Raw genomic sequence first — 57,424 nt, 5'->3', positions numbered from 1 at the left:
CCACACGGGCGGCCTTCCAGCTGACCATGGCGCCGGTGGTCGTGACGCTGCCGAGGGGGCCGTACTCGAAGCGGAGCGGCACCCCCAGCCGGTCGTCGACGGCGCGGCTGATCGCGCTCTCGTCGAGGCGTACGCCGTCGCGGTCGTCCGGGAGTTGCAAGCGCAGCGTCAGCTCGTCCCGGCCGTCCACGGCGTCGATGACGATCTGGTAGTCCAGGTAGCCGCGCGGGTGGGTGAGCAGCAGCTCTTCGAGGTCGTAGCCGCTGATTTCGCGGCCGCCGATCAGCAGCGCGTCCCGGGTGCGGCCGAGGACTTCGAGGGTGGGCGCGGGCAGGGAGCGGCCGGCGGAGGGCGGGCCGAGCCGGACGAGGTCGCCCGTCCGGTAGCGCACGAGGGGCTTGCTGCCCTGGTAGAGGGAGGTGACGACGAGCTCGCCGGTGCGCACGCCGTCCGCGCCCGGGGCCACGGCCTGCCCGGTGTCCGGGTCGATGACCTCGTAGATGTTGAGCAGCGGGGCCGTGTACAGGCCGCCGTCGGCGCCGGACGCGCCCATCACGGAGGCTTCCTGGGAGGCGTACAGGGCGTTGTGGACGCGGGCGCCCCAGACTTCGCCGATGTTCTCCAGCATGCTGGGCGACGCGAGTTCGCCGGTGCACATGATGACGTCGAGGTGGAAGTCGCGGCGCGGGTCGAGGCCGGCGGCGTAGGCCTTCTTGGCCAGGGTGAGGGCCATGCCGGGCGTACTGAACAGGCCGGTGACGGGCAGCGTCCGCAGGGTCTCCAAGGCGCGCTCGAAGCCGACCATCGGGGAGTGCGGCCACATCTTCGCCACGGCGTGGCCGAGGTTGCGGCACACATCGCCGAAGGTGTCGCCGAAGGCGTGCAGCTCGGTCGGGCCGGAGACGCCGATGATCTGCTCGTCGCCGTACTGGCGGAAGATCGTGTCGTAGTACACGGTCAGCGCGGTGTTGTTGTGCAGGGAGTCGATGTTGTCGCGCGGGCACGGGGTGCTGCGGCCGGTGGTGCCGGTGGTCTCGTAGAAGATCCACGCCTTGTGCATCGGCAGCGACAGGACGTCGGCGAACTCCTGCCTCAGGTGGTCCTTGGTGGTGAAGGGCAGGGTGGCGAGCTGCTCGGGTGCGAGTGAGGTGATCGCCTGGGGGTCCACGTCCGCCAAGTGGCGGCCGTAGAAGGGGGAGTGCGTCTTGACGTACTCGACCGTGGTGCGCAGTGCGCTGAGTTGGTGGGCCGCCAGTTCGTCTTCGGTCCAGCGGCCGGCCGCGTAGGAGCGGTGCCGGTCGCGTATTTCACGGGCGGTGAAGGCGAGTTGATCGTTGAAGACCGTGAACATGCCTTCCTCTCGTGTTCGTTCGCGTGCGGGAAGTGGGTGGTCATGCGTGAGGCGCCCGCGCTGGCCGTGTCGGCGCGCGATCGGCCCCTCGCCGGTTCGCGGGCAGGGCTGACCGGCCGGCCGGCCGGGGCGCCGCGGAAGAGGGCCGGCGCCGGCGGGCATGCCGAAGCGCCAGGGGGCCTGCCGCGTGCAGGCGGGGTGAAGTGTGAAGTGGGTCGGAAGTCGGTGATGTGGGCCGGGCTGTCGCGCTCGCGTCAGCGGTACAGCGGCAGACTTCCGGTGATCTTGTCCACTGCCTTCTTGCTGCCGCACAAGGCGATCCCGATGTACGGGAGTTCACCGGTGGAGATCTCGGCGGTGCGGCGCGTGTACTCGTCGTACGAACGCGACGACTGCGCCACCGAGGTGAAGTCGACGACGAAGACGTCACTCGCGTCCACGGCGCGGAGCGCGACGTCGCGCAGCTCCCCGGCGTCGGCCTTCAGGACGGGCAGCGGGATCGAGGTGATACCCGTGTGCAGCCGGCCGTCCGCGTCCTTCACGTCATCGCCGACGATGCCGTCGGTGAATTTCCCGACCGACAGGGCGAGCGCCGCGACGGTGTTCATCGCCAGCCCTGCGGGAAGCTCCTTGTCGACGACAATCGCACACTTCTCGAACTGGTACCCCACGATTTTCCCCATTTCATGTACTCGTACTGAATTCAGACGCCGCTCACCGAAGGGCGACGGAATTCTTCAGGGGTTCACCCTGACTTCATTCCTCGACATCCGCGATCACCCAGTCGCTGATCTCCCGCCAGGCCTTGATGGCTTCCTGGTGGAAGGGGTGGACCAAATAGCGCTCCACGGCCTCCATATCGTCCATGAGGCCGACGACGATGAAGTCGTAGGCGACCGGCCGGGTGGATATGTTGCGGCCCACGGTCCACTCGCGGAGTTCCGGCACCTCGCCGCCCACCTTGGCCGCGATCTCCTCGGCCTCCCGGGCCCTGGGGTCGTCCCACGAGACGCCGGGCTTGAACTTGAACAGCACGTAGTGGCGAATCACAAGCGTTCTCCTGGTACGGGGAAATGGATGCGGCCCGCGGGGACCTCGCCGCGGTCGGCGGCGCGCCGCGCGAACTCGCGTACGGCGGCGAGCTGCCGGTCGCCGAGGGAGTAGTCGAGCACCCGGTAGTAGTCGAGGAGCACCTGCTCGGGCAGGCGTCCGCCCGGGCCGCGGGCCGACTCGGCGGCCGCCGCCGCGGCCACCGCTTCCGGGTGCGCGCGGGCCCTCTCGGCCGCGTCGGTGAGCGCCGCGGCCACCTCCAGCACCCGCTCGGGGCGCTCGCGCGCGACCTCGCGCCGCACCACCCAGACGGCGAAGACCATCGGCAGGCCGGTCCAGCTGCGCCAGAGCGCGCCGGTGTCCTGGACCAGCAGGCCTGCCGGGCGCCGGGCGTGCAGCCGTAGCGCCTCGTCCCCGATCAGGAGGGCGGCGTCCGCGACGGCCAGCATGTCGTCCAGGTCCTGCGGGGCCGAGCGGTAGACCGGACGTACGCCCACGGCGTCCTCCAGCAGCATCCTGACCAACATGGCCGTGCTGCGGCTGGCCTCCGACAGGGCTACGACGGCCCCGTCGAGCTGCTTGAGAGGCCTGCGGGAGACCAGGTGGCAGGAGTGCACCGGTCCGTCGCTGCCGACGGCGACGCCGCCGGGCAGCAGCTCCCAGGCGTCGGTGTGCCGCAGATACCGGACCAGACTGACCGGGCCCGCGTCCAGCCGTCCCGCGAGCAGTTCCTCGGCCAGCCACTCCGGCGGCCCGGACAGCATGTCGAACGCTTCGCGGGCACCGCTGCGCGCCAGGCCCCACCGCAGCGGGGCGCAGTTGAGGAAGGAGATGTCCCCCACCCTCAGCTGGGCGGACGGAGATACGGACGTGGTGCGACGGGCAGCGGCCGGCGGTCGGGAGGTGGCGTTGACCACGGTCACGAGGCCGGCTCGCCGCGGCTCGCCCCGGCGGCCGGTCCCCGTCCCCGGCACAGCCGCAGGATGTCCGTCGCGAGCGCGGTGCCCTCGGGCCCCAGTGCCTGCCGGTAACGGTCGATGACGACCATCTCGCGCGCCAGCACGGTCCGCGGACCGCCGTCCCCCTGGCGGCGCTGCTGGATCCGGAAGGAAACCCGGTGCCGGCTCTGAATCAGTTCGATAATCTTGGAGTCGAGCGCGTCGATCTCTTGTCGGTCTCTTTCGACGGCGGTGCGCGCATCAACCTTCACGGCATTCGCCGTTAAGTCCCCCGTGTTCTGCTGCGTCACGTGCACTAACTCCTTCGGTTGCCGGAATGCAGCAACCATGGACAGCCAGGTTGATCAGACTCCCAAAGTCTATTCATGCCTTCACTTGCTTACACAAGTGCCCATGGCACATATCTCGGATCATGAGACGCGCAGGCTGACGGCATTCAACGCCCCGTCAGGGCCGCCCCGATGAAAGCCCGTCGAAGCGCGACGCGACCCACTGCTCCCCCTGACACGTCGTCCACGTGGAGCCACGCTTCCCCCTACTCCCGCCCCATCCCCAGCAGGCCACCGCCCGACGCGTGCACCGCGCCTCCTCGAGCCCCCGGCTCAGCTGACGCCCAATCCGGTGCGGCGAGGGACCAACGGGACGACATACGTGCCCAGTTCGCCCCGTCTTCGACCTTGACCGGTGCCATCGGGGCAGCCGGTCCTCAGCGATATTTGTCACAGTGGCACTGCGAGGTGCCGGGCGCATACCCTGCGCCCCTACAGAGCCGCCAAGTCGGCTCGGCCGTAAAGGCGTTGTTAATAATCTGACGCCATGGTGGATACGGGGGAGAACACAGCAGTCTCGACCGAGCGACTGGCGATCGCATTTCCAGGCCCCAGGGCCCGAAGACGGCCAGCGGCTGCCGCGCGGTGGCGCTGACGACAAGACGGTGGGCGTTCCGGAGCGGCGTCACGCGGAGGGCCCGGGTGGAGTCGGGCCTCGCCTTCACCGAGGACGCCGCTCCTGGCTGCTGCCGGCCCAGGTGTCCGACACCGTTCGAGCAGCTGATCGCGGCCCCGGGCCTCCCGCCGATCCAGTTGCACAACCTCCGCCACCGACCGCCCACGCCCTGCCGGCCCCAGGCGCCCGACCCGCCGCCCGACCCCGGAAATAGCAAAACCCCCAGGTCACGGCGAGTGAGTCCTGGGGGTTCTACAGAGCCGCCTTCGGGATTCGAACCCGAGACCTACGCATTACGAGTGCGTTGCTCTGGCCAACTGAGCTAAGGCGGCACCGCTGGTCAGACAAGTATTCCCTCGGTGAGGGGTGCTCATCAGCAGCGGCGCCAAGTCTACAGGGTGTGCGGGGGTGCCCTGAACCGAGTTCGCGGGGGTGAGAGCGGGGTCACATACTGGGGCAGATATGCCATAACCGGCGGGCATCGGTCTGCCGCGTACCCCCGAACGGATGAGACGTGCCGTGGCCCGAGCCGTGAACCGCGCAGGTCCCGCCGCCGGAAGCCGTCCGGTGTCCGGGTCCGTGCGCTGGGCGATGCTCGCCGTGCTGTGCGCGAGTCTGCTGCTGGTGGCGATGGACGCCACCATCCTGAACGTCGCGCTCCCCTCCCTCATCGACCACCTGCGCCCCAGCGCGGTCCAGCAGCTGTGGATCATCGACGTCTACGGGCTGGTGCTCGGTGGTCTGCTCGTCACCACCGGCGCCGTCAGCGACCGGCTGGGGCGCCGGAAGCTGTTCCTGACCGGCTTCGTGCTCTTCGGTCTGGCGTCCGTGCTCGCCGCCACCGCCGAGAGTTCGACGCAGCTCATCGCCGGCCGCGTGCTGCTCGGCATCGGCGGGGCGATGGTGATGCCGTCCACGCTCTCGCTGATCCGGAACATCTTCACCGACGCCCACGAGCGGGCCCTGGCCATCGGCATCTGGGCGGCCGTGGCCGGTGCCGGAGCCGCCGTCGGGCCGCTCGTCGGCGGCCTGCTGGTCGAGCGGTACGGCTGGGCCGCGGCCTTCTGGGTCAATGTGCCGGTGGTGGTCGCGACCGTGGTCGCCGGGCTGTGGCTGCTGCCCGAGTTCAAGGACGCCGGCCACCACGCCCTCGACTGGATCAGCGCCGTAGTCTCCGTCGTCGGCATCGTCGCCCTCGCCTGGGGCATCAAGCACGTCGCCAAAGGCAACCCGGGCCTTCTCGACCTGGGGATCCTGCTGGCCGGCATCGCGCTGCTGGCGTGGTTCGTCCGGCGCCAGCTGCGGCTGGCGGATCCGCTCCTCGATGTGCGGCTCTTCCTGAGCCGGCCCTTCACCGCCGCCGCGCTCGTGACCCTGATGGCCATGCTCGCCGCAGGCGCCGCGCTGTTCCTGGTCTCCCTGTGGCTCCAGTACGTCCACGGCTACTCCCCCTTCGAAGCCGGGCTGCGCACCCTGCCGACCGCCCTCGCCATGCTGGTCAGCTCCCTGCTGACACGGACGCTGGCGCACCGGATCGGCGCCCGGGCCTGCATGGCGCTCGGGACGGCCGGACTGGCGGCCGGATTCACCCTGCTGGCCCTGGCCCCGCAGCCGACCTCGTACGCGTACATCGCCGTCTTCCTGGTCACCCTCGGATTCAGCGACGGCCTCGCCGTCACCACCGCCGCCTCCGTGCTGGTCTCCGCCGTCCCGGCGGAGCGGGCCGGCCAGGCGGGCGCCGTGTCGGAGACCTCCTACGAGCTCGGGGTGGGCCTCGGCGTCGCGCTCCTCGGCTCCGTCCACGCGGCGGCCTACTCCGCGCTGATGGCGGGTACGCCTCCCCACGCGGCCGAGTCCATCGGCGGGGCGAAGGAGTATGCGGAGCGGCTTCCGGCCGCCGAGAGCGCCGGGCTGATGGAGCGGGCGCGGGACGCCTTCGACAGCGCCCTGACCACGACCTCGTACGTGTCCATCGGCATCGCGAGCACGGTGCTGGTGCTCGTGGTGTGGATGATGCCGAAAGGCTTCAGAGCTTCCGGACCGGGCCACTAGGAATCGGCCGGCCGCGCGCTCAGCGCGCGCTCAGCACTTCTTGCCGTCCGCCGGCGCCTTGCCCTCCAGCAGGTACTGGTTGATCGCGGTGTCGACGCAGTCGCTGCCGCGGCCGTACGCCGTGTGGCCGTCGCCGTCGTACGTGAGCAGAACGCCGGAATCCAGCTGTGCGGCCAGCGCCTGCGCCCACTTGTACGGGGTCGCCGGGTCGCGCGTGGTACCGACCACCACGATCGGCGCGGCGCCCTTCGCGGTCAGCGCCTTCGCCGTGCCCGTGGCCTTCACCGGCCAGTACGCGCAGTTCAGCGAGGCCCAGGCCAGGCCCGTGCCGAAGACCGGGGAGGCCTTCTGGAAGGAGGGCAGGGCGGCCTCGACCGCCTCGGGGCCGCCGAAGGCCGGGGGTTGGTCGAGGCAGTTGACGGCCGCGTTCGCGTACATCAGATTGGCGTACTTGCCCTCCGGATCACGCTCGTAGTAGCTGTCGGCGAGGCTCAGCAGGGGCGCCCCGTCGCCGGTCATGGCGGCGGTGAGTGCCTCCCGCAGCTGCGGCCAGGCGCTTTCGTCGTAGAGCGCCGCGATCACCCCGGTCGTCGCGAGCGACTCGCCCAGCGGGCGTTCCGGTTCGCCGGTCGGCACCGGCTGCGCGTCGACCTTGCGGAAGAACTCCTTCAGCCGCGCCGCCACCGACGCGGGGCCGCCCGTTCCGAGCGGGCAGTCCGGCTGCGTCGCGCAGTCCTTGGCGAAGGACGTGAGAGCCGTCTCAAAACCCGCCGTCTGGTCGCGGTTCAGGTCGAGCGCCGAACGGGAGGGGTCCATCGCACCGTCCAGGACCAGCCGGCCGACCCGGCCGGGGAAGAGGTCCGCGTACGTCGCCCCCAGGAAGGTGCCGTACGAGGCGCCGACGTACGTCAGCTTCTCGTCGCCCAGCACCGCGCGCAGCACGTCCATGTCGCGGGCGGCGTCGACCGTGGAGACGTGCGGCAGGACCCGCTTCGAGCGGGCCTGGCAGCCTGCGGCGAACTCCCTGAAGGCGGCCACCAGCAGGGCCCGCTCACGCGGATCGTCCGGCGTCTGGTCCACCTGCGTGTACCGGTCCATGGCGGGACCGGAGAGGCACTGCACGGGGCTGCTGCGCTCCACGCCGCGCGGGTCGAAGGAGACCATGTCGTACTGGGCGCGGACGGGCGCGGGATAGCCGATGCCCGCGTATGCCTGGAGGTAGCCGATGCCGGAGCCGCCCGGGCCGCCCGGGTTGACGACGAGTGAGCCGAGCCGCTTGCCGGGGCCGGTGGCCTGGCGGCGGGCGACCGCGATGTCGACGTCCTGGCCGGATCCGGGGTCGGCGTAGTCCAGGGGCGCCTTCATGGTGGCGCACTGGAATCCGGGCACGCCGCAGTCGCGCCAGCTCAGCTTCTGCTCGTAGTACGGGCGCAGCGCGGCCGACTGGGCGGAGGGGTCGGCGGTCGGCGTCCCCGTGCCCCCGGCCGAGGCGGAGGACGCCGCGGCCCGCGGTCCTCCCGAACCGCCCGAGGTACACCCGGAGAGCAGCAGCCCTGCGGCGGCGATCACGGTCCCGGTGGTACGCAGCAGGCGACTGGTGTCCATCCTTGGAGCCTACGGCTTGGCGTGCCCGAGGTGATCCGGCGAACGCTCCCGGGCCGCCTGCTCCGGTACGCCGTCCCCCGCGCCCGCGGACCGTCCACCGCCGCGGGAGCGGGCCGCGGCAAGGCCCGGAGCCGTCCGGGTGGCCCGGAGCCGCCGCCCGTCGCTCGTACGGGTGAGGCCGTCAACCCGGCACCTCCCCCGCCGACGAGCCCGAAAGCCCCCCGGGCGCTGACACGGCCCGCGCAGCCAGCCCGGCGGGTGTGCCCGTCGGGTCAGCCCGCGCGCAGCGACATCGTCATCGCCTCGACCGCGAGGAGCGGGGCCACGTTCCGGTCGAGGGCGTCCCGGCAGGCGATGATCGCCTCGATCCGGCGCAGCGTCCGCTCGGGACCCGAGGCGCGGGCGATCCGGTCGAGGTCCGGCCGTATCTCCTCGTTCGCGATGGCCACGGACGAGCCGAGCTGGAGGGCGAGCACGTCCCGGTAGAAGCCCATGAGGTCGGTCAGCGCCAGGTCGAGGCTGTCTCGCTGGGTCCGCGTGCGGCGGCGTTTCTGCCGGTCCTCCAGGTCCTTCATCACGCCCGCAGTGCCGCGCGGCATCCGGCTCCCGGCCCCCGCACCGGCGCCGAGCGCGGCCCGCAGCTCCTCGGTCTCCTTGGTGTCGACCTCCTCCGCGACCTGCTTGGCATCCTCGGCGGCGGCGTCGACCAGCTCCTGCGCGGCCTTGAGGCAGCCGCCCACGTCGTCGACCCGCAGCGGGAGCTTCAGCACGGTGGCCCGGCGGGAGCGGGCGGCCTCGTCGGTGGCCAGTCGGCGGGCGCGGCCGATGTGCCCCTGGGTCGCCCGGGCGGCGGCGGCCGCCACGGCGGGCTCGATGCCGTCGCGCCGCACCAGGACCTCGGCGACGGCGTCGACGGGCGGGGTGCGCAGGGTCAGATGCCGGCAGCGGGACCGGATCGTGGGCAGCACGTCCTCCAGCGAAGGCGCACACAGCAACCAGACCGTCCGCGGAGCGGGCTCCTCCACGGCCTTGAGCAGCACATTGCCCGCCCCTTCCGTCAGCCGGTCGGCGTCCTCCAGGACGATGACCTGCCAGCGGCCGACCGCCGGGGAGAGCTGCGCGCGGCGGACCAGATCGCGGGTCTCCTTCACGCCGATGGACAGCAGATCGGTGCGGACGATCTCCACATCGGAGTGCGTGCCGACCAGGGAGGTGTGGCAGCCGTCGCAGAAGCCGCAGCCCGGCTCGCCGCCCAGGGCGCGGTCGGGGCTGGTGCACTGGAGGGCGGCCGCGAAGGCACGGGCGGCGGTGGAGCGCCCCGAGCCGGGGGGCCCGGTGAACAGCCAGGCATGGGTCATCTTCGACGAGGACGGCTCCACGGTCCCGTCCGCGACCGACGTGACCAGGGCGTCTGCGTCCCGGGCGGCGGCGGCCAGCTGCGTCTGGACACGCTCCTGTCCCACCAGGTCGTCCCATACGGGCATCCCGCCCACCGCCTTTCACTTTCCGTCCGTGCGTGGTCCCGCACGTGCCGTACGCATGTCCGTGGACGGGCCGTCTGCACGTCCACACGCCGACACGGCTGAACGCCGACACCTCTTCGCGCCCGCCTGTTCACAGTGTGGCGCGCGCCACTGACAATCCCGCCCATCGCGCCCGTGACCGCTCAGCGGCGGCGCGTCCCGCCCTCGTCGTCCTCGTCCCGGTGGCGGCCCAGCAGTTCGTCCGCCAGCGTCGGCAGGTCGTCCAACGGGGTCTCCTCGGCCCAGTCCGAGCGCCCCCGGCGCGGTCGGCCGTCCTCCCCGAGCACCGGGAGCTCCCGCGTCCGGTCGTTGCCGGCGTCCCGGAAGATGCCCGGAGGCACCCGGTCGGCCGGGCTTTCCTCGCTGCGCCGGGCCGTCGGCCGCGAGGCGGACGAGGCAGAGGGGGCGGCCGGTCCGGCCTTACGGCCGCCACGCGCGGGCGCTTCGGGAGAGCCGGCGGCCGCCCCGCCGGTCCGTCCCGAGGGGCCCGCGTCCGGCCGTACGGGCGGCAGGACCGCCGTGTCATGCGGGCCCGCCTCCGGCCGTACGGGCGGCAGCACCGCCGTCTCGTCGGTCGGGCGGGCGAGGGGCCCCGCCGGCCCCGCCGGATCCGTCTTCGGCACCGGAACCGTCTGCGTCACGTCATCGGGCCGGACGACCCGCTTGGCCATCGGCGTCTCGACCGTCAGCGCGTCGTCCGCGTGGGACGCCGGATGCGGGTCCTTCGTCATGCCCACCTTCGGGGCGGCAGCGGGCGGATCAACCGGTGGAGCAGCCGCTGCGGCGGCAGCCGCGGACGCCGCCGCAGCGGCCGCCGCGTTCGCCGCCTGCTCGGCCGCCTCGGCCGCCGCCAGCCGCCGCGCCTCCTCGGCCTTCAGCAGGGCCTCCTCGGCCCGACGCTGCTTCTCCAGCCGCCGCTCCTCGGCCTCGGCCCGCAGCCGGGCCTCCTCCTCGGCCTGCCGGCGCAACCGTTCCTGCTCCGCCGCGCGGGCCCTCTCCTCGGCCTCCGCACGCAGCCGCTCGGCCTCGGCCCGGGCGCGCGCTTCCTCCTCGGCGCGCAGCCGCTCCTCTTCCGCCTTGCGTGCGGCCTCCGCCTCGGCCTTGATCCGGGCTTCCTCGGCCTCGCGGGCCAGCCGTGCCGCTTCCTCGACCCGCAGCCGCTCCTCCTCCGCCTTGCGCGCCGCCTCTTCCTCGGCCCTGCGCCTGGCCTCCTCCTCGGCGCGGCGACGCGCCTCCGCCTGAGCCGCCACCTCGGCCTCGGAGAGCGGAAGCATCCGGTCCAGGCGGTGGCGTACGACGGTGCTCACCGATTCCGGATCCTGTCCCGCGTCGACCACCAGGTAGCGCCCGGGGTCGGACGCGGCAAGGGTCAGGAAACCGGCCCGCACCCGCTGGTGGAATTCCGCCGGCTCCGATTCCAGCCGGTCCGGCGCCTCCGTGAACCGCTCGCGCGCCGCCTCCGGCGAGACGTCGAGCAGTACGGTCAGATTCGGTACGAGTCCGTCCGTGGCCCAGCGCGAGATGCGGGCGATCTCGGTCGGCGAGAGATCGCGGCCGGCGCCCTGGTAGGCCACCGAGGAGTCGATGTACCGGTCGGTGATGACGACCGCACCGCGCTCCAGCGCCGGGCGGACCACCGTGTCCACGTGTTCGGCCCGGTCCGCGGCGTACAGCAGTGCCTCGGCGCGGTTCGACAGGCCCGCCGAGGAGATGTCGAGCAGGATCGAGCGCAGCCGCTTGCCCACCGGGGTGGCGCCCGGCTCGCGGGTGACCACGACCTCGTGGCCCTTGCCGCGTATCCAGTCGGCCAGCGCCTCCACCTGGGTGGACTTGCCGGCTCCGTCGCCGCCCTCCAGAGCGATGAAGAAACCGGTGGCGGAGGCCGCCTGCACCGGTTCCCCGCCGCGCAGCGCCTCGCGCAGGTCGCGTCGCAGGGGTACGCCGCCGCGGTCGTCGGTCTTGGCCAGCACGACGGCGGCCACCGGCAGCAGCAGAGCACCGACCAGCATCAGGGTGAAAGCGGCGCCGCCGTGGGCGAAGACCACCTCGCCGCCGGTCAGCCGGTGCGGTCCGATCACCGCGGCGAGGACGGGCGCGGCGAGGGCCCCTACGGCGATGGCCACCCGTACGACGGCCTGGAGGTGCAAGGTGAGCCGCGCCCGGCGGAACTCCTCGGTCTCCTGGTCCAGCAGGGTGTGCCCGGTGTTGGCCGCGACGCCCGCGGAGGTGCCCGCGAGCAGCGACACGAACAGCACGGTGGCCGTATCGGGGACGAGACCGGCCAGCAGCAGCGCCAGGCCCGTCACCGCTATGGCGAGGGCGAGCAGGCGGCGCCGCGACAGGGCGGGCAGCACCTTCCCGGCCTGGGTGGCGCGGATGCCGACGGCGGTGCCGCCGACCAGTACGAGGACGAACAGCGCGAAGGAGGCCGGCCCACCACCCAGGTCGAAGGCGTGCAGTACGGATACGGCGACGGCGCAGGACACCGCTCCGGCGACCGCGGCACTGGCCATGACCAGCACCGGGATGGCGCCCGTACGGCCCCTCTCGGCCCGGTCGCCCGCCTTCGGGGCGCGCAGGCCCTCCAGCGGCGAACGGGGCCGCGGGGTCTTCCCGCCGGGCAGGACCAGCGGCAGCAGCAGCGAGACCGACGCCGCGAAGAGGCCGGAGGCCACGTACGAGCCGAGGGCGGCCTGGTTCTCCGCGAACCAGTCCACGCCGAGGCCCAGGGCCTTGCCGACCAGGGTGGCGGCGAGCAGTACGGCCGCGGCGACGGGCAGCGCCGCGAAGGCCGTACGGAGGGTGAGGCGCCGCAGCGTGTCCAGATGGTCCGGAAGCGGCCGCACGGTCGCCCCCTCCGGCGGCGGCACGGGCAGCAGCGCGGGAGCGGCGCTGTCCTTGGCCAGGGTCCACAGCCGCTCGGCGGCTCCGGAGACGAAGACGGTGGCCAGCAGCGCGGTGAGCGCGTGGCCGGGGATCCAGTCGAGCCACAGCGGGGCGACGACGAAGAGCCCGAGCCGGACCCCGTCGGCGCCGATCATCGTCCAGCGGCGGTCGAGCTTGCCGCCGGGGCCGATGAGCGCCGCCAGTGGGCCCAGGAGGACCGCGCCGAACAGGAGGGTGGCGAGGATCCGGACCGCGAAGACGGTGGTGACGGCCAGGGCGGCGCCGCGGTAGCCGCTGCCGAGTCCCCCTTCCGCCACGGCTGCCTGAAGGGCCAGCAGGACCAGCACCAGCAGGGCGAGGGCATCACCGATGCCGCTCACCAGCTGGGCGCTCCACAGCCGGCGCAGGCGGGGAGTGCGCAGCAGGGCGCGCACCGCGCGCTCGCGCGAATCCGCGGCTAGGGCTTCGTCGTAGGTCGGGTTCCCTTGGCCGGTCACGACCGTCGGCTGCTCGGCTCGCGTCATCCGCCCAGCCTATCCGCTGCGCTTGGCGGGTGCGGAGGCCTGTGGACAACCCGGTCCGGGCCCGGCCCCCGCGGCCCGGCGTGGTCGGCACGTGCGGCGCCGTTGCGCGAGCGGCCCGGGCTGCGCCCGGCTTTCGGGGCTCCGCCCCGGAACCCCGCGCCTCAAACGCCGGCGGGGCTGGATTTGCGCTCCCCGCACCCGACGGGGCCGGGTGCGCCCCCGCGCCTCAAACGCCGGCGGGGCTGGATTTGCCCCGCCGACGCTCGATGGAACGGTTACTCGTCCGCCGGGGCCGTGGCCGCCTTCTTGGTCGCGGTCTTCTTGGCGGCCGTCTTCGCGGTCGTCTTCTTGGCCGCCATCGTCTTCTTCGCGGCAGCGGTCTTCGTCGCCGTCGCCTTCTTCGCCGGGGCCTTCTTCGCGGGTGCCTTCTTGGCCACCTTCTTGGCCGGGCTCTTCGCGCGCTTCTCCGCGAGCAGCTCGTAGCCCCGCTCCGGCGTGATCGTCTCGACGTCGTCGTCCCGCCGCAGCGTCGCGTTCGTCTCGCCGTCCGTCACGTACGGCCCGAAGCGGCCGTCCTTGACCACCACCGGCTTCTCGCTCACCGGGTCCGTGCCCAGTTCCTTCAGCGGCGGCTTGGCGGCCGCCCGCCCCCGCTGCTTGGGCTGCGCGTAGATCGCGAGCGCCTCGTCCAGCGTGATCGAGAAGAGCTGGTCCTCGGTCTCCAGCGAGCGCGAGTCCGTGCCCTTCTTCAGGTACGGGCCGTAGCGGCCGTTCTGGGCCGTGATCTCCACGCCCTCCGCGTCCACGCCGACCACGCGCGGCAGCGACATCAGCTTGAGCGCGTCGTCGAGCGTGACCGTGTCCAGGGACATCGACTTGAACAGCGAGGCGGTGCGCGGCTTCACCGCGTTCTTGCCCGTCTTCGGCGTGCCCTCGGGGAGGATCTCCGTCACATAGGGGCCGTAGCGGCCGTCCTTCGCGACGATCTCGTTCCCGCTGACCGGGTCCTTGCCGAGCGCGAATTCCCCGCTGGGCTTCGCGAACAGCTCCTCCGCGTACTCGACCGTCAGCTCGTCCGGAGCCATGTCGTCCGGTACGTCGGCCCGCTGGTGGCCTTCCGCGTCCTTCTCGCCCCGCTCCACGTACGGCCCGTAGCGGCCGACCCGCAGCACGATTCCCTCGCCGACGGGGAAGGAGGAGATCTCCCGGGCGTCGATGGCGCCGAGGTCCGTGACCAGCTCCTTCAGGCCGCCGAGGGCGTCGCCGTCCGCCGGCACGACCTCCGAGGCGTCCTCCGCGCCGAAGTAGAAGCGCTTCAGCCACGGCACGGACTGGGCCTCGCCGCGCGCGATGCGGTCGAGGTCGTCCTCCATCTTGGCGGTGAAGTCGTAGTCGACGAGCCGCCCGAAGTGGGTCTCCAGGAGGTTCACCACGGCGAACGACAGGAAGGACGGCACGAGCGCCGTGCCCTTCTTGAAGACGTATCCGCGGTCGAGGATGGTGCCGATGATCGACGCGTAGGTCGAGGGGCGGCCGATCTCGCGCTCTTCGAGCTCCTTGACCAGCGAGGCCTCGGTGTAGCGGGCCGGCGGCTTGGTGGAGTGCCCGTCCGCCGTGATCTCTTCGGCGGCGAGCGCGTCGCCCTCCGCGACCTGCGGCAGGCGCTTCTCGCGGTCGTCGAGCTCGGCGTTCGGGTCGTCCGCGCCCTCGACGTACGCCTTCATGAAGCCGTGGAAGGTGATCGTCTTGCCGGAGGCGGAGAATTCGGCGTCGCGTCCGTCGCTCGCCCGGCCGCCGATCTTCACGGTCACCGAGTTGCCGACCGCGTCCTTCATCTGGGAGGCGACGGTCCGCTTCCAGATGAGCTCGTACAGGCGGAACTGGTCGCCGGTGAGACCCGTCTCGGCCGGCGTGCGGAAACGATCACCCGAAGGCCGGATCGCCTCGTGCGCCTCCTGCGCGTTCTTGACCTTGCCCGCGTAGACGCGGGGCTTCTCGGGCAGGTAGTCGGCCCCGTACAGCTGCGTGACCTGCGCCCGCGCCGCCGTGACGGCGGTCTCGGACAGGGTCGTGGAGTCCGTACGCATGTAGGTGATGAAGCCGTTCTCGTACAGCTTCTGGGCCACCTGCATCGTCGCCTTCGCACCGAAGCCCAGCTTGCGCGAGGCCTCCTGCTGGAGCGTCGTCGTACGGAACGGGGCGTACGGGGAGCGGCGGTACGGCTTGGACTCGACCGACCGGACGGCGAACGAGGCGCCTTCCAGAGCGGCGGCCAGGGCCCGGGCGTTCGCCTCGTCGAGGTGCAGCACCTCGCTCTTGAGCTGCCCGGTCGAGCCGAAGTCGCGGCCCTGCGCGACGCGCTTGCCGTCCACCGCGTTCAGACGGGCGACCAGCGTCGAGGGGTCGGAGGCGTCACCGGTGCGGCCGGTGGAGAAGGTTCCGGTCAGGTCCCAGTACTCGGCGGAACGGAAGGCGATGCGCTCGCGCTCCCGCTCGACGACGAGGCGGGTGGCCACCGACTGGACGCGGCCGGCCGACAGCCGCGGCATGACCTTCTTCCACAGGACCGGCGAGACCTCGTAGCCGTAGAGACGGTCGAGGATGCGGCGCGTCTCCTGGGCGTCGACCATGCGCTGGTTCAGCTCGCGCGGGTTGGCGACGGCGTCGCGGATCGCGTCCTTGGTGATCTCGTGGAAGACCATCCGGTGGACGGGGACCTTGGGCTTGAGGACTTCCTGCAGGTGCCACGCGATGGCTTCGCCCTCGCGGTCCTCATCGGTGGCGAGGAAGAGTTCGTCAGACTCGGCCAGCAGCTCCTTGAGCTTCCTGACCTGAGCCTTCTTGTCGGCGTTGACGACGTAGATCGGCTGGAAGTCGTGCTCGACGTCCACGCCGAGGCGGCGGACCTCGCCGGTGTACTTGTCGGGAACCTCGGCCGCGCCGTTCGGGAGGTCGCGGATGTGCCCGACGCTCGCCTCGACGACGTATCCGGGGCCGAGGTAGCCCTTGATCGTCTTCGCCTTGGCAGGGGACTCGACGATGACGAGTCGGCGGCCGCCCTTTGCGGTCTCGCTAGTCGGGGACAACTTGGCTCTTCTCTCCGGTCGGCACACGGTCGCGGTACGGCGACGCTGCGGAGTGTGACGGTACAACCCGCACCCGTGTCAAACGGCACAAGCCCGCAACGGCCACTCGAACGGTAACCCGACAAGCGCGGTTTCTGCCGCCCGGATACCCCGCCGGACCCTTCCCGATCACCGCCTGGAGCGCTCCCGGGGCCGTTCGGCCCCGACCGCGTGCCCTTCGACACACCGCGACCGGTGGCCGGATCCGCGCCGGTTCCCGGCTGCGCCTCAGAGCCTCGCGGCGGCCCGGATCGCGGGGGCGCGCGAGCCGCCGGCGGCGCCCGGCGCGAGCGGTACGGCCACGAGGTGGCGCACTCCTCCGGCCACCGGCGCGCGGCGCCGGGCGCGCGCCCCCGTGCGGAGCGGCGGAGCGGCTCCGAACAGCAGGGACACCGTAACCGCGAAGATCGCCGGACCGGTGTCCATGCCGCTCCCCCCTTGCCCCCGAGTCGTTCGGAGCCGCTCGTGGAGCCGCTCCCGGGATCCCCGGATTCCCGTGAACCGCTCCTGACACGAGCCTGCCAGCGGAGGGCGTACGGCGGGCGAACCGCGCGTTACATCACCGGGTCGACCGCGCCCGCGGCGGGCGGGGTCTCAGTCCCGTACCGGCTCCAGGAAACCCTGCTCGACCAGCATCCGGATGGCCTCGGGAGTCCGGTCCCGCAGGACGACCGGATCTTCCTGGACGAGCTGCGCGATCGCGTCCAGGATCCGGCCCGCGCTCAGTGAGCCGTCACACACTCCGGCGAAGCCCGCTCCGACCGTGTCGACCTTGGTGGCGCGCCGCATCCCGCGGTTCTGCCGGAGCACGACGTGCTCGGGATCCTCCGCTCCCGGCGCGCCGACCTGCTCCTGGACCACTTCCGCGGCGAGTACGAAGCGGGCCGCCAGGAGGGCCGCGTCGTCGTGCTCCCGCAAGTAATCCTGCCGGGCGAAATGAGCCAGTACGGTTTCGCCGAGCGGCTGCTCCACCGAGTGCGGCCACTCCTCGACCACGATCGAGGGCTCCGCCGCGTCCGTCCGGCGCAAGGTGATCCAGCCGAAGCCGACCGCCTTGGTCTTGCGGGCCTCGAACTCGTCCAGCCACTCCTCGTACCGCCGGGCGTACTCGGCGGGGTCGGTCCGGTGGTCGCCCGCATCGCGCAGCCAGAGCTCCGCGTACTGCGTCACGTCCTGCACATCACGCTGCACGATCCACGCATCGCAGCCGCGCGGCACCCAGGAGCGGAGCCGGTCGTGCCAGTCCTCGCCCTCCACGTGCTGCCAGTTGCCGAGGAACTGCGCGTAACCGCCCGGATTGAGCCGCGCGCCGGCCTCCTGGACCAGGCTCCGGCACAGGTCGTCGCCGCCCATCCCGCCGTCCCGGTAGGTGAGGCGGGCGCCGGGGGAGATCACGAAGGGGGGATTCGACACGATCAGGTCGTACGTCGCGTCGCCGACCGGCTCGAAGAGCGACCCGGCGAGCAGTTGGGCCTCCGGAGCGCCGGACAGCGCCAGCGTCAGCCGGGTGAATTCCAGCGCCCTCGGGTTGACGTCGGTGGCGGTGACCCGGGTGGCGTGCTGGGCGGCGTGCAGCGCCTGGATGCCCGAGCCGGTACCGAGGTCGAGGGCGGTTGCGACCGGGATGCGGACGGTGATCCCGGCCAGGGTGGTGGAGGCTCCGCCCACGCCGAGGACGACGCCCTCCTCGCGGCTACCGATCCCGCCGGCCCCGCCGACGGCGCAGCCGAGGTCCGAGACGATGAACCAGTCCTCGCCGTCCGGGCCGCCGTACGGGCGCACGTCGACGGTGGCGTGCACCTCGTCGCCCTCGGAGCGCAGCCAGCCGTCCGCGAGGGCGAGCTCGACGGGCAGGGCGTCGCGGGCCTGCGCGTACGGCACGGGCCGCTGGAGCAGGAACAGCCGGACCAGGCTCGCGAGCGGCCCGTCGCCGCGGGTGGCGCGCAGCGCGGGGACGGTTTCGCTGCGGGCGAGCGCGGCGTAGGCGGGGGCACCGAGCAGGTCGAGCAGCCCGTCGGCGGTGAAGCCGGCGGCGAGCAGGGCACTGCGGAGCTCGGCGGTGTGGTCGGGCGAGGGAAGGCTGGTGGTACTCACCGGTCCATTGTGTCCGCTGGGACCGGGAAACCGTGCGCCGCGCGGACGTCGGCGTGGGCAACGGCACGAGACGGCCGCCGGTCCCGCGCGGGCAACGGCACCCGCGGCCGCCGGGGACACGGACGGCCACCGCGCCGGCACGCGAAAAGGGCGGCCGCGGCCCCTTCCGGGACCCCGGCCACCCTGGTCGCCGCGCCGCGCCGGCGAGGCGGCGTCCGGCCTCAGCCCACCGCGTCGTCAGCCACCACGTCCCGTCGTCAGCCGGCCGCTGTCGGCATGGTGACCTGGCAGCCCTTCTGCTTGTTCATCGCCTTGTCCAGACCACCGGCGTTGAGCTGCGCGAGGGCGTCCTTGCCGCCCTTGGTGGCCTCTTCGAGACCGCCCGCCAGTTCCTTGAGGCCCGCGGCGAACTTGGTCTGGTCCTTGGGGTCGAGGGCGTCCATCTTCGCCTTCAGGTCGGCGTAGCCCTTGGAGGTCTCGTCGAAGCCCTTGACCGCCGCGTCCTGGGTCGCCTGCCCGTTCTTGACCGGCGGGACTCCCGCCTCCCGCAGGGCCGTGCCCATCTTCTTGTACGACTCGGACATGGTCCCGAATGCCGCAGAATCGGTCTTCTGCACTTCCTCGGGCTTGCTGCTCTCCGTCGCCACCCGCTTGATCTCCGCGTTGGCCGCCTCGATCTTGTTGAGTTCGGGCTGCCACTGGTCGCAGACCTGCTTGGCCCAGGCGTCGGCCTTCTTGTCGCCGTCGTCCCCGCCGCAGCCGGACAGGACGAGCACCAGTACCGCACCGCCTGACATTGCGGCCGCAAGCTTCTTGTTCACCGGATTGGTCCCTTCGAAGGCTCTCGGCCCGGAAGATACACGCCTGCCGTCGGGCGGGACACAAAGGCGGACAGACGGCGCGTCGGTACGCGCCGCCTGTCCGCCGTTCGGGCGTAGGGCCGGCCTGCCCGGGCTCTGCCCGTCCCCCGGCCGGCCCCGGGTCAGGAGACCGTCGCCGGACCGGCCGACTTGGCAACCCGCTCGGCGGCTCCGCCCGCGGGCTCGTCGCCGACCGCGATGCCGCGGCGCTTGGAGACGTACACCGCACCGACGATGACACTGATCGCCAGGACCGCGATGATCCCGCGCACCAGGGGGCTGGTGTCGTCGCCGTAGCTGAACTGCACGACCGCCGGGGCGATCAGCAGCGCCACCAGGTTCATGACCTTGAGCAGCGGGTTGATCGCGGGACCGGCGGTGTCCTTGAACGGGTCCCCGACCGTGTCGCCGATGACGACCGCGGCATGGGCCTCACTGCCCTTGCCGCCGTGGTGGCCGTCCTCGACGAGCTTCTTCGCGTTGTCCCACGCGCCACCGGAGTTGGCGAGGAAGACGGCCATCAGCGTGCCGGTGCCGATGGCGCCGGCCAGGAAGGAGCCGAGCGCGCCGACGCCGAGGGAGAAGCCCACGGCGATCGGGGTGAGTACGGCGAGCAGGCCGGGCGTGGCGAGCTCGCGCAGCGCGTCCTTGGTGCAGATGTCGACCACCCGCCCGTACTCGGGCTTCTCGGTGTAGTCCATGATCCCGGGGTGCTCGCGGAACTGGCGGCGCACCTCGTAGACCACGGCGCCCGCGGAGCGGGAGACCGCGTTGATCGCGAGGCCGGAGAACAGGAAGACGACCGCCGCGCCGAGGATGAGCCCGACGAGGTTGTTGGGCTGGGCGATGTCCAGGCTGAGGTTCATCTCCCCGGCCTTGGCCCCGACCTCCCTGACCGCGTTGGCGATGGCGTCGTTGTACGAGCCGAAGAGTGCGGCCGCGGCGAGCACGGCCGTGGCGATGGCGATGCCCTTGGTGATGGCCTTGGTCGTGTTGCCCACGGCGTCCAGGTCGGTCAGCACCTGCGCGCCGGCGCCCTGCACGTCACCGGACATCTCGGCGATGCCCTGGGCGTTGTCGGAGACGGGTCCGAAGGTGTCCATGGCGACGATCACGCCGACGGTGGTGAGCAGGCCGGTGCCGGCCAGGGCCACCGCGAAGAGGGCCAGCATGATCGACGCACCACCGAGCAGGAACGCCCCGTAGACGCCGAGGCCGATGAGCAGCGCCGTGTAGACGGCGGACTCCAGGCCGACGGAGATGCCGGCGAGGACGACGGTGGCCGCGCCGGTCAGCGACGACTTGCCGATGTCCCGGACGGGACGGCGGTTGGTCTCGGTGAAGTAGCCGGTCAGCTGCTGGATGAGGGCCGCGAGCACGATGCCGATGGCGACGGCGACGACGGCCAGGACCCGCGGGTCGCCGGGGTGGGCCAGGATCGCGGCGTCCTCGACGCCGACGAGCTCCGCGTAGGTGCCCGGCAGGTAGGCGTACACCGCGATCCCGACGAGCACCAGGGAGGTGACGGCGGAGATGAAGAAGCCGCGGTTGATGGCGGTCATGCCGCTGCGGTCGGAGCGGCGCGGGGAGACCGCGAAGATTCCGATCATGGCGGTGACGACGCCGATCGCGGGCACGATCAGCGGGAAGGCGAGGCCCAGGTCGCCGAAGGCGGCCTTGCCGAGGATGAGCGCGGCCACCAGGGTGACGGCGTACGACTCGAAGAGGTCGGCCGCCATTCCGGCGCAGTCGCCGACGTTGTCGCCCACATTGTCGGCGATGGTCGCGGCATTGCGCGGATCGTCCTCCGGAATGCCCTGCTCGACCTTGCCGACCAGGTCGGCGCCGACGTCGGCGGCCTTGGTGAAGATGCCGCCGCCGACACGCATGAACATCGCGATCAGCGCGGCACCGAGGCCGAAGCCCTCCAGGACCTTGGGGGCGTCGGCCGCGTAGACCAGCACGACGCAGGAGGCGCCGAGGAGGCCGAGGCCGACGGTGAACATGCCGACCACGCCGCCCGTACGGAAGGCGATCTTCATCGCCTTGTGGGAGACCTCGGTCAGGTCCTTGGCGGGCTCGCCCTCGGCGGGGGTGGCCTCGCGCGCGGCGGCGGCGACGCGGACGTTGGCGCGGACCGCGAGACGCATGCCGATGTAACCGGTGGCCGCCGAGAAGAGGGCGCCCACGAGGAAGAAGGCGGAACGTCCCGCCCGCTGGGACCAGGTGTCGGCGGGCAGCAGGAACAGCAGGAAGAACACCACGACGGCGAAGATGGCGAGGGTGCGCATCTGCCGGCCGAGGTAGGCGTTGGCGCCTTCCTGCACGGCGGCGGCGATCTTCTTCATGCTGTCGGTTCCCTCGCCGGCGGCGAGGACCTGGCGGACCAGGATCTGCGCGACGACGAGTGCGGCGAGTGCCACGGCCGCGATGATGATCACGATGAGCCGATTGTCATCAGTGAGTACTGCGGCTGCCAGATCAGTGGTGCGATCCGGCGCGATAGGGGTGAAGAGCCCCGTCATTCGTCCTCCTTGACGCGATGAGCTCAAGATGTGGACGGATTGTAGGGAGCGGATCCTGATCAAAACAGTGCGCAGGAAACGGAATTGGCTTGCACTTGCTCCTCAGCAATAGATCGCGTCACTCCATTACCCTCGAAATGAGTAATGGGACAAAGGCGTTGACGCGTGATCGGTGATCAGCAAACCGGCCGTGAGGCTGCCGGGGAGCGAACCGCGAGGCGGTGCGGATATTGCCGCGAGACATGGAAAAGGCCCTGCTCAGCAGGGCCTTGATAAAGATCGGAAGATACGATGTCCCGGTCGCGCGGCGGCTCGGCGTGCGCCGGACCGGACGGGCGCCGGTGCGAACCGGGCCGGTGGCGGCGCACGCGAACCGGGCGGGAGCGGGCCGGGCCGGTGGCGGCGCACGCGAACCGGGCGGGAGCGTGCCGGGCCGGTGGCGGCGCACGCGAACCGGGCGGGAGCGGGCCGGGGACGAAGCCCGGGCGCTGCCCGGGGGGTCTCACACGGCCGGGGGGCCCTGGCGGAGCTCGGCCGTCCCGAGGACGGGCCAGCTCATCCGGATGGTCCCGCCCCCTTCGCCCGTGGTCACCTCGACGTCGTCGACGAGCCCGCTGATCACGGCGAGGCCCATCTCGTCCTCCCCTTCGATATCGGGGTCGAGGACGGCCGTGATGCCGGGTACGGCGTCACCCGGGCTGCCGGCCGGTCCGGGAACCTCGTCGCCGACCTCGATGGAGAACACCTTCTCCTCCTCGGTCAGCACGACCCGGACGGGCGCGGCCAATCCGTTGCTGCGGTGGAGTCCGACGGCGCGCGAACAGGCCTCGCCCACGGCGAGGCGGACCTCGTCGAGGACGGCTTCCTCCACGCCGGCCCTGCGCGCCACGGCGGCCGCGACCAGGCGGGCCGTCCTGACGTGTTCGGGCTGGGCGCTGAAGCGCAGTTCAACGGTGGCCATGCGCGTCCCCCTCGGACTACGGGCGTGCCTTGACAGGGGTACGGGCCACCCTCGGCCCGGTACCCCCGTTCTCCTCGTCGGCTCCTTGCCGCAGGAGCCGTCAGTCGGTGGCGTTGACGGCGTCTTCCACAGTGGTGTGGATCGGGAACACCTTGGTCAGACCGGTGATGCGGAAGATCTTCAGGATCCGCTCCTGATTGCACACCAGGCGCAGCGAACCCTCGTGCGCGCGGACGCGCTTGAGGCCTCCCACGAGCACACCAAGTCCGGTGGAGTCGAGGAAGTCCACTCGCTCCATGTCGACAACCAAGTGGTAGCTGCCGTCGTTCACCAACTCGACCAACTGCTCGCGCAGCTTGGGCGCGGTATACACATCAATCTCGCCACCGACCTCTACGACCGTGCGGTCGCCGACAGTGCGAGTCGACAGGGACAGGTCCACGGATCCTCCAGCACCTTGCTATCGAGCGGCGCCCCCCAGGGGCCTCCCCACCCGAGGGTTGGGGAGGGATTGGCTGCCGCGATGGCATTCAATCACTTACCGGCAGGCGCGCACGACGCCTTCGGACCATTGTCCCGCACGCCAGTGACACACTCGGTTCCAATGGCCAATACTCACCGTCCCGGTCGGCTCACGCCACCCGCGGACGCCAGAGCCACCCCCGGCACGGTCCTGGACCGGCTGTCACGGGGGCCTTCGCGAGCTGCTCGCATCACTCATACGGAGCACTTGCCCCCTCGGACGGGGCGTCATGCAGTCTGGCCGGACCGCATCCGAACGGATGTCGTGGCCGCCATCCAGGCCGCGGGAATCGAACATCCGTGGGAACATCAGGCAGCGGCCGCCGAGCACGCCCTGGACGGCGAATCCGTGGTCGTCGCCACCGGCACCGCGTCGGGCAAGTCGCTGGCGTATCTGGCACCCGTCCTGTCCGCCCTCGCCGACGGGGCCGAGGCCCCGAACGGAAGGGGCGCGACGGCCCTGTACCTCGCCCCCACCAAAGCCCTGGCGGCCGACCAGCGGCGCGCCGTACGGGAACTGGCCGCCCCGCTCGGCAACGCGGTACGGCCCGCGGTCTACGACGGCGACACGCCGGTCGAGGAACGCGAATGGGTCCGCCAGTACGCCAATTACGTCCTGACCAACCCGGACATGCTGCACCGCGGGATCCTTCCGGCCCACCCGCGCTGGGCCTCCTTCCTGCGCGCCCTGCGCTACGTCGTGATCGATGAGTGCCACTCCTACCGCGGGGTCTTCGGCTCCCACGTGGCGCAGGTCCTGCGCCGGCTACGCCGGCTGTGCGCCCGCTACGGCTCCGAACCGGTCTTCCTGCTGGCCTCCGCCACCGCGAGCGACCCGGCGGCCGCCGCGTCCCGGCTGACGGGGCTCGCCGTGACGGAGATCACCGACGACGCCTCCCCGCGCGGCCAGGTGGTCTTCGCCCTGTGGGAGCCGCCGCTCCTCACGGACCTGCGGGGCGAGCGGGGCGCTCCGGTACGCCGCACCGCCACGGCGGAGACCGCCGACCTGCTCACGGACCTCGTCGTCCAGGGAGTCCGTACGGTCGCCTTCGTCCGCTCCCGGCGGGGCGCCGAGCTGATCGCGCTGATCTCGCAGGAACGGCTGTCCGAGGTCGACCGGTCCCTGGCCCGGCGGGTCGCGGCCTACCGGGGCGGCTACCTGCCCGAGGAGCGGCGGGCCCTGGAGCGGGCCCTGCACTCCGGTGAGCTGCTGGGGCTGGCCGCCACGACCGCCCTGGAGCTGGGTGTGGACGTCTCCGGGCTCGACGCCGTCCTGATCACCGGCTACCCGGGCACCAGGGCCTCCCTGTGGCAGCAGGCGGGCCGCGCCGGCCGGGCGGGGCAGGGCGCCCTGGCCGTGCTGGTCGCCCGGGACGACCCGCTGGACACCTACCTCGTCCACCACCCGCAGGCGCTGTTCCAGCAGCCGGTGGAGGCCACCGTGCTGGACCCGGACAACCCGTACGTCCTGGCCCCCCACCTGTGCGCGGCGGCGGCGGAGCTGCCGCTGACGGAGCCCGACCTGGCGCTGTTCGGCCCGGCCACCGAGGAACTCCTCCCCCAGCTGGAAGCGGCGAAGCTGCTGCGCCGCCGGGCGACGGCCTGGCACTGGACCCGCCGGGAGCGGGCCTGCGACCTGACCGACATCCGGGGCGGCGGTGGCCGCCCGGTGCAGATCGTCGAGTCCGAGACCGGCCGGCTGCTGGGCACGGTCGACGAGTCGGCCGCCCACTCCACCGTCCACGACGGAGCCGTCCACCTCCACCAGGGGCGCACCTACCTGGTGGAGCGCCTGGACCTGGACGATCCGCACGGACCGGTGGCCCTGGTGGAGGAGGCCAGCCCGCCCTTCTCCACCACAGCCCGCGACGTCACTTCCATCTCCGTCCTGGAGACCGACACCGAGATCCCCTGGGGCCGTGGCCGGCTCTGCTACGGCTCCGTAGAGGTGACCAACCAGGTCGTCTCCTACCTACGGCGCAAACTGATCACCGGCGAGGTCCTCGGCGAGGCCAAGCTGGACCTGCCGCCGCGCGTCCTGCGCACCCGGGCCGTGTGGTGGACGGTCACGGAGGAGCAGCTCGACGAGGCCCGGATCAGCCCGGAGATCCTCGGCGGGGCCCTGCACGCCGCCGAGCACGCCTCCATCGGCCTGCTGCCACTGTTCGCCACCTGCGACCGCTGGGACATCGGCGGCGTATCCGTGCCCCTGCATCCCGACACCCTCCTCCCCACGGTCTTCGTCTACGACGGCCACCCCGGCGGCGCCGGCTTCGCGGAGCGGGCCTTCCAGACGGCCCGGGTCTGGCTGAGCGCCACCCGGGACGCCATCGCCTCCTGCGAGTGCGAGGCCGGCTGCCCCTCCTGCATCCAGTCGCCCAAATGCGGCAACGGCAACGACCCCCTCCACAAGCGCGGCGCCATCCGCCTCCTCACCCGCCTCCTGTCCGAAGCGCCGCCCGCCCCGGCCGCTGCGGCGGCACCGGACACTCCGGAACCCCCGGGCAGCTCTGGACACTCCCCGCCCCGGCCGTGACCGCGGCGGTTCCCGGCGGGGGCGGTGCCTCGCGGGGTGGGCCCGCACGGGCCCGGATCCCCGGGCTGAAGGGCCCCGTAGCGGCGCGGGCCGTCACCTGCGCCACCTCCCCGTCCAGGCGGCAGGAGGTCAGTTCCGCGGCCTGAGCGCGGACCACCCGCAGGGCCGCCGCGCAGGCGGCCTCCGGGCCGTGCGCCCAGGTCGCGGCGGCGGCGAGGGCCGCCAGGTCGGCGGCGGCCGCCGCCCGGTGGCGGGCCACCACGGCCTGACCGAGCAGGAGCACTCCGCCGAAGACCGCCCCCAGCACCGTGGCCACGAGCGCGGCCCACACCGTGGCCGAGCCCCGGTCCCGGCTCACGGCGGCGGCCCCACGCTGTCCTCGGCGAGGGCCACCGCCTGCGCGCCCAGCCGTACGGGTAGCCCCTGCGGCCCAGGCGCCGGGGCCGCCACCCGGACCCGCCACAGGTCGCCCATCCGCTCCACCTCCACCTCGGCCCCCGGCGGCGCGGCCTCCCGGGCCGCCGCCACGGCGACCTCCGACGGCTCGGAGCGGGCAGCCGCCCGCGCACCGGCCCGGGCCGCGTCCACACACCGGATCTGCGCCGCCGCCGCCATCAGCGCCCACACCAGCAGCGCCGCGAACAACACGAGCGCCGGGATGACCAGGGCGGCCTCCGCCGTCACATATCCGCGGTCGCCCCTTTCGCGCGGCTTTCCCTCAGAACGGCACATCGAGCGCCTTCCCGATGGTCGACTGCAGCGCCGTGGCCACCACTTCGCTCGTCACGACCTTGTACAGAACGGCCGCGAACGCACAGGCCGCGATCGTGCCCATGGCGTATTCCGAAGTGGACATCCCCGCGTCCCTCTCACGGACGCTCAGCGCGGACCGCACACGAAACCAGATGATCCTCATGGCAACCTCCTTGATTTTTTGTTCTTGAAGTGATTTCAGGTGTTCGAGAGAAGACCGGAAGCCATCCCGATCACCACCGGGGCAACCCCGATCGCGAGAAATGCCGGGAGGAAACACAGCCCCACCGGCGCGGTGACGAGCACCGCCGCCCGCTGCGCCCGGGCGGTCGCCCGCCGGCTCCGGTCCGCCCGGAGGGCCGATGCGAGCCGGGAGACCGGTTCCGCGGCCGGCGAACCCGTCCGGGCGGCGCGCTCCAGGCATTCCGCGAGCGTCCGGGCACCCGGTATCTCCGCCAACCTCCCCCACGCGGCCCCCGGTTCGCCGCCGAGCCGCAGCTCCGCCCCTGCCAGCGCCAGCCGCTCCCCCACGGGCCCGCCGAGCGACTCGCCCACCGCTTCCGCCGCCTCCACCGGCCCCGCTCCGGCCGCCAGGCACGCGGCCAGCAGATCCGCCGCGAAGGGGAGCTGGCTCTCGGCCTCCCGCAGGTCCACCGCGGCCGGCGGGCGCGCTCTGCTCTGCCAGCGCCGCACCCCGAACGCCGCGGCGCATCCGGCCGCCACGCCGGCCACCCCGCCGATCAGCACCCAGCCCGCCAGCGCCGCCCCGGCCGGCCAGGCCCAGCCCGCCGTCAGCCCTCGTATCCGGGAGCCCCGCAGGGACCGTCTGGGCTGTGGCCGTGCCGCCAGCAGGGCCGCGACCCTGCGCCTGGACGCCCGGGCCCGGACCCGCTCCGCGACACCCGATGCGATGCAGAGCACCGCCGCCGCGAGGCACAGCGCGATCCCCAACCTGTGGACGGTGAAGGCGCCCATCACCGTTCCCCCGTCCGTACGATCCGTCGGCACCACAGCACCCCGAGTGCCTCCAGCACCCCGCCCGCCAGCAGGCAGCCCCAGCCCACCGGGGTGTGCAGCAGCACCCGCAGCGGATCGGCGCCCAGCCCGGAGCCGATCAACAAGCCCACCAGCGGCAGCAGGGCCAGCACCACCGCCGTCGATCTGGCCCCGGCCAGCTGGGCCCGCATGGACTCCTGCCGGTCCCGGTCGGACCGCAGGGCCCCCTCCAGCCGGTCCAGTCCGGCGGCCAGGCCCGCACCGCCGTCCACCGACACCCGCCAGCAGGCAGCCATCGCGGCCAGCCCTTCCGCTCCGGGCTCGCCCGCCGCCTGCCGCAGCGCCCCGGGCACATCCCCGCCGAACGCCGCGGCGGCCAGCACCCCCGCCTGCGCCGCACCCGGACCGCCCGGGCCGGAGACGGTCCTGCGCATCGCCGCGGTCAAGGCCTGCCCCGGCTGCGCCCCGGCCCTCAGCTCCCCCACCACCGCGCCGCACAGCGCGACCACCTCCGCTGCCCGCGCCACCCGGGCCCGCTCCCGGTCCCGGCCCCGCAACCACCGCCGTACCAGCGGCACCGCCGCCGCCCCCACCGCCAGCGGGATGAACGACCCGCCCAGCAGAGCGACCGCCAGCCCGGCGCCCAGGCAGGCCCACTCCCGCCACCGCGCCGCCCGTACCCGAACGGCGATCACCAGCCTCTCCCAGCGCACCGGCCCGCGCGGGACCACGGGCCCGCCGCCCGCCAGCACCATCCGGGCCCGCCGGGACACCCGGTCGCCACCGGCCAGCACCCAAGCCGCCGCCCCTGCGCACAACACCCCGGCGAAGACCGGCAGGGGCAGCACCGTCCCGGCGCTCATCGGGCACCCCGCAACAGCGGGCGGAGCCGCTCCCAGCCCCGCTCCCGTACGAAACCCCGCGCGGCCCAGCGCAGCGCCGGCACGGTGACCACCAGCCCGGCGGGGTCCCGCTCCAGCACATGGACCTCCGCGACCCGGCGCCTCCCTTCCCGGTCCCGGACCAGGTGGACCACCAGGGTCAGCGCGGCCGCCAACTGGCTGTGCAGGGCGGCCCGGTCAAGCCCCGCGGCGGTCCCGAGCGCCTCCAGCCGGGCCGGGACATGGGCGGCGGCGTTCGCGTGGACCGTGCCGCAACCCCCCTCGTGTCCGGTGTTGAGTGCCGCGAGGAGATCCGCCACTTCCGGGCCTCGCACCTCGCCGACCACCAGCCGGTCGGGGCGCATCCGCAACGCCTGGCGGACCAGATCGGCCAGAGTGACGAGGCCCGCACCCTCCTGATTGGCCGGCCGGGTCTCCAGCCGCACCACATGGGGATGGTCGGGGCGCAGTTCGGCGGAATCCTCGGCCAGCACGATCCGCTCACCGGGTCCGACCAGCCCCAGCAGCGCGCTGAGCAGAGTGGTCTTGCCCGTCCCCGTCCCGCCCGAGACGAGGAACGACAGCCGGGCCTCGACCATCTCCCGGAGCAGCCGCTGCCCGCCGGGCGGCAGTGTGCCCACCGCCACCAGTTCCTCCAGCGTGAACGCCCTCGGGCGCACCACCCGCAGCGACAGGCAGGCGGAGCCCACCGCCACGGGAGGCAGCACGGCATGCAGCCGGGTCCCGTCCGGCATCCGGGCGTCCACCCAGGGCCGGGCGTCGTCCAGCCGCCGGCCCGCGACGGCCGCCAGCCGTTGGGCGAGCCTGCGCACGGCCGCGGCGTCGGGGAAGGTCACCCCCGTGAGCTCCAGCCCTCCACCCCGGTCCACCCACACCCGGTCGGGAGCCGCGACCAGCACGTCGGTGACCTCGGGGTCGGCCATCAGCGCCTCCAGCGGTCCCGCGCCCACCAGCTCGGAGCGCAGCTCGGCCGCCACCCCCAGCACTTCCGCGTCCCCGAGCAGCCGGCCCTGGGCCCGCAATGCCGCCGCCACCCGGGCCGGGGTCGGCTCTGCCCCGCTCTCGGCGAGCCGCTGGCGCACCGCGTCCAGCAGGACCGCGCTCATGCCGCCACCCCCTGGGCGGAGCCGAGTGCCCGCTGCCAGAAGCCGTCGCAGAACCGGGCCAGGGAGCCCCTGCCCTGCGCTCCAGGTGGTTCCCCCTCGGCCACCCGCCCGGGGAGCCCCACCTCGACCGGTACCTCACCGGCCAGCGGCGCCCCCAGCAGCCCGGCCACGGCCTGTGGATCCAGGCCTCCGGCGGAGCGGCCCCGTACGACGACACGCACGTCCCGAGCCACCATCCGCACCCCGGCCGCCACCCGGCCCGCCGCGGCCACCGCCCGCACCTCATCCGGCACCACCATCAGCACCAGGTCCAGCTGGGCCAGGACCTCGGCCACGGCTTCGTCGACCCGCCGGGGCAGGTCGACCACGACTACCCCGCCACGGCGGCGCGCGGCGGCCACCACCGACCGCATCGCGGCGGGCGGCACCACCACCCGGTCGCCGCGGTCCCAGCTGAGCACCCGCAGGGCGTGGAGCTCGGGCAGCGATTCCTCCAGGGCGCCGGCGCCGACCCGCCCCCGGGAGCCCGCGAAGTCGGGCCAGCGCAGTCCCTGCGCGGCCTCGCCGCCGAGCAGCACATCCATGCCCCCGCCCAGCGGATCGCCGTCGATGAGGATGGTGCGCTCCCCGGCGCGGGCGGCCCGGACGGCCAGCGCGCAAGCCAGCGTGGAGGCTCCCGCTCCGCCGCTGCCGCCGATCACCCCGACGGCGAGAGCGGGGCGCCCGGCTCCTTCCACCACATCGGCGATGCGGTCCACGAGGGTTGCCTCGGCGTCGGGGAGCCGCAGCACCTCCTCCGCGCCGATCTCCACCGCCCGCTGCCATACGAGCGGGTCGTCCAGCTCTCGCCCGACGAGGAACACCCCGTCCCGGCGAGGCACCGCCCAGCGGACCCGCCGGGCGGCGTCGTCCCCGACCAGGACCAGCGGCGCCGAGTCCCATCCGACGCCCCCGTCCCGGTCGGCGCCCCCGGCGCTTCCGAGGCTTTCCACGGCCGGGTCCCCACCCGCGCCACTTTGCTCGGGCATCGCATGCCGCACGTGCGGCTCGGCGCCGGCGGCGGCGCACAGCCGCAGCAGGTCGTCGAGCAGCAAGGGATCCTCGGTGATGATCAGCGGTCGCCCGCCGCCCGGCAGCACCCCACCCGTACGGGCCGGGAGCCCCTTCCCAGCGGTCGGCGCGGGCTTCGGCGCTTCACACGACTTCGATCGAGCCACGATCTCCGCCCCCTTCTCACTGCAAATCCAGCGCCGCGGACTTCGCGGCTGGAATCACCGTGCAGCGATCAGGAAAAAGAAGAGGATCTTGCTCAAAAACTGTGGATAACCAGCCCACTGTGAATAACCCGGTCACTCACACGGATGGCTTCCGGAGCGCGGCGGAACAATTACGCACGGTGACGAGTCTGGTGGAGTGAGGGCCTTCGCCACGCAGGCCCCGACGCAGAGGAAGGAGCCAGAGGGATGATCACTTGGGCCGAAGGCAGGGACGCCAAACCGCGTCCGGACATGCGACGACCCCCGCCGGGGGGGAGAGCGGGGGTCGTCCCCACGGTCCGACTCGGGGGGGGAGGAGCCAGACCGGGTTAGCACGGTCGCGAACGATCCGTGACTTCCATGGTGTACCCGAGAGCCTTCTCAGGCAAACCCACGCGCCATACTTTACGCCGAATGGTGGGCGCATATGCTCGGCTCGTGGAAAATCAGCCCTTGCCGCTCTCCTTGCCTCGCACCGCAGCCTTCTTCGACCTGGACAAGACGGTCATTGCGAAGTCGAGCACTCTGACGTTCAGCAAGTCCTTCTACCAAGGCGGCCTGATCAACCGGCGAGCCGTGCTGCGCACCGCGTACACGCAGTTCATCTTCCTGGCCGGCGGCGCCGACCACGACCAGATGGAGCGGATGCGCGAGTACCTGTCCGCCCTCTGCAAGGGGTGGAACGTGCAGCAGGTGCGGGAGATCGTCGCCGAAGCCCTGCACGACCTGATCGACCCGATCATTTACGACGAGGCCGCGTCCCTCATCGAGGCACACCACACGGCCGGCCGGGACGTAGTGATCGTCTCTACCTCGGGCGCGGAAGTCGTCGAGCCCATCGGCGAGATGCTCGGCGCCGACCGCGTCGTCGCCACCCGCATGGTCGTGGGGGAGGACGGCTGCTTCACCGGCGAGATCGAGTACTACGCCTACGGCCCCACGAAGGCGGAGGCCGTACGGGAGCTCGCCGAGTCCGAGGGGTACGACCTCGCTCGGTGCTACGCCTACAGCGACTCGGCCACCGACGTCCCGATGCTGGAGGCGGTCGGACACCCGCACGCCGTGAACCCCGACCGTGCACTGCGCCGGGAGGCCACGGCCCGGGACTGGCCGGTCCTCGTCTTCAACCGGCCGGTGCGGCTCAAGCAGCGGCTGCCGGGGCTGTCGATGCCCGCGCGGCCCGCGCTGATCGCCGCGGCCGCCGTGGGCGCGGCAGCCGCGACGGCGGGCCTCGTCTGGTACGCGAGCCGGCGCCGGGCCGGAGCGTTCACCGCTGCCGCCGCAGCCACGTGAGCAGGGGCATCGTGGGGGCGACCTCTCACCGTGGACGGGTCGGGATGTCCTGACTTGCGAGGTTCCCACCCGTCCGATTAGTCCGGCATTGCCCAGAAAGTAAAGAAGTGCGGCCAGGGCTTTCGTTTGCTTGCCGAGCGGAGTAGAAAGGAGTCAAGGCCCGCGAGACCGAAGAACATCCGAAAGGATCATCTTTAAACGCAGTAAGGCCCACGGACCGAAGCATGAACGCCGGGCACCCACGCGACGTCGACCCGTCGATTACGGGCCAGCCGCACCAGGTGACGGGCAAAGTTCCCGGCCTGATGGGCAACCATCGAGGACGCTTGGTAACCCGGCGCGATTGCCAGCGGCGGCACCGAAGCAACACGGTGTCGCCGCAACCCATGTCGGGGGACTCCCCGCAGCCGCGACGCCCCCGAGGGGATGCGCGCGGCAACGACATCAGGCCGTTACGCCGCGCCGCGCTGCAGCGCCTCGCAGACCGCCGTCGACTCACGGACACCGAGCTCGATCGCGCGGCCGCAGTGGGCGATCCAAGCGGCCATGCCCTCCCCGGTCCCGGATACGTAGCCCTCGAAGGCGGCCAGATACGCGTCGCGCCCCAGTTCCGCGTGACCGACCTCAGCCGGGCAGATCGCCTTGGGATCCAGGCCGCTGTTGATCAGGACGATGCGCTCGGCAGCCCGTGCGACCAGGCCGTTGTAGGTGGCGAAGGGGCGCAGGGCCAGCAGCTCGCCGTGCACGACCGCCGCTGCGATCAGGGCCGGCGCCGAGCCGCCCGCGATGATCAGACGGGACAGGCCGTCGAGCCGGCCCGCGACCTCCTCCGCGCTGGGCAGAGGAAGGGTCACCAGGGGCTCGTCCACCGGTTCACCCGCGAGACGCGGTCGGCCCACCACGTCCCCGTCCGCCGTCGACCCCGACGCGACGAGGTGCAGCCGCGCCAGGACCCGTAGCGGCGACTGGCGCCAGATGCTCAGCAGCTGGCCGGCCTCGGCGGTGAGCCGCAGCGCGGCGCCGACCGTCAGCGCCTCCGGCTCCGACCCGAAGTCGGTCCGGCGGCGCACCTCCTCCAGCGCCCAGTCGGCCCCCGAGAGCGCGGCGCTCCCGCGAGCGCCGCGCAGTGCGGCCTCCGAGGTGATCTCCGCACTGCGGCGGCGCATCACGCGGTGCCCGTAGACCCGGTCCACGGCCTTGCGTACGGAATCCACGGACTCGGCGACACCCGGCAGCGCGCCCAGCGGCGCCAGCGGGTCGGCCGCGGCGGCCGCGCCGGGCGCAGCAGCCGGGCCCGGCGGGGGAACCGGCGCGGAAGCGGAGGGCGAAGCCGGACCGGATGCGGAGTCAGAAGCGCTACTCATAAGTAGGGAGCCTACGCACTGCCCACCCATAGCACCGACCCCTCCTTCGAGTGGTCTTCTTCACTGACCGTGACCACGCCCTGCGACCGCTCCACTACCCTTGGTGAACATGAAGATCGCTTTCGTGGGAAAGGGCGGCAGCGGCAAGACCACGCTGTCCTCCCTGTTCATCCGCCACCTCGCCGCCAATGAAGCCCCCGTCGTCGCGGTGGACGCCGACATCAATCAGCACCTGGGCGCCGCGCTCGGACTCGGCGAGGAGGAGGCCGCCGCACTGCCCGCCATGGGCGCGCGCCTGCCCCTGATCAAGGAATACCTGCGCGGCTCCAATCCGCGCATCTCGTCGGCCGAGACGATGATCAAGACGACCCCGCCGGGCACGGGTTCGCGCCTGCTGCGGGTCACCGAGGACAACCCGGTCTACGAGGCCTGCGCGCGCACGGTCCTGCTCGACGGCGACAGCGACAGCGGACTCGTACGTCTCATGGCCACCGGGCCCTTCACCGAGTCGGATCTCGGCGTGGCGTGTTACCACTCCAAGGTCGGGGCGGTCGAGCTCTGCCTCAACCACCTGGTCGACGGTCCGGACGAGTACGTGGTCGTCGACATGACGGCCGGCTCGGACTCCTTCGCCTCCGGCATGTTCACCCGCTTCGACATGACCTTCCTGGTCGCCGAGCCGACCCGCAAGGGCGTCTCCGTCTACCGCCAGTACAAGGAGTACGCGGGGGACTTCGGGGTGGCTCTCAAGGTCGTCGGCAACAAGGTGCAGGGTCCGGAGGACATCGAGTTCCTCCAGGACGAGGTGGGCGAGGACCTGCTGGTGACCGTCGGGCACTCCGACTGGGTACGGGCCATGGAGAAGGGCCGCCCGGCCGCCTTCGAGCTGCTGGAGGCGACCAACCGGCTCGCGCTCCAGGCCCTCCAGGACGCGGCCGACGATTCGTACGCTCACCGCGACTGGGACCGGTACACCGAGCAGATGGTGCGCTTCCACCTCAAGAACGCGGAGAGCTGGGGGAACGCCAGGACCGGGACCGACCTGGCGGACCAGATCGACCCCGGCTTCGTCCTGCGCGAGGAACTCCGCGAGGGGGCCCGTGGCGGGATCGGGGACGGGCTGAGTGACAGCGTCAGCACGGACGCCAGCGCCAGCGCCAACGCGGACGCGGACGATCGGGCCGAGGACGGAATCCCCGACGCTCAGGCGGGACAACCGAGCCAAGAGCGGCGGGAGACTCACGAGGGGCGGGAAGAGACGACCGGACAGGGCGGGGAGGCCCAGGAGGGGGACCTGGTCAGCCCTCGTCCTCATCCGCATCAGCCGGCTCCCCAGCCGGCTTGACGCCTGCGGGGCCCGCGGGCGCGGCCGACGGCGTGGGCGTGGGCGGCGCGGTGAGGAACTGCGTCCAGCCCTCCTTCGGCGTCTGGCCCACGTCGAGGGTGCGCATCCGCTCCAAGGTCTTCGGGTCCTGGGCGTCCAGCCAGTCGACCAGCTCGCGGAAGGGCACGCAGCGGACTTCCTTCTGGGTGCACATAGCCTTGATGGACTCCTCGACGGCACGCATGTAGGTGCCGCCGTTCCAGGACTCGAAGTGGTTGCCGATGATCAGCGGTGCGCGGTTGCCCCGGTAGGCCCGGTCGAAGGCCTTGAGCAGGCCGTCGCGCATCTGGTCGCCCCAGTACCTGTGCTGCAGGGGGTCACCCTGGGTGGTCGATCCGGACTGGTTGACCATGAAGTTGTAGTCCATGCTCAGGGTCTCGAACGCGCGGCCCGGGATGGGCACGAGCTGCAGCGGGATGTCCCAGAGGCCGTCCTTCTTCTTGGGCCAGATCTGCTTGCTGATGCCGCTGGAGTCGTAGCGGAAGCCACCCATGGCCTTCGCCGCCAGCATGAAGTTCTTCTGGCCCTCCAGGCAGGGGGTGCGGGCGCCGATGAGCTCCTTCTCGTAGTCGAAGGGCAGTGCCGGCATGCCCTTCAGGCCCGCGTTGGTCTTCCAGTTCTTGACGAATGACTTGGCCTGGATGATCTCGCTCTTCCACTCCTCCACGGACCAGGTGCCGACGCCGCCCTCGGGCCCGCAGAAGTGGCCGTTGAAGTGGGTGCCGATCTCGTTGCCCTCCAGCCAGGCCGCGCGCACCTGGGTGGCGGTGTCCTTGATGCCCTGGAGGTCGCCGAAGCCGATCTCGGAGCGGCCGGGGGCGTGCTGGGGGGCGATATAGAGGGAACGTTTCTCCTCCGGGAGCAGGTACACGCCGCTGAGGAAGTACGTCATGCGGGCGTTGTACTTCTTGCCGACCTGGCGAAAGTGGGAGAAGAGCCTCTGACTGTCCTCGCCGGCCCCGTCCCACGAGAACACCACGAACTGCGGCGGCCGCTGACCCGGCTTCAGCTTCTGCACCTGCTGGACGTGCGGCTGCGGGCCGGTGTAGGCGGTCGAGCCGTCACCGATGGGCCGGTTCACGCTCCCGGGCGCCTCCGGGGCACGGGCGCCTCCGTTCGCGCCCTGCCTTCCGGAACCGGCGGGCCCGGCAGGCTCGGAGGAGCCGCACCCGGCCGCTCCCAGGACCAGAGCCGTGGCGACCAAGCCGCCGGCGACCTTCTTCGTGGCGGCGATCATTCGCCCCACCTCTCCCTCACAGTTCCGTCGCAGACTTCCGGGCCGCAACGTCCCATGCGGCCTACTTCGAGGAAGAGGTGACAAGCCGTACAAAATGCTTAATCACTCTCAGGCGCTAATTTGTACGCCATTTGCCCGTATTGCCGCCCGCTCGCCTTTACTCTCCATTACCCTTCATTTACCGAGTGTTGAGACTCCCGCCGCTTCACCCCTCCCGGAGGAGACGGGACCTTATGACAGCCACCTCCCGCACACGCCGCACCAAAGGCCGCGCCCAGGACCAGGCCAAGGCCCACGCCGAAGGAGTCCCCGCAGGCTCCGGCACAAGCACGGGCTCCGCTTCTGGGTCCCGCTCCACATCCCGCAAGGGCCTACCGGCCGGCCTCTCAGCCGACCTCTCCTCCTCCATCGCCGTCTTTCTGATCGCCCTGCCGCTTTCCCTGGGCATCGCCCTGGCCACCGGCGCACCGCTCCAAGCCGGTCTGGTCGCCGCGGCGGTCGGCGGGATCGTGGTCGGGCGGCTCGGCGGCGCTCCGCTCCAGGTGAGCGGGCCCGCGGCCGGACTCACCGTCGTCACGGCCGAAATGATCCAGCGTTACGGATGGCGCACCACCTGCGCCATCACCGTGCTGGCGGGCTTCTGCCAGCTCGGCCTCGCCGTCCTGCGCACCGCCCGGTCCGCGCTCATGGTGAGCCCGGCCATCGTGCACGGCATGCTCGCGGGCATCGGCGTGACCATCGCGCTGGCCCAGCTGCACATCGTGCTCGGCGGCACCCCGCAGAGCTCCGCCATCGCCAATGTTCGAGGGCTGCCCGGCCAGTTGGCCGATCTGCACCCGGCCGCCCTCGGCGTCAGCGCGCTGACGCTGCTCGTCCTGCTCACCTGGCCGAGACTGCCCGGGCGCACCGGCCGCGCCCTGCGCAAGGTGCCGGCCGCGCTCGCCGCCGTCGCCGCGGCCACCGCCGTGGCCACGCTGGCCGGGCTGACCCTGCCCCGGGTGGACCTGCCGTCCTGGAGCAGCCACGCGCTGCCCGAGCTGCCCGAGGGCCCGGTCCTCGGCATCATCGCCGCCGTGCTGACCATCACCCTGGTCGGCAGCGTGGAGTCCCTGCTGTCCGCGGTCGCCACCGACAAGCTGATCGCCTCCGAGAGGGGCGCGGGCAACCGCCCGCCGCGGGCCGACCTCAACCGGGAGCTGCGCGGCCAGGGCGCCGCGAACATCGTCTCCGGCGCCCTGGGCGGTCTGCCCATCACGGGCGTGGCCGTCCGCAGCGTGGCGAACGTCAAATCCGGTGCGGTCAGTCGCCGGTCGACCATGCTGCACGGCTTCTGGGTGCTGCTCGCGGCCGCGCTGCTCGTCCCGGTCCTCGACCTGATCCCGCTGGCCGCGCTGGCGGCGCTGGTGATGGCGGTGGGCGTGCAGATGGTCAGCATCACGCATCTGCGCAGCGTCACCCGGCACCGGGAGGCGGTCGTCTACGGCACGACCATCGTCGCGGTGGTGCTGGGCGGGGTCCTGGAGGGCGTCGCCATCGGCATCGCGGTGGCCGTCGCGCTGGCCCTGCACCGGCTGGCCCGTACCCGGATCACGGTGGAGCTGCTGGACGACGGGGTCCACCGGGTCTGTGCGCGGGGGCAGCTGACCTTCCTCGCGGTGCCACGGCTGAGCCGGGTGCTGAACCAGATCCCGCACGACGCCCGCGCGGTGATCGAGCTGGACGGCTCGTTCATGGACCACGCGGCCTACGAGACACTTCAGGACTGGCGGAATTCCCAGCTGGCGCACGGGGGCTCCGTCGAGGTCACCGGCCGCTCGGGCACGCCCCGGATCGCGGAGTGCGAGCGGGCGAGCCGGGCCGACTGGACCGAGGGTGCCTCCGGCGTCCGGCGCGGCCCCCAGCGCGGGTCGCACCAGTGCTGCCGGCCGTGGACGCCGTGGAAGAACCACTGCGACCACCGGCCCACGCAGTGTACGGCCGGCGACCCACCGGCCTCCGAAACCGCGGCCTCCGAAACCCCGGCCTCCGAGACCCGGGCCGCCGCGCCCCGCCGACGCGGCGCGGGCCAACTGGCGAGCGGCATCAGCGCCTTTCAGCGCGACACGGCCCCCCGCGTGCGGGACGAGCTGGCCCGCCTGGCCCGCGAAGGGCAGCGGCCCTCGCAGCTCTTCCTCACCTGCGCGGATTCCCGGCTGGTGACCAGCATGATCACGGCCAGCGGCCCGGGGGACCTCTTCACCGTGCGCAATGTCGGCAACCTGGTCCCCCCGCCCGGAGCGGAATCCGCCGACGACTCGGTGGCGGCGGCCATCGAGTACGCCGTGGACGTGCTGGAGGTGGACAGCATCACGGTGTGCGGGCATTCGGGCTGCGGGGCCATGCAGGCGCTGCTGAACTCCTCACCGGTGGCGCCGATGACCCCGTTGCGGCGCTGGCTGCGCCATGGTCTGCCCAGCCTGGAGCGCATGCGCAGCCGGCACCACGCCTGGGCCAGGATCGCGGGCCGGCTCCCGGCCGACGCCGTGGAGCAGCTGTGCCTGACCAATGTGGTCCAGCAGCTGGAGCACTTGCGGGCTCACGGACCGGTGGCCCGACGGCTCGCCGAGGGCACGCTGGAGCTGCACGGCATGTACTTCCACGTCGGCGAGGCACAGGCGTACCTGCTGTCCGAGCGGGAGGACTTCTTCGACTGCGGCGTCTTCGACAGCGTCGGCCAGCACACCTGAACCGATACCCTCCCGTATCCGTGCAGTCGGTTGGCCCCTTCCCGCACCCTGCAGCGGGAAGGGGCCATTCGTACGCCGTGCCTACGCGGCCTACGCGTGCCTGCGCCGTACCCAGGCCGTCCCCGTGCCGCACGTCCTCCGCGTGTGCGCACGGGCAGGCTTCGGCACGCGCGCGCAAGCCGTTCCCACCCGACGTCCAGACGTGCTATAGGTCTAAACCAATTACCGGCTACCTCTTGTCACCTGGGCCGCTGACTGATGAGCTATGCCCGGGGACACAACGGACACCCTGGGAAAGGGAGATGTCGTGAGCAATGAAAGCCTGGCCAATCTGTTGAAGGAGGAGCGACGCTTCGCTCCGCCTGCCGACCTGGCCGCCGCCGCCAATGTGACAGAGGCTGCGTACGCACAGGCCGACGCGGACAGGCTGGGCTTCTGGGCCGAGCAGGCGCGCCGGCTGACCTGGGACACCGAGCCGACCGAGACGCTCGACTGGACCAACCCGCCCTTCGCGAAGTGGTTCGCGGACGGCACGCTCAACGTCGCCTACAACTGCGTGGACCGCCACGTCGAAGCCGGCAACGGGGACCGCGTCGCCATCCACTTCGAGGGCGAGCCCGGCGACAGCCGCGCCATCACCTACGCCGAGCTCAAGGACGAGGTCTCCAAGGCCGCCAACGCCCTGACCGAGCTCGGTGTACGGGCCGGTGACCGCGTCGCCGTCTACCTGCCGATGATCCCCGAGGCGGTCGTCGCGATGCTCGCGTGCGCCCGTATCGGAGCCGCGCACTCCGTGGTCTTCGGCGGCTTCTCCGCCGAGGCCGTGGCCTCCCGCATCCAGGACGCCGACGCGAAGCTGGTCATCACGGCCGACGGCGGCTATCGCCGCGGCAAGCCCTCCGCCCTGAAGCCCGCCATCGACGACGCCGTGGCCAAGTGCCCACAGGTCGAGCACGTCCTCGTCGTACGCCGCACCGGCCAGGAGACCGCCTTCACCGAGGGCCGGGACATCTGGTGGCACGACCTGGTCGGACGGCAGTCGGCCGAGCACACGCCGCAGGCCTTCGACGCCGAGCACCCGCTCTTCATCCTCTACACCTCGGGGACCACGGGTAAGCCGAAGGGCATCCTGCACACCTCGGGTGGCTACCTCACGCAGGCGGCGTACACCCACTACGCCGTCTTCGACCTGAAGCCGGAGACCGACGTCTACTGGTGCACCGCGGACATCGGCTGGGTCACCGGGCACTCGTACATCGTCTACGGGCCGCTCGCGAACGGCGCCACCCAGGTGATGTACGAGGGCACGCCCGACACGCCGCACCAGGGCCGTTTCTGGGAGGTCGTGCAGAAGTACGGCGTCACCATCCTCTACACCGCTCCGACGGCCATCCGTACGTTCATGAAGTGGGGCGACGACATCCCCGCGAAGTTCGACCTGTCGAGCCTGCGCGTCCTCGGCTCGGTCGGCGAGCCGATCAACCCCGAGGCCTGGATGTGGTACCGCAAGCACATCGGCGGTGACCGCTGCCCGATCGTGGACACCTGGTGGCAGACCGAGACCGGCGCGATGATGATCTCCCCGCTGCCGGGCGTCACCCACACCAAGCCGGGCTCCGCACAGCGCGCGCTGCCGGGAATCCGCGCCACCGTCGTGGACGACGAGGCGCGCGAGGTCCCGAACGGCGGAGGCGGCTACCTGGTCCTCACGGAGCCGTGGCCGTCGATGCTGCGCACGATCTGGGGTGACGACGAGCGGTTCATCGACACCTACTGGTCGCGCTTCGAGGGCAAGTACTTCGCGGGCGACGGCGCCAAGAAGGACGACGACGGCGACATCTGGCTGCTCGGCCGGGTGGACGACGTGATGCTCGTCTCGGGCCACAACATCTCGACCACCGAGGTCGAATCGGCGCTCGTCTCACACCCCTCCGTCGCGGAGGCCGCCGTGGTCGGCGCCAACGACGAGACCACCGGTCAGGCCATCGTGGCCTTCGTCATCCTGCGCGGCAGCGCCTCCGAGACCGCGACGCTGGTCGGGGAGCTGCGGGACCACGTCGCCGCCACGCTCGGCCCGATCGCCAAGCCGAAGCGGATCCTGCCGGTACAGGAACTGCCGAAGACCCGCTCGGGCAAGATCATGCGCCGCCTGCTGCGCGACGTGGCGGAGAACCGGGCGATCGGTGACGTCACCACGCTCGCGGACTCCTCGGTCATGGACCTGATCCAGAGCAGGCTTCCGGCCGCAGGCAGCGAGGACTGAGACACCCCGTACGGGAGCTGGTCAGGGGCATTCGGCGCGCCGCGCCGGATGCCCCTTTCACGCTTAAAGTGAAGATCGCCGGATGCGCCCTTACATGCGCCCCTGTAAAATATTCAAAGCGTAAAGAAAGACCACAGGGTGCGCCGGGAAGTCTGGTCGGCAACTGCTTCGTCATGCCGTCGACCAACCGGAGGCCACCTCGTGAGCGCGCCCGCACCCACCGACGACCGGAGCCGGACCCCGAGCCGCAAGGTGCTCGGCCGGCTGTCGTTCCCCGAGAGCCGCTTCGTAGCCGAAGCCCTGCGCACCGAGACCGTCGGTGGTGTGCTGCTCCTGCTGGCCGCGATCGCCGCCCTGGTGTGGGCCAACACCCCGGCCCTCTCGGACGGCTACGAGAGCGTCCGCTCCCTCCACATCGGCCCCTCCGCCCTCGGCCTGGACCTCTCGCTCCAGCACTGGGCGGCCGACGGCCTGCTCGCCGTCTTCTTCTTCGTCGCCGGCATCGAGCTCAAGCGCGAGCTCGTGGCGGGTGACCTGCGCGACGCCAGGGCGGCCGCGCTCCCGGTGATCGCCGCCCTCTGCGGCATGGCCGCGCCCGCGCTGGTGTACGTCCTGGTCAACACCTTCGGCAACGGATCGATGGACGGCTGGGCCGTGCCCACCGCCACCGACATCGCCTTCGCGCTCGCCGTCCTCGCGGTCATCGGCACCTCGCTGCCCTCCGCGCTGCGCGCCTTCCTGCTGACCCTCGCCGTCGTCGACGACCTCTTCGCCATCCTGATCATCGCGGTCTTCTTCACCAGCGACATCAACTTCCCCGCGCTCGCCGGCGCGGTCGCGGGCCTGGTGCTCTTCTGGTTCCTGCTGCGCAAGAACGTCCGCGGCTGGTACGTCTACCTGCCGCTCGCCCTGGTCGTCTGGGGCCTGATGTACAACAGCGGCGTGCACGCCACCATCGCGGGCGTCGCCATGGGCCTGATGCTGCGCTGCACCCGCGCGGACGGCGAGCACCACTCCCCGGGCGAGCGCATCGAGCACCTCGTCCGGCCCGTCTCGGCCGGTCTGGCCGTGCCCCTCTTCGCGCTGTTCGCCGCCGGCGTCTCCCTTTCCGGCGGGGCCATCGGACAGGTCTTCAGCCGGCCCGAGACCCTCGGCGTCGTCCTCGGCCTGGTCGTCGGCAAGGCCGTCGGCATCTTCGGCGGCACCTGGCTGGCGGCCCGTTTCACCAAGGCCGAGCTGAACGACGACCTCGCCTGGCCGGACGTGTTCGCCGTGGCCATACTCGCCGGCATCGGCTTCACCGTCTCCCTCCTGATCGGCGAGCTCGCCTTCGCCGGCGATCAGGTCCTCACCGACGAGGTGAAGGCCGCCGTCCTGATCGGCTCCCTCATCGCCGCCGTACTCGCGGGGGCCATGCTCAAGCTCCGCAACCGCACGTACAAGGCGCTTACGGAGGCCGAGGAGCGCGACGAGGACAACGACGGCATCCCCGACATCTACGAGGAGGGCCAGCCCGAATACCACCTCCGGATGGCGAGGATCTACGAGGAGAGGGCCGCGGAACACCGCCGGAAGGCCGAGACCGCGGCAGTCGGGTCCACCAACAAGGGCGACCGTCCGGCATGATCGGACACACGCGGAGGAAGCCGCCGCCGGCAGACGACAGAGGGAGAGAGCGATGAGCGCAGTGGACCAAGAGGCGCAGGGAGCCGAGCGCACACTCGGCCAGCTGGTCGCCTCGGCCACCGCCGAGATGTCCGCCCTGGTACACGACGAGATCGCCCTCGCCAAGGCGGAACTGCGCCTGGACGTCAAGCGCGCGGGCATCGGCGGCGGCGCGGCCGTCGTCGCGGGCGTGCTCGTGCTCTTCTCCCTGCCGGTCCTGAGCTTCGCCGCGGCCTACGGACTCCACAACCTCGGACTGCCGCTGTGGGCGTCGTTCCTGATCGTCGGCGGGGCGTTCTGGCTGATCGCGGCGCTGCTCGGGCTGATCGCCGTACGCAAGTTCAAGAAGGTCAAGCCGCCGGAGAAGTCCATCGCCTCCGTCAAGCGGACGGCGGCGCTCGTCGGGACGGTCAAGCCGCACCCGCGGCCGGTCAGTGACAAGGCTGTGGGTGTGGCACGCTCGTCTTCATGACAGCGTCCACCCCCGACTTCGGCAATCCCCCCACCGCTGCCACGGCGGTACGGCTCGACCTCCCGGGCGGGAGAACCGTGACGCACCGGGACGTCGCCGCCAACGGCGCCCGTTTCCACGTCGCCGAGCTCGGTGACGGGCCGCTGGTGCTGCTGCTGCACGGTTTCCCGCAGTTCTGGTGGACCTGGCGCCACCAGCTGACCGCGCTCGCCGACGCCGGATACCGCGCGGTCGCGATGGACCTGCGCGGAGTGGGCGGCAGCGACCGCACCCCGCGCGGCTACGACCCGGCCAACCTGGCCCTCGACATCACCGGGGTCGTACGGTCCCTCGGCGAGCCGGACGCCGCGCTGGTCGGGCACGACCTGGGCGGTTACCTGGCCTGGACGGCGGCCGTGATGCGGCCCAAGCTGGTGCGCCGGCTCGTCGTCTCCTCCATGCCGCATCCGCGCCGCTGGCGTTCGGCGATGCTCTCGGACTTCGGGCAGACGCGGGCGAGTTCGCACATCTGGGGCTTCCAGCGGCCGTTCCTGCCGGAGCGGCAGCTCGTCGCGGACGACGGGGCGCTCGTGGGCGAGCTGATCCGGGACTGGTCGGGTCCCCGGCTCCAGGACGAGTCGGCGGACGAGGCCCTCGCCGTCTACCGGCGGGCCATGTGCATCCCGTCCACCGCGCACTGCTCGATCGAGCCGTACCGCTGGATGATGCGCTCGATGGCGCGCCCCGACGGGCTGCAGTTCAACCGCCGGATGAAGCGGCCGGTGCGGGTCCCGACGCTGCACCTGCACGGCTCGCTCGATCCGGTGATGCGCACGCGCAGTGCGGCCGGGTCCGGGGAGTACGTCGAAGCCCCGTACCGCTGGCGGCTGTTCGACGGTCTCGGCCACTTCCCGCACGAGGAGGATCCCGTCGCCTTCTCGACCGAGCTGGTGAACTGGCTGCGGGATCCGGAGCCCGACCGCTGACGGACCGTCAGACGTGCGCGCGCGCCCGGTCGTACGACTGTCCGACAAGCATTCAATTGCCCGGCGCATACGCCAATTGGCCGCCCCGGACGGGATTACCGACCTTGGGGCACGGGCACAGCTCGGAGTATGAGCTGGACGCACGACTACGGTGACACCGCACACGAACGCCGCTCGGCAGTGACGCCGGGCACCCAGGAGAGGCCGGGCCGGCCCGGCCACGACCTCCGGCTCGGGATCCCCCGCATCCTGCGCCGCCGGGCCCGCTGGGTCTCGGCGCGCCTGCGCCACCCGCGGACGTAGAGACCCCCTCGCGGCCGTACGCGCGCCCGCGGACCGGAAGCGTGCCCGTACGCGCTTCCGCGGACCTGGGCCACGCCCCCTCCGGTCCGTACGGGCGACCCGTGCCCGTACGGCTCACAGGGCGCAGCCCTGGCTTTCGACCCGGCGGTCGGCGATCCTGCCGATGCGGATGTCGTCGCGGATCTCGTCCGCCGTCAGCGCGTAACCGGTGTTCGGGTCGTCCAGCGACTTCGCGAAGATGACCCCGTACACCTTGCCGTCGGGCGTCAGCAGCGGGCCGCCGGAGTTGCCCTGGCGGACCGTCGCGTACAGCGAGTAGACGTCCCGGCGGACCGTACCGCGGTGGTAGATGTCGGGGCCGCTGGCATTGATCCGGCCGCGGACGCGGGCCGCGCGGACGTCGTACGCACCGTTCTCCGGGAAGCCGGCGACGATCGCGTCGCTGCCGCTCACCGCGTCCCTGTCGGAGAACTCCAGCGGCGGCGCCTTCAGCTTGGGCACGTCGAGGACGGCGATGTCGCGCTCCCAGTCGTAGAGCACGACCTTGCCGTCATACAGCCTGCCCTCGCCGCCGACCTGCACGGTCGGCTCGCCGACCCCGCCGACGACGTGCGCGTTGGTCATCACCCTGCCGGGGGCGAAGACGAAGCCGGTGCCCTCCAGCACCTTGCTGCAGCTGGGCGCGGTGCCGACGACCTTCACGATCGAGCGCTTGGCCTGCTCGGCGACGGGGCTGCCGGCGAGCGCCGGGTCGGGCGCCTTGACCTCGGTGATGGGCTCGTTCGAGAACGGGCTGAACACCTGGGGGAACCCGTTGCGCGCCAGAGTCGAACTGAACTCCGAGAACCAGGTGTTCGCCTGGTCGGGCAGCACCCGCGACACGCCGAGGAGCACTTTGGAGTTGCGGACCTCCTTGCCCAGGGTGGGAAGCGAGGTCCCGGCGAGTGCGGAACCGATCAGCCAGGCCACCAGCAGCATCGCGACCACATTGACGAGCGCGCCGCCGGTCGCGTCGAGCGCGCGCGCCGGCGACCAGGTGATGTGGCGCCTGAGCCTGCTGCCGAGATGGGTGGTGAAGGCCTGGCCGACCGAGGCGCAGATGATGATCACAACCACGGTGATGACCACGACCGTGGTGGACACCTGGGTGCCGTTGTCGGTCACCCGGTCCCAGATCAGCGGAACCAGGGAAACGGCGATGAGACCGCCGCCGAGGAAGCCGATCACCGACAGGATGCCGACGACGAACCCCTGGCGGTAGCCGACGATCGCGAACCACACGGCAGCGAGCAACAACAGGATGTCCAGCACGTTCACGTGGGCCACCGTCTCATGCGTGCCAGTCGAGCGGGACGTGGCGCGAGCGGTCCCAGGGGCGCTCCCAGCCCGCGAAGTGCAGCAGCCGGTCGATCACCCCGGCGGTGAAACCCCAGACCAGGGCCGATTCGACCGTGAACGCGGGGCCTTGGTAGCCGCCGGGGTGGACGACGGTGACACGGTGCTCCGGATCCGCGAGATCGGCCACCGGAACCGTGAAGACGCGGGCCGTCTCGGCCGGGTCCACGACGCCGACCGGGCTCGGCTCGCGCCACCAGCCGAGGACCGGGGTCACGACGAACCCGCTCACGGGGATGTACAGGCGGGGCAGCACCCCGAAGAGCTGGACGCCCGCGGGGTCCAGGCCGGTCTCCTCCTCGGCCTCCCGCAGCGCGGCCCGCAGCGGGCCGGTGGTCAGCGGGTCGCCGTCCCCCGGGTCGAGGGCGCCACCGGGGAAGGAGGGCTGGCCGGCATGCGAGCGCAGGGTGCCGGAGCGCTCCATGAGCAGCAGCTCCGGGCCGCGGGCGCCCTCGCCGAACAGGATGAGCACGGCGGACTGGCGGCCGCCGCCGTCCTCGGGCGGCAGGAACCGGCTGAGCTGGCGCGGCTCGACGGTGCGGGCGGCCGCCGCGACGGGCTCCAGCCAGCTGGGCAGCCCGTCGGTGCTGACGGCCAGGCCGCCGCCCTCGCGGGCCGCCGTGGCCTCGTCCCGTGTACCGCGCGTCATAGGCACCCCTGTCCGTGTTCCCCCGCACCGCCAACGCGGTCCGGGTACCGATTCGTTCCTACCGCCTCGGCGCCGCCGCCGACGCCCTTTCCGGTCGGCCGCCGCGCAGCGCCGGCCTCAACCTCCGGCGGGGCCGGAGCCGCCGAGCGGCGGGGCCGGCCGCCCCGGGTAGTCCGACGGCGGGCTCAGGCGCTGGCCCGGGTACCCGCCCATCTCGTACTTGAGCAGCTTCTTCGCCTTCTCCGGGTCGGTCTCGCCCTCCCCGTACGCCGGGCACAGAGGGGCGATCGCGCAGGCGCCGCACGCGGGCTTGCGCGCATGGCAGACCCGGCGCCCGTGGAAGATGACGCGGTGCGAGAGCATCGTCCACTCGCTCTTCGGGAAGATCGCGCAGATCTCCTCCTCGACCTTCTCCGGGTCCTCCTGCTCCGTCCACTTCCAGCGGCGGACCAGCCGCCCGAAGTGGGTGTCCACGGTTATCCCGGGGACACCGAAGGCATTGCCGAGGACCACATTGGCGGTCTTGCGGCCCACCCCGGGCAGGGTCACCAGGTCGTCGAGGCGGCCCGGGACCTCGCCGCCGAAGTTGTCCCGCAGCGCCTGGGAGAGGCCGAGCAGGGCCTTGGACTTGGCCCGGAAGAATCCGGTCGGCCGGATGATCTCCTCCAGATCCTCCGGGGCGGCCGCCGCCATGTCCTCGGGAGTCGGGTAGGCGGCGAAGAGGGCCGGGGTCGTCTGGTTCACCCGCAGGTCGGTGGTCTGCGCGGACAGCACCGTGGCGACCAGCAGCTCGAAGGGATTGCGGAAGTCCAGCTCCGGATGGGCGTACGGATAGATCTCGGCCAGCTCGCGGTTGATGCGGCGCGCGCGGCGCACCATGGCCAGGCGGGATTCCGGCCCGGCGGCCTTGGGTTTCTTGGCCGAAGCTTTGCCCGGGGGGCTCGGCGAAGCTTCCCCGGACGCCATCGTGGGGGTATGTTCGCCCACGGCTGAATTATGGGCCGCCGTCACTCCGGCGGACCCCTTGGCCTGTGCTCTCACCGGCTTATTGGACACCCGGCCAGCCTAAGGCCGGTCGCTGACACCCGCCCGGACCTCAGGTAACACCGCCCCGATCGGTCTCCCGCCGCACAGCACACGCGTACGTCCGGCATCCTTGTGACTGATCGCACTGTTTGAGCCGTCCGGCAAAATGGGGAGCGGTCCCCTGAGCCGGTCGACATAGGAGAGAGATTCGTGGACGACGTTCTGCGGCGCGCCCCGCTCTTCGCGGCGCTCGATGACGAGCAGGCCGCGGAGCTCCGCGCCTCCATGGGCGAGGTGACCCTCGCACGCGGTGACGCCCTGTTCCACGAGGGCGACCCCGGTGACCGGCTGTATGTCGTGACCGAGGGCAAGGTGAAGCTCCACCGCACCTCGCCGGACGGCCGCGAGAACATGCTGGCCGTCCTCGGCCCCGGCGAGCTGATCGGCGAGCTGTCGCTCTTCGACCCGGGCCCGCGCACCGCCACCGCCACCGCCCTCACCGAGGTCAAGCTGCTCGGTCTGGGACACGGCGACCTCCAGCCGTGGCTGAACGCCCGGCCCGAGGTCGCGACCGCGCTGCTGCGCGCCGTCGCCCGGCGCCTGCGCAAGACCAACGACCAGATGTCCGACCTGGTCTTCTCCGATGTCCCCGGCCGTGTGGCGCGGGCGCTCCTCGACCTGTCGCGCCGCTTCGGCGTGCAGTCGGAGGAGGGCATCCACGTCGTGCACGACCTGACGCAGGAGGAGCTCGCCCAGCTCGTCGGCGCCTCGCGCGAGACCGTGAACAAGGCTCTGGCCGACTTCGCGGGCCGCGGCTGGCTGCGCCTGGAAGCCCGCGCGGTCATCCTGCTGGACGTGGAGCGCCTCGCGAAGCGGTCCCGCTGACGCCACCGCCCGTCTCCGCCGAGAGGGTCCTGCCCGTACGCCGGGCGGGGCCCTCTCGCGCGTCCGGACGCCGCGCCGTCGCCGGCGGCGCGGCCGCGTGAACCCCCGGCACAGCGGCCGCGTGAACCCCCGGCACAGTAGAGGCATGGGACACAGAGGGCTGGACGCGGACGGGTACTTCGAGCGCGAGGGATCCCTCGGGCGGGTGCCGGCCGACTTCGCGGGAGTCGTCGCGGCCGCGCGGGAGCGCGTCGCGGAGGCGTACGGGCGGCGGCTGCACAGCGCGTACCTGTACGGGTCCGTGCCGCGGGGGACGGCCCGGCCGGGGCGGTCCGACCTCGACCTGCTGCTCGCCCTGCACCACGAGCCCGCCGACGAGGACCGGGACACCGCCGAGGTGCTGGCGCGCGGGCTCGACGAGGACTTCCCGCAGATCGACGGGGTGGGCCTGCTGCTGTACGGCAAGGAGACGCTGCTGAGCGAGCGGGAACGCCACGACCTGGGCTGGTTCCTCGCCTGCCTCTGCACCCCCCTGCTCGGCGCGGACCTGGCCGAGCACCTGCCCCGCTACCGCCCGGACAGCCTGCTCGCGCGGGAGACCAACGGCGACCTGGCCGACGTACTGCCCCGGTGGCGGGCGAGCGTACGGGAGGCGTCCACCGCGGAGGAGTACCGCCGGCTGAGCCGGTTCTTCGCGCGGCACCTGGTGCGCACCGCCTTCACGCTCATCATGCCGCGGTGGGGCGGCTGGACCAGCGACCTGGCCGAATCCGCGGAGATCTTCGGCCGCTACTACCCCCAGCGCGCGGCGCAGGTGCGGGCGGCCGCCGCCGTGGCCCTGGACCCGGTCGCCGACCCGGCGGTGCTCCACGGCTACACCGAGGACCTCGGACCGTGGCTGGCGCACGAGTACACCGCCCGGCACGGCACGAAGAGCCCTCGCCGCGTCCTGTCGTCCTAGGAAGCCGAGGAGTCGAGGAGCCGAGGAGTCGAGGCCCCTTACCGGCAGGACGAGCACGGGAAGAGCGTGGTCACTCCGGGCCCCCCGGGATCAGTCCGTGATCTTGCAGGTACTCCAGCTGCGCCCGGACGGACCATTCCGCGGCCGGCCACAGCGAGCGGTCCACATCCGCGTAGACGTGGGCGACGATCGCCTCGGCCGTGGTGAAGCCGTCCTCGACCGCCGTCTCGATCTGGGCGAGGCGGTGCGCCCGATGGGCCAGGTAGTACTCCACGGCCCCCTGAGCGTCGTCCAGGACGGGCCCGTGGCCCGGCAGGACCGTGTGGACGCCGTCGTCCACGGTCAGCGAGCGCAGCCGGCGCAGGGAGTCCAGGTAGTCGCCCAGGCGGCCGTCGGGGTGCGCCACGACGGCCGTGCCGCGGCCGAGCACGGTGTCGCCCGTCAGGACGGCCCGGTCGGCGGGCAGGTGGAAGCAGAGCGAGTCGGCGGTGTGGCCGGGGGTCGGCACGACGCCCAGCTCCAGCCCGCCGGTCCGGATCACGTTCCCGGCGGCGAGCCCCTCGTCGCCGAGGCGCAGGGCCGGGTCCAGCGCGCGGACCTTGGTACCGGTGAGCTCTGCGAACCGGCCGGCGCCCGCGGCGTGGTCGGGGTGGCCGTGGGTGAGCAGGGTGAGCGCGATCCGCTTGCCCGCCCGCTCGGCGGCGGCGATGACCGCGCGCAGGTGCCCGTCGTCCAGCGGCCCGGGGTCGATGACGACGGCCAGGTCGGAACCGGGTTCGGAGACGAGCCAGGTGTTGGTGCCGTCCAGGGTCATCGCGGAGGCGTTCGGAGCCAGGACGTTGACCGCACGGGCGGTGGCGGGGCCGGAGGTGACCACTCCGCGGGGCTGGCCGGGCAGTGCGGCGGCTTCGGTCATGCGCTGCCTCCCGAACGGACGCGCTTGGTGAACTCATCGTGGCCCGGCCAGCTGAGCACCACCTCGCCGTCCTCCAGGACGGCCCGGGCGAGGACCGGCGCGAGGTCCTGGGCCGAGGCCGCCGCGAGCGCTTCGGCGGCGCTCCCGTACGGCTCCAGGGAACGCAGGGTGGAGATGGTGGGCGGCATCATCAGCAGCTCGCCCGCGTCGTAGCCCGCGGCCGCGTCGGCCGGGCGGATCCACACGGTCCGGTCGGCCTCGGTCGAGGCGTTGCGGGTGCGCTGGCCCTCCGGGAGGGCGGCGACGAAGAACCACGTGTCGTACCGGCGGGGCTCGAACTCCGGGGTGATCCAGCGCGCCCACGCCCCGAGGAGGTCGGAGCGCAGCCGCAGACCGCGGCGGTCGAGGAACTCGGCGAAGGACAGCTCCCGCGCCACGAGGGCCTGCCGGTCGGCCTCCCAGTCGTCACCGGTGGTGTCCCCGACGACGGTGTCCGGGCTCTCCCCGGCGAGCAGGACGCCCGACTCCTCGAAGGTCTCCCGTACGGCGCCGCACACGATGGCCTGGGCGACGGCCGGTTCCGTGCCGAGCCGCGCCGCCCACACGTCCCGGCCGGGTCCGGCCCAGCCCACGAGGTGGTCCTGGTCTCGGGGGTCGACGCCCCCGCCGGGATACGCGTACGCGCCTCCCGCGAAGGCCATGGAGGCCCGTCTGCGCAGCATGTGCACGACGGGACCGGCCGGGGTGTCGCGCAGCAGCATCACGGTGGCGGCGCGCCTCGGCCGTACCGGGGTGAGCGAGCCGTCCGCGAGAGCGCGGATCCGGTCGGGCCACTCCGGCGGGTACCACTGGCCGCCGGGGGTGGCGCGCGGCGGCTGGCTGTGCTGACCATTCGGCATGGCCGGATGCTACGGCCATCCGGCCCGATGTTCGAGGTCGCCCCGCGTCGCCCGGCGCTACGCCGCGTCGCCCGGCCGCCGCCCGCGCCCCTGCCGGGACGCGGTCGCGGCGTCAGGCAGACGCTGGTACCCCGTCAGGCAGAGGGGTCCAGCTCGACCTGGATCTCGATCTCGACCGGCGCATCCAGCGGGAGCACCGCCACGCCCACCGCGCTGCGCGCGTGGACGCCCTTATCGCCGAGGACCGCGCCCAGGAGCTCGCTCGCGCCGTTCAGCACGCCCGGCTGGCCCGTGAAGTCCGGGGCCGAGGCGACGAAGCCGACCACCTTGACGACACGCGCGATCTTGTCGAGGTCACCGACGACCGACTTGACTGCGGCGAGAGCGTTCAGCGCGCAGGTCGCGGCGAGCTGCTTGGCCTGCTCCGCCGAGACCTCGGCGCCGACCTTGCCGGTGACCGGCAGGCTCCCCTTGATCATCGGCAGTTGGCCCGCGGTGTACACGTACCCGCCCGACCGCACGGCCGGCTGGTAGGCGGCCAGCGGCGGGACGACCTCGGGCAGGGTCAGCCCGAGCTCGGCGATCTTCGCCTCGATGACGCCGGTCATGCCTTCTCCCGCTTGAGGTAGGCCACGAGCTGCTCGGGGTTGTTCGGCCCTGGCACGACCTGGACGAGCTCCCAGCCGTCCTCGCCCCAGGTGTCCAGGATCTGCTTGGTGGCGTGGACCAGCAGCGGGACGGTCGCGTATTCGAACTTCTTGGTCATGGGGGCGAGCGTAGTGCCTGTGGTGCGGGGCTCATGCGCGGCCCGGGAGACGAGTGGTTGAGCCGAGTGGTTAGGCTCGGACGCTGTGAGCAGGCTCCAGGTGGTCAGCGGCAAGGGCGGCACCGGCAAGACCACGGTCGCCGCGGCACTCGCGCTCGCCCTCGCACGCGAGGGCAAGCGGACTCTTCTCGTGGAGGTCGAGGGCAGACAAGGGCTCGCGCAGCTCTTCGGCGCCGAGGCGCTCCCCTACGAGGAGCGGAAGATCGCGGTGGCGCCCGGCGGGGGCGGTGAGGTGTTCGCTCTCGCCATCGACGCGGAGCGTGCGCTGCTCGACTACCTCCAGATGTTCTACAAACTGGGTTCGGCCGGACGCGCCCTCAAGAAGCTCGGCGCCATCGACTTCGCGACCACCATCGCGCCCGGGCTGCGGGACGTGCTGCTGACGGGCAAGGCCTGCGAGGCGGTGCGGCGCAAGGACAAGGCCGGCCGGTTCGTCTACGACCACGTCATCATGGACGCTCCGCCGACCGGGCGGATCACCCGGTTCCTGAACGTCAACGACGAGGTGGCGGGCCTGGCCCGCTTCGGTCCGATCCACCATCAGGCGCAGGCCGTCATGAAGGTGCTCAAGTCCCCCGAGACGGCCGTCCACCTGGTCACCCTCCTGGAGGAGATGCCCGTCCAGGAGACCGCGGACGGCATCGAGGAACTGCGCGCGGCCGGGCTGCCCGTCGGACGGGTCGTCGTCAACATGGTGCGACCGCACCACCTGGACGAGAACACCTTGCGCGCGGCGTCCGGTGAGCGCCGCGCCGAGGTCGCCAAGGCCCTTTCCCGGGCGGGCCTCGGCGGTGCGCGCCGAGGGGGCCTGGCCGAGCGGCTGGTGGACCCCCTGCTCGCGCAGGCGGCCGAGCACGCGAGCCGGGTGGAGCTGGAGCGCGCGCAGCGCACCGTACTGGCCGCCCTGCGCGTGCCGACGTACGAACTTCCCCTGCTCGGCGCGGGGATGGACCTGGCCGGGCTGTACGAGCTGGCGACGGAACTGCGCAAGCAGACGGAGACCGGGACCGAATGAGCGAGAGGGTGCAGACCGTGGGCCTGGACACACCACCGCGGCTGGCGGTCGACCGGCTGCTGGACGACCCGAAGACCCGGATCGTCGTGTGCTGCGGGGCGGGCGGGGTCGGCAAGACGACCACGGCCGCGGCGCTGGGCGTACGGGCGGCCGAGCGCGGGCGGAAGGTGGTCGTGCTCACGATCGACCCGGCGCGGCGGCTCGCGCAGTCGATGGGGATCGACTCGCTGGACAACACCCCGCGCCAGGTCGCCTCGGTGGGCGCCGACGGCGGTGAACTGCACGCCATGATGCTGGACATGAAGCGCACCTTCGACGAGATCGTCGAGGCGCACGCGGACGGGGAGCGGGCCCGGGCCATTCTCGCCAACCCCTTCTACCAGTCCCTGTCGGCCGGCTTCGCGGGCACGCAGGAGTACATGGCGATGGAGAAGCTGGGGCAGCTGCGGGCGCGGGACGACTGGGACCTGATCGTCGTGGACACCCCGCCGAGCCGGTCGGCGCTGGACTTCCTGGACGCGCCGAAGCGTCTGGGGTCCTTCCTGGACGGGAAGTTCATCCGCGTGCTGATGGCCCCGGCGAAGGTGGGCGGCCGAGCCGGGATGAAGTTCCTGAATGTCGGCATGTCGATGATGACGGGCACGCTCAGCAAGCTGATGGGCGCCTCGCTGCTGAAGGACGTGCAGACCTTCGTGGCCGCGATGGACACCATGTTCGGCGGTTTCCGCACCCGCGCGGACGCGACCTACCGGCTCCTGCAGGCTCCCGGCACCGCTTTCCTGGTGGTGGCCGCACCGGAACCGGATGCTTTGCGCGAAGCCGCGTACTTCGTGGAGCGGCTGGCGGCGGAGCAGATGCCGCTGGCCGGGCTGGTGTTGAACAGGGTGCACGGCAGCGAGGCTGAACAACTGTCGGCGGAACGGGCGCTGGCCGCCGCAGAGAATCTTGAAGAAGGCGGCATTGTCGATCAGGAGTCCGGGAAAGCTGGACTTCGTGACGCGGCCGCGGAAACCGCGAGGACCACCGGGAAGGACTCCCCCGAGCCCGACTCCCCCGGCGCCGGGACCCTCCCGGACGACGTGGGCGACGTGGAGCACGTGGACGAGGTGCAGCACGTGGGCGACGTCGAGTACGTGGACGAGGTCGAATACGTGGACGAGGTCGACGTGGTCGAGGTCGTGGACGAGGTCGACGTGGTCGAGGTCGACGGCATCACGGCGGAGGAGATCACTGCGGGCCTGCTGCGTCTGCACGCCGAGCGGATGCAGGTGATCGCCCGCGAGCATCGCACGCGCGATCGTTTCACCTCACTGCATCCCGAGGTGGCGGTGGCCGAAGTGGCCGCCCTGCCCGGCGATGTGCACGACCTCGCCGGGCTGCGGGCCATAGGAGAGCGACTCGCGGCCGGGGTTCCGGCCGGAGCGTGAGCGGTTCGTACGAGGTGGTGCGGACGAGGCGTGCGGGTGTTCTACCCGGCTGCCGCGTACGCCTCGTACGGAACGTCGACGCCGATCTCCGCGTCCGCATCCATGGTGAGGATGCCCGTGCTGCGCTCGTACTCCGTACGCGCGGTTTCGAGCAGCCGTCGCCACGAGGTGACGGTGGGACGCCGGCGCAGCAGTGCGCGTCGTTCCCGCTCGGTCATTCCGCCCCACACGCCGAACTCGACACGATTGTCGAGCGCGTCGGCGAGGCACTCGGTCCGCACCGGACATCCGGTGCACACCGCCTTGGCTCTGTTCTGTGCCGCTCCTTGAACGAACAGTTCATCCGGATCGGTAGTGCGGCAGGCTGCCTGCGCACTCCAGTCGGTAACCCAGCCCATCCCGGCGCCGTCCTCTCCCGAATCGAGGCTCCCCCACGGCGGCAGCGGCATATTCACCGCTACCAGTTGAGGACGTTACGGAAGGTAGACACAGCGCAACACCCCCGACGGGCCCAATCTTGAATGGTCCGAACGGACTATGGGTAAGCGGCAGATCACCCGACGGAGTGATCCGGCGACATGCCCGACCATTCTGGCGATTCGGGTGAAATCGGCAGAGTCTTCGCACCGTACGGTCAGCCCGAAGAGCGGGAATCAGACATCAGTTCACCCATTCGGGAAGGGTGAAAATCAAGCCGTGGGGTTGATGTCGCACCGCACTGCTGTGACAGTTGGGGACAGCTTAGGCCAAGGCATTCGCGCGTGTCCGGCGAATCAGAACGTAGGCTGCCCTCCATGGCAAAGAAGCGCTCGGGCGGCGGGCTCACGGGGAGCCAGCAGGCCGCCAAGTTCCTCGGAGTGTCCGTTCTCTCCGGAGTTGTACTGGCCGGCATCGCGATCCCGGGCGCAGGCGCCCTCGGACTGGCGGCCAAGGGCACGGTCGAGGGATTCGATGAGATCCCGGCCAATCTCAAGACTCCGCCGCTGAGCCAGCGGACCACGATTCTCGATGCCGAAGGTGGCTTGATCGCCACGGTCTATTCGCGCGACCGTCAGGTGGTCCCGCTGACGGCCATCTCCCCGTACATGCAGAAGGCGATCGTCGCGATCGAGGACTCGCGTTTCTATGAGCACGGCGCCGTCGACCTCAAGGGCATCCTGCGCGCGGTCAACCGCAACGCACAGGAAGGCGGCGCCGCACAGGGCGCCTCCACCCTTACTCAGCAGTATGTGAAGAACGTGTTCGTCGAAGAGGCCGGCGACGACGAGACGAAGGTGCGCGAGGCGCAGGAGAAGAGCCTCGGCCGCAAGATCCGCGAACTGAAGTACTCGATCCAGGTGGAAGAGGAGCTCGGGAAGAACAAGATCCTGGAGAACTACCTCAACATCACGTACTTCGGCCAGCAGGCCTACGGAATCGAATCCGCCGCCCAGCGCTACTTCAGCAAACCCGCCAAGGACCTGACCCTGGAGGAGTCGGCCCTGCTGGCCGGCCTCGTGCAGTCGCCGAGCCGGTACGACCCGGTGAACGACACTCAGGAGGCGATGAAGCGCCGCAACATCGTCCTCCAGCGGATGGCCGACATCAAGGACATCTCACAGGCGCAGGCCGACGCGGCGAAGGCGAACCCGGTCAACCTGAAGGTGACGCGCCCGAAGAACGGCTGCATCACCGCGGTCAAGGGCGCGGGCTTCTTCTGCGACTACGTGCGCAACTCCTTCCTGACCGACCCCGTCTTCGGCAAGACGCGCGAGGAGCGGGCGAAGGTCTGGAACCAGGGGGGCCTGACCGTACGGACGACCCTGGATCCGCAGTCGCAGGACGCGGCCAACGAGTCGATCAAGGATCACGTCTACCAGGAAGACGAGATCGCGACCGCCGTGACGCTGGTCGAGCCCGGTACGGGCCGGGTGCTGGCGATGGGTCAGTCCAAGCCGTACGGCTTCGGGAAGAACGAGACCCAGATCAACTACTCCGTCGACAAGCGGATGGGCGGATCCAACTTCGGCTTCCAGGTCGGATCGACCTTCAAGCCGTTCATCGCGGCGGCGGCCCTGGAGCAGGGCATGCCCCCGACGAAGGTGTACGCGGCGCCGAACCGGATGGACTACCCGAGCAACATCCCGCGCTGCGACGGTTCCGAGTACGTCAACACCACGAAGGAGACGGCGAAGAACGAGACCGAGGACGAGATCGGCCCCTATGCGCTGCGGACGGCCATGGAGAAGTCGATCAACACCTACTTCGTCGAGATGATCTCCGAGATCGGCCTCTGCCCGGTCGCGCAGATGACGCAGAAGCTGGGCGTGGTCCCGGCGAGCGGCGCGAAGCTCGCGGACGGTCCGGCCATCGCGCTCGGCTCGGAGGAGATGTCCCCGCTGACGATGGCCAACGCGTACGCGGCCTTCGCCAACCGCGGCGTCCACTGCACGCCGATCGCCATCGAGTCGATCACCGACGCGCACGGCAAGGCCCTCGCGGTGCCGAAGACGAAGTGCGAGCGGGCGATGTCGCAGAACACCGCCGACACCATCAACACTCTGCTGCGCGGTGTGGTCGACGCCGGTACCGGTGAGCGGGCCGGTCTGACCGACCGCGACAGCGCGGGCAAGACGGGTACGACGGACCACCGCTACAACGCCTGGTTCGTGGGCTACACCCCGAACATCTCCGGCGCGGTGTGGGTCGGCTCCGGTGGTGCGCGGAAGATCACGATGGAGGACATCATGATCGGCGGCAGGTCCTACGACAAGGTCTTCGGCGGCGGCCTGCCCGGCCCCATCTGGAAGGACGCGGTCACCGGCGCGCTGTCCGGGCGCGAATCAGCCGACTTCACCACGGTCAGCATCCCGGACGCCGCGGCCGGCTCCGGACCGGCCGGCGGGAAGCCGACCACGACGCCGGTCAATCCCGGCAAGCCCGCGAAGCCCGGCAGGCAGGGGGACGGCAAGCCCGGCGGGCGGCCGGGCGGGCAGGCGATCGCCGGGATGACCGGCGGCGCCGGCGGCGGGGGCGGCGATCCGGAGGACCCGTTCAGCGGGATCACGCTGGAGCCGGGGCTGCTCGGCGGCCGGGAGCAGCGGTAGCAGTACGGGGAAGAGCGGAGCGAGAGGGGCCCCGGCCGATGGGCGGTTTCTAGCGGTCGTTGCAACACGTGGTTGGTTTGATCAAGCTGCGAGTAGTTTATGCAGGCGCTCGGCTGGGGTTTCCCAGCCGAGCGTT

General features: G+C 71.9%; 46 protein-coding genes, 1 tRNA gene and 1 pseudogene (1 of these 48 cut by a window edge). 15 read left to right on the top strand and 33 right to left on the bottom strand.

Annotation, left to right across the window (positions count from 1 at the left end; translation table 11 throughout):
- From ACWDX7_RS15680 to ACWDX7_RS15655, 6 genes are all read right to left on the bottom strand, one after another.
- A protein-coding gene (locus ACWDX7_RS15680) for a phenylacetate--CoA ligase family protein (protein WP_451491412.1) crosses the window boundary here: on the bottom strand, nucleotides 1-1,351 show its 5' portion. 74 nt of this gene lie to the left of the window's left edge; 1,351 of the gene's 1,425 nt are visible here — the first part of the coding sequence; its start codon is at nucleotides 1,349-1,351; its stop codon lies off the left edge, out of view.
- Between the two features lie 254 nt (nucleotides 1,352-1,605).
- The gene (locus ACWDX7_RS15675; RefSeq protein ID WP_451491413.1) at nucleotides 1,606-2,034 is read right to left on the bottom strand and encodes a DUF2000 domain-containing protein; all 429 of its coding nucleotides are present in this window, start codon (nucleotides 2,032-2,034) and stop codon (nucleotides 1,606-1,608) included.
- A 73-nt stretch (nucleotides 2,035-2,107) separates the two neighbouring features.
- The gene (locus ACWDX7_RS15670; RefSeq protein ID WP_451491414.1) at nucleotides 2,108-2,401 is read right to left on the bottom strand and encodes a Dabb family protein; all 294 of its coding nucleotides are present in this window, start codon (nucleotides 2,399-2,401) and stop codon (nucleotides 2,108-2,110) included.
- The gene (locus ACWDX7_RS15665) at nucleotides 2,398-3,324 is read right to left on the bottom strand and encodes a menaquinone biosynthesis protein (protein ID WP_451491415.1); all 927 of its coding nucleotides are present in this window, start codon (nucleotides 3,322-3,324) and stop codon (nucleotides 2,398-2,400) included. The genes ACWDX7_RS15670 and ACWDX7_RS15665 overlap by 4 nt, the downstream gene beginning before the upstream one ends.
- Nucleotides 3,321-3,650, bottom strand: a complete 330-nt coding sequence (locus ACWDX7_RS15660) for a chorismate mutase (RefSeq protein WP_451491416.1) — start codon at nucleotides 3,648-3,650, stop codon at nucleotides 3,321-3,323. Before ACWDX7_RS15660 ends, ACWDX7_RS15665 begins: the two co-directional genes overlap by 4 nt.
- A gap of 913 nt (nucleotides 3,651-4,563) precedes the next feature.
- Nucleotides 4,564-4,637: transfer RNA gene (locus ACWDX7_RS15655), tRNA-Thr, on the bottom strand.
- Between the two features lie 235 nt (nucleotides 4,638-4,872).
- Here ACWDX7_RS15655 and ACWDX7_RS15650 point away from each other — a divergent pair.
- Entirely contained in the window at nucleotides 4,873-6,357 is a 1,485-nt protein-coding gene (locus ACWDX7_RS15650; RefSeq protein WP_451491417.1) for an MFS transporter, read from the top strand.
- Between the two features lie 30 nt (nucleotides 6,358-6,387).
- Here the strand turns inward: ACWDX7_RS15650 and ACWDX7_RS15645 are convergent, their stop codons facing one another.
- The 10 genes from ACWDX7_RS15645 to bldG all read right to left on the bottom strand — a co-directional run bounded on the left by ACWDX7_RS15645 (nucleotide 6,388) and on the right by bldG (nucleotide 22,902).
- The gene (locus ACWDX7_RS15645; RefSeq protein WP_451491418.1) at nucleotides 6,388-7,962 is read right to left on the bottom strand and encodes an alpha/beta hydrolase; all 1,575 of its coding nucleotides are present in this window, start codon (nucleotides 7,960-7,962) and stop codon (nucleotides 6,388-6,390) included.
- 272 nt (nucleotides 7,963-8,234) lie between these two features.
- Entirely contained in the window at nucleotides 8,235-9,446 is a 1,212-nt protein-coding gene (locus tag ACWDX7_RS15640; RefSeq protein ID WP_451491419.1) for a DNA polymerase III subunit delta', read from the bottom strand.
- Between the two features lie 182 nt (nucleotides 9,447-9,628).
- The gene (gene tmk / locus ACWDX7_RS15635) at nucleotides 9,629-12,895 is read right to left on the bottom strand and encodes a dTMP kinase (protein ID WP_451491420.1); all 3,267 of its coding nucleotides are present in this window, start codon (nucleotides 12,893-12,895) and stop codon (nucleotides 9,629-9,631) included.
- A 275-nt stretch (nucleotides 12,896-13,170) separates the two neighbouring features.
- Nucleotides 13,171-15,981: a type I DNA topoisomerase gene (gene topA, locus ACWDX7_RS15630; protein WP_451491421.1), complete on the bottom strand. Its 2,811-nt coding sequence runs from the start codon at nucleotides 15,979-15,981 to the stop codon at nucleotides 13,171-13,173.
- 267 nt (nucleotides 15,982-16,248) lie between these two features.
- Nucleotides 16,249-16,446, bottom strand: a complete 198-nt coding sequence (locus tag ACWDX7_RS15625; RefSeq protein WP_451491422.1) for a hypothetical protein — start codon at nucleotides 16,444-16,446, stop codon at nucleotides 16,249-16,251.
- Nucleotides 16,447-16,614: 168 nt separating this feature from the next.
- Nucleotides 16,615-18,114, bottom strand: a complete 1,500-nt coding sequence (locus tag ACWDX7_RS15620) for a DUF7059 domain-containing protein (protein ID WP_451491423.1) — start codon at nucleotides 18,112-18,114, stop codon at nucleotides 16,615-16,617.
- Nucleotides 18,115-18,371: 257 nt separating this feature from the next.
- A complete protein-coding gene (locus ACWDX7_RS15615) occupies nucleotides 18,372-18,911 on the bottom strand; it encodes a small secreted protein (RefSeq protein ID WP_451491424.1) in 540 nt (179 codons plus the stop codon).
- 185 nt (nucleotides 18,912-19,096) lie between these two features.
- Entirely contained in the window at nucleotides 19,097-21,499 is a 2,403-nt protein-coding gene (locus ACWDX7_RS15610) for a sodium-translocating pyrophosphatase (protein ID WP_451491425.1), read from the bottom strand.
- 502 nt (nucleotides 21,500-22,001) lie between these two features.
- Entirely contained in the window at nucleotides 22,002-22,460 is a 459-nt protein-coding gene (locus tag ACWDX7_RS15605) for an ATP-binding protein (RefSeq protein WP_451491426.1), read from the bottom strand.
- A gap of 100 nt (nucleotides 22,461-22,560) precedes the next feature.
- Nucleotides 22,561-22,902, bottom strand: coding sequence for an anti-sigma factor antagonist BldG (gene bldG, locus ACWDX7_RS15600; RefSeq protein WP_008743037.1), 342 nt, complete (start codon nucleotides 22,900-22,902; stop codon nucleotides 22,561-22,563).
- An 81-nt stretch (nucleotides 22,903-22,983) separates the two neighbouring features.
- On the opposite strand from bldG, the gene ACWDX7_RS15595 reads away from it, so the two are divergent.
- Nucleotides 22,984-25,518, top strand: coding sequence for a DEAD/DEAH box helicase (locus tag ACWDX7_RS15595; RefSeq protein ID WP_451491427.1), 2,535 nt, complete (start codon nucleotides 22,984-22,986; stop codon nucleotides 25,516-25,518).
- Here ACWDX7_RS15595 and ACWDX7_RS15590 read toward each other — a convergent pair.
- From ACWDX7_RS15590 to ssd, 7 genes are read right to left on the bottom strand one after another with little or no spacing between them, the layout of a single operon-like run.
- Nucleotides 25,415-25,876, bottom strand: coding sequence for an Rv3654c family TadE-like protein (locus tag ACWDX7_RS15590; RefSeq protein WP_451491428.1), 462 nt, complete (start codon nucleotides 25,874-25,876; stop codon nucleotides 25,415-25,417). The genes ACWDX7_RS15595 and ACWDX7_RS15590 overlap by 104 nt on opposite strands.
- A complete protein-coding gene (locus ACWDX7_RS15585; RefSeq protein WP_451491429.1) occupies nucleotides 25,873-26,250 on the bottom strand; it encodes a TadE family type IV pilus minor pilin in 378 nt (125 codons plus the stop codon). Before ACWDX7_RS15585 ends, ACWDX7_RS15590 begins: the two co-directional genes overlap by 4 nt.
- Nucleotides 26,237-26,434: a DUF4244 domain-containing protein gene (locus ACWDX7_RS15580; protein ID WP_451491430.1), complete on the bottom strand. Its 198-nt coding sequence runs from the start codon at nucleotides 26,432-26,434 to the stop codon at nucleotides 26,237-26,239. The genes ACWDX7_RS15585 and ACWDX7_RS15580 overlap by 14 nt, the downstream gene beginning before the upstream one ends.
- 35 nt (nucleotides 26,435-26,469) lie before the next feature.
- A complete protein-coding gene (locus ACWDX7_RS15575; RefSeq protein WP_451491431.1) occupies nucleotides 26,470-27,246 on the bottom strand; it encodes a type II secretion system F family protein in 777 nt (258 codons plus the stop codon).
- Nucleotides 27,246-28,130, bottom strand: a complete 885-nt coding sequence (locus ACWDX7_RS15570) for a type II secretion system F family protein (protein WP_451491432.1) — start codon at nucleotides 28,128-28,130, stop codon at nucleotides 27,246-27,248. Before ACWDX7_RS15570 ends, ACWDX7_RS15575 begins: the two co-directional genes overlap by 1 nt.
- Nucleotides 28,127-29,275 carry a TadA family conjugal transfer-associated ATPase gene (locus ACWDX7_RS15565; protein WP_451491433.1) on the bottom strand — a complete coding sequence of 383 codons (1,149 nt, stop codon included), beginning with the start codon at nucleotides 29,273-29,275 and terminating at the stop codon, nucleotides 28,127-28,129. Before ACWDX7_RS15565 ends, ACWDX7_RS15570 begins: the two co-directional genes overlap by 4 nt.
- Complete coding sequence (ssd, locus tag ACWDX7_RS15560) at nucleotides 29,272-30,414, bottom strand: septum site-determining protein Ssd (RefSeq protein ID WP_451491456.1); 1,143 nt, start codon at nucleotides 30,412-30,414, stop codon at nucleotides 29,272-29,274. Before ssd ends, ACWDX7_RS15565 begins: the two co-directional genes overlap by 4 nt.
- A gap of 531 nt (nucleotides 30,415-30,945) precedes the next feature.
- Between ssd and ACWDX7_RS15555 the strand changes: the two genes are divergently transcribed.
- Entirely contained in the window at nucleotides 30,946-31,824 is an 879-nt protein-coding gene (locus tag ACWDX7_RS15555; RefSeq protein WP_451491434.1) for an HAD family hydrolase, read from the top strand.
- 452 nt (nucleotides 31,825-32,276) lie between these two features.
- On the opposite strand, the gene ACWDX7_RS15550 is transcribed toward ACWDX7_RS15555, so the two are convergent.
- Nucleotides 32,277-33,188 carry an oxidoreductase gene (locus ACWDX7_RS15550; RefSeq protein WP_451491435.1) on the bottom strand — a complete coding sequence of 304 codons (912 nt, stop codon included), beginning with the start codon at nucleotides 33,186-33,188 and terminating at the stop codon, nucleotides 32,277-32,279.
- A 109-nt stretch (nucleotides 33,189-33,297) separates the two neighbouring features.
- Here ACWDX7_RS15550 and ACWDX7_RS15545 point away from each other — a divergent pair.
- A pseudogene (locus ACWDX7_RS15545) lies at nucleotides 33,298-34,275 on the top strand (ATP-binding protein); the annotation flags it as partial.
- 211 nt (nucleotides 34,276-34,486) lie between these two features.
- On the opposite strand, the gene ACWDX7_RS15540 reads toward ACWDX7_RS15545, so the two are convergent.
- Nucleotides 34,487-35,809, bottom strand: coding sequence for a hypothetical protein (locus tag ACWDX7_RS15540; RefSeq protein WP_451491436.1), 1,323 nt, complete (start codon nucleotides 35,807-35,809; stop codon nucleotides 34,487-34,489).
- Between the two features lie 233 nt (nucleotides 35,810-36,042).
- Between ACWDX7_RS15540 and ACWDX7_RS15535 the strand changes: the two genes are divergently transcribed.
- From ACWDX7_RS15535 to ACWDX7_RS15510, 6 genes are all read left to right on the top strand, one after another.
- On the top strand, nucleotides 36,043-38,535 hold the full coding sequence (locus ACWDX7_RS15535) for a bifunctional SulP family inorganic anion transporter/carbonic anhydrase (protein WP_451491437.1): 2,493 nt from the start codon (nucleotides 36,043-36,045) through the stop codon (nucleotides 38,533-38,535).
- 265 nt (nucleotides 38,536-38,800) lie between these two features.
- A complete protein-coding gene (acs, locus tag ACWDX7_RS15530; protein ID WP_451491438.1) occupies nucleotides 38,801-40,798 on the top strand; it encodes an acetate--CoA ligase in 1,998 nt (665 codons plus the stop codon).
- Between the two features lie 201 nt (nucleotides 40,799-40,999).
- Entirely contained in the window at nucleotides 41,000-42,424 is a 1,425-nt protein-coding gene (nhaA, locus tag ACWDX7_RS15525; protein WP_451491439.1) for a Na+/H+ antiporter NhaA, read from the top strand.
- A gap of 52 nt (nucleotides 42,425-42,476) precedes the next feature.
- Nucleotides 42,477-42,935, top strand: a complete 459-nt coding sequence (locus ACWDX7_RS15520) for a phage holin family protein (RefSeq protein WP_451491440.1) — start codon at nucleotides 42,477-42,479, stop codon at nucleotides 42,933-42,935.
- On the top strand, nucleotides 42,932-43,900 hold the full coding sequence (locus ACWDX7_RS15515) for an alpha/beta fold hydrolase (protein ID WP_451491441.1): 969 nt from the start codon (nucleotides 42,932-42,934) through the stop codon (nucleotides 43,898-43,900). Before ACWDX7_RS15520 ends, ACWDX7_RS15515 begins: the two co-directional genes overlap by 4 nt.
- Before the next feature lie 129 nt (nucleotides 43,901-44,029).
- Nucleotides 44,030-44,203 (top strand): hypothetical protein, encoded by a 174-nt coding sequence (locus tag ACWDX7_RS15510; RefSeq protein ID WP_451491442.1) that lies wholly within the window; start codon nucleotides 44,030-44,032, stop codon nucleotides 44,201-44,203.
- A 114-nt stretch (nucleotides 44,204-44,317) separates the two neighbouring features.
- Here ACWDX7_RS15510 and ACWDX7_RS15505 read toward each other — a convergent pair whose 3' ends face one another.
- The 3 genes from ACWDX7_RS15505 to nth all read right to left on the bottom strand — a co-directional run bounded on the left by ACWDX7_RS15505 (nucleotide 44,318) and on the right by nth (nucleotide 47,213).
- Nucleotides 44,318-45,520, bottom strand: a complete 1,203-nt coding sequence (locus ACWDX7_RS15505; RefSeq protein ID WP_451491443.1) for a MarP family serine protease — start codon at nucleotides 45,518-45,520, stop codon at nucleotides 44,318-44,320.
- 13 nt (nucleotides 45,521-45,533) lie between these two features.
- Nucleotides 45,534-46,247 (bottom strand): NUDIX hydrolase, encoded by a 714-nt coding sequence (locus ACWDX7_RS15500; RefSeq protein ID WP_451491444.1) that lies wholly within the window; start codon nucleotides 46,245-46,247, stop codon nucleotides 45,534-45,536.
- A gap of 117 nt (nucleotides 46,248-46,364) precedes the next feature.
- Nucleotides 46,365-47,213 (bottom strand): endonuclease III, encoded by an 849-nt coding sequence (nth, locus tag ACWDX7_RS15495; RefSeq protein WP_451491457.1) that lies wholly within the window; start codon nucleotides 47,211-47,213, stop codon nucleotides 46,365-46,367.
- Between the two features lie 270 nt (nucleotides 47,214-47,483).
- Between nth and ACWDX7_RS15490 the strand changes: the two genes are divergently transcribed.
- Both ACWDX7_RS15490 and ACWDX7_RS15485 read left to right on the top strand, forming a co-directional pair.
- A complete protein-coding gene (locus tag ACWDX7_RS15490; RefSeq protein ID WP_003981529.1) occupies nucleotides 47,484-48,158 on the top strand; it encodes a Crp/Fnr family transcriptional regulator in 675 nt (224 codons plus the stop codon).
- Between the two features lie 145 nt (nucleotides 48,159-48,303).
- A complete protein-coding gene (locus ACWDX7_RS15485; protein ID WP_451491445.1) occupies nucleotides 48,304-49,119 on the top strand; it encodes a nucleotidyltransferase domain-containing protein in 816 nt (271 codons plus the stop codon).
- 70 nt (nucleotides 49,120-49,189) lie between these two features.
- On the opposite strand, the gene ACWDX7_RS15480 is transcribed toward ACWDX7_RS15485, so the two are convergent.
- From ACWDX7_RS15480 to ACWDX7_RS15465, 4 genes are all read right to left on the bottom strand, one after another.
- Entirely contained in the window at nucleotides 49,190-50,035 is an 846-nt protein-coding gene (locus ACWDX7_RS15480) for an MBL fold metallo-hydrolase (RefSeq protein ID WP_451491446.1), read from the bottom strand.
- The gene (locus ACWDX7_RS15475) at nucleotides 50,032-50,934 is read right to left on the bottom strand and encodes an NUDIX hydrolase (RefSeq protein ID WP_451491447.1); all 903 of its coding nucleotides are present in this window, start codon (nucleotides 50,932-50,934) and stop codon (nucleotides 50,032-50,034) included. Before ACWDX7_RS15475 ends, ACWDX7_RS15480 begins: the two co-directional genes overlap by 4 nt.
- 134 nt (nucleotides 50,935-51,068) lie before the next feature.
- The gene (locus tag ACWDX7_RS15470) at nucleotides 51,069-51,542 is read right to left on the bottom strand and encodes a RidA family protein (RefSeq protein WP_451491448.1); all 474 of its coding nucleotides are present in this window, start codon (nucleotides 51,540-51,542) and stop codon (nucleotides 51,069-51,071) included.
- Entirely contained in the window at nucleotides 51,539-51,700 is a 162-nt protein-coding gene (locus ACWDX7_RS15465; protein ID WP_007264966.1) for a DUF4177 domain-containing protein, read from the bottom strand. The genes ACWDX7_RS15470 and ACWDX7_RS15465 overlap by 4 nt, the downstream gene beginning before the upstream one ends.
- 85 nt (nucleotides 51,701-51,785) lie before the next feature.
- Here ACWDX7_RS15465 and ACWDX7_RS15460 point away from each other — a divergent pair, with 85 nt between their 5' ends.
- Together ACWDX7_RS15460 and ACWDX7_RS15455 are read left to right on the top strand one after the other, a co-directional pair.
- Nucleotides 51,786-52,775 carry an ArsA family ATPase gene (locus tag ACWDX7_RS15460; protein WP_451491449.1) on the top strand — a complete coding sequence of 330 codons (990 nt, stop codon included), beginning with the start codon at nucleotides 51,786-51,788 and terminating at the stop codon, nucleotides 52,773-52,775.
- Nucleotides 52,772-54,202, top strand: coding sequence for an ArsA family ATPase (locus tag ACWDX7_RS15455; protein ID WP_451491450.1), 1,431 nt, complete (start codon nucleotides 52,772-52,774; stop codon nucleotides 54,200-54,202). The genes ACWDX7_RS15460 and ACWDX7_RS15455 overlap by 4 nt, the downstream gene beginning before the upstream one ends.
- 41 nt (nucleotides 54,203-54,243) lie before the next feature.
- On the opposite strand, the gene ACWDX7_RS15450 is transcribed toward ACWDX7_RS15455, so the two are convergent.
- Nucleotides 54,244-54,600 carry a WhiB family transcriptional regulator gene (locus tag ACWDX7_RS15450; RefSeq protein WP_451491458.1) on the bottom strand — a complete coding sequence of 119 codons (357 nt, stop codon included), beginning with the start codon at nucleotides 54,598-54,600 and terminating at the stop codon, nucleotides 54,244-54,246.
- 396 nt (nucleotides 54,601-54,996) lie between these two features.
- On the opposite strand from ACWDX7_RS15450, the gene ACWDX7_RS15445 reads away from it, so the two are divergent.
- Nucleotides 54,997-57,288, top strand: coding sequence for a transglycosylase domain-containing protein (locus tag ACWDX7_RS15445; RefSeq protein WP_451491451.1), 2,292 nt, complete (start codon nucleotides 54,997-54,999; stop codon nucleotides 57,286-57,288).
- Nucleotides 57,289-57,424: the final 136 nt, after the last annotated feature.

It is taken from the genome of Streptomyces sp. NPDC003034 (assembly GCF_053591375.1).
The sequence above is the reverse complement of the archived record's forward strand: the minus strand, read 5'-3'. Positions and strand labels throughout refer to the sequence as shown.

Bases quoted from the DNA above. Each gene is read 5' to 3' on its own strand.
- ACWDX7_RS15675 (WP_451491413.1), bottom strand. From the start codon at position 2,034: ATGGGGAAAATCGTGGGGTACCAGTTCGAGAAGTGTGCGATTGTCGTC.
- ACWDX7_RS15645 (WP_451491418.1), bottom strand. From the start codon at position 7,962: ATGGACACCAGTCGCCTGCTGCGTACCACCGGGACCGTGATCGCCGCC.
- ACWDX7_RS15640 (WP_451491419.1), bottom strand. From the start codon at position 9,446: ATGCCCGTATGGGACGACCTGGTGGGACAGGAGCGTGTCCAGACGCAG.
- tmk (WP_451491420.1), bottom strand. From the start codon at position 12,895: ATGACGCGAGCCGAGCAGCCGACGGTCGTGACCGGCCAAGGGAACCCG.
- ACWDX7_RS15625 (WP_451491422.1), bottom strand. From the start codon at position 16,446: ATGGACACCGGTCCGGCGATCTTCGCGGTTACGGTGTCCCTGCTGTTC.
- ACWDX7_RS15615 (WP_451491424.1), bottom strand. From the start codon at position 18,911: ATGTCAGGCGGTGCGGTACTGGTGCTCGTCCTGTCCGGCTGCGGCGGG.
- ACWDX7_RS15610 (WP_451491425.1), bottom strand. From the start codon at position 21,499: ATGACGGGGCTCTTCACCCCTATCGCGCCGGATCGCACCACTGATCTG.
- ACWDX7_RS15605 (WP_451491426.1), bottom strand. From the start codon at position 22,460: ATGGCCACCGTTGAACTGCGCTTCAGCGCCCAGCCCGAACACGTCAGG.
- ACWDX7_RS15595 (WP_451491427.1), top strand. From the start codon at position 22,984: ATGGCATTCAATCACTTACCGGCAGGCGCGCACGACGCCTTCGGACCA.
- ACWDX7_RS15585 (WP_451491429.1), bottom strand. From the start codon at position 26,250: ATGTGCCGTTCTGAGGGAAAGCCGCGCGAAAGGGGCGACCGCGGATAT.
- ACWDX7_RS15580 (WP_451491430.1), bottom strand. From the start codon at position 26,434: ATGAGGATCATCTGGTTTCGTGTGCGGTCCGCGCTGAGCGTCCGTGAG.
- ACWDX7_RS15575 (WP_451491431.1), bottom strand. From the start codon at position 27,246: ATGGGCGCCTTCACCGTCCACAGGTTGGGGATCGCGCTGTGCCTCGCG.
- ACWDX7_RS15570 (WP_451491432.1), bottom strand. From the start codon at position 28,130: ATGAGCGCCGGGACGGTGCTGCCCCTGCCGGTCTTCGCCGGGGTGTTG.
- ACWDX7_RS15565 (WP_451491433.1), bottom strand. From the start codon at position 29,275: ATGAGCGCGGTCCTGCTGGACGCGGTGCGCCAGCGGCTCGCCGAGAGC.
- ACWDX7_RS15555 (WP_451491434.1), top strand. From the start codon at position 30,946: ATGGTGGGCGCATATGCTCGGCTCGTGGAAAATCAGCCCTTGCCGCTC.
- ACWDX7_RS15550 (WP_451491435.1), bottom strand. From the start codon at position 33,188: ATGAGTAGCGCTTCTGACTCCGCATCCGGTCCGGCTTCGCCCTCCGCT.
- ACWDX7_RS15540 (WP_451491436.1), bottom strand. From the start codon at position 35,809: ATGATCGCCGCCACGAAGAAGGTCGCCGGCGGCTTGGTCGCCACGGCT.
- ACWDX7_RS15535 (WP_451491437.1), top strand. From the start codon at position 36,043: ATGACAGCCACCTCCCGCACACGCCGCACCAAAGGCCGCGCCCAGGAC.
- acs (WP_451491438.1), top strand. From the start codon at position 38,801: ATGCCCGGGGACACAACGGACACCCTGGGAAAGGGAGATGTCGTGAGC.
- ACWDX7_RS15520 (WP_451491440.1), top strand. From the start codon at position 42,477: ATGAGCGCAGTGGACCAAGAGGCGCAGGGAGCCGAGCGCACACTCGGC.
- ACWDX7_RS15515 (WP_451491441.1), top strand. From the start codon at position 42,932: ATGACAGCGTCCACCCCCGACTTCGGCAATCCCCCCACCGCTGCCACG.
- ACWDX7_RS15510 (WP_451491442.1), top strand. From the start codon at position 44,030: ATGAGCTGGACGCACGACTACGGTGACACCGCACACGAACGCCGCTCG.
- ACWDX7_RS15500 (WP_451491444.1), bottom strand. From the start codon at position 46,247: ATGACGCGCGGTACACGGGACGAGGCCACGGCGGCCCGCGAGGGCGGC.
- nth (WP_451491457.1), bottom strand. From the start codon at position 47,213: ATGGCGTCCGGGGAAGCTTCGCCGAGCCCCCCGGGCAAAGCTTCGGCC.
- ACWDX7_RS15485 (WP_451491445.1), top strand. From the start codon at position 48,304: ATGGGACACAGAGGGCTGGACGCGGACGGGTACTTCGAGCGCGAGGGA.
- ACWDX7_RS15480 (WP_451491446.1), bottom strand. From the start codon at position 50,035: ATGACCGAAGCCGCCGCACTGCCCGGCCAGCCCCGCGGAGTGGTCACC.
- ACWDX7_RS15475 (WP_451491447.1), bottom strand. From the start codon at position 50,934: ATGCCGAATGGTCAGCACAGCCAGCCGCCGCGCGCCACCCCCGGCGGC.
- ACWDX7_RS15470 (WP_451491448.1), bottom strand. From the start codon at position 51,542: ATGACCGGCGTCATCGAGGCGAAGATCGCCGAGCTCGGGCTGACCCTG.
- ACWDX7_RS15465 (WP_007264966.1), bottom strand. From the start codon at position 51,700: ATGACCAAGAAGTTCGAATACGCGACCGTCCCGCTGCTGGTCCACGCC.
- ACWDX7_RS15455 (WP_451491450.1), top strand. From the start codon at position 52,772: ATGAGCGAGAGGGTGCAGACCGTGGGCCTGGACACACCACCGCGGCTG.
- ACWDX7_RS15450 (WP_451491458.1), bottom strand. From the start codon at position 54,600: ATGGGCTGGGTTACCGACTGGAGTGCGCAGGCAGCCTGCCGCACTACC.
- ACWDX7_RS15445 (WP_451491451.1), top strand. From the start codon at position 54,997: ATGGCAAAGAAGCGCTCGGGCGGCGGGCTCACGGGGAGCCAGCAGGCC.